This is a genomic window from Anaeromyxobacter oryzae (assembly GCF_023169945.1).
Taxonomy (GTDB): Bacteria; Myxococcota; Myxococcia; order Myxococcales; family Anaeromyxobacteraceae; genus Anaeromyxobacter; species Anaeromyxobacter oryzae.
The window spans coordinates 952,501-1,008,210 of record NZ_AP025591.1 but is presented as its reverse complement, the minus strand read 5'-3'; the positions used below and the strand labels follow the sequence as shown (position 1 = coordinate 1,008,210).

Here is a 55,710-nt window from a genome sequence, read left to right as displayed (position 1 = left end):
AGCTCCTTCACCTCGCGGACGACGGCGTCCGGAGGCCCCGTGAGGACCTCGAGCAGCTCCTCCGGACCGAGCTCGTCCAGCTGCACCGTGACGGGTAGCCGTCCCAGGAACTCGGCGAGCATGCCGTACTCGAGGAGCTCCTTCTGGCGGATCGGGCGCGCCCGCCGGCGCGCGTCGCGCGCGCCGAAGCCGACGCTGCGTCCCTCCGCGCCGTAGGCGTAGACGTCGGAGAACGTGCCGGCGCAGACGAAGAGGATGTCGGTCGTGTCCACCGGGATCGAGTCCTGCCGCGCCCAGTGCTGGGAGAGGCTCAGCGGGACGAGCACCTCGCGGCCCTCGAGCAGCTTCAGGAGCGCCTGCTGGACCCCCTCGCCGCCGATGTCCCGGATGCCGGCGCCGTTCTTCGGGCCGAGGCTCCGGCGGGCGATCTTGTCCACCTCGTCCACGAAGACGATGCCGCGCTGCGCCTCCTCGACCGAGTGGTTCGCCTTCACGAGCAGCTCGGCGATCATCACCTCCACGTCCTTGCCGTAGTAGCCGGCCTCGGTGAACTCGGTGGCGTCCGCCACGTGCAGGGGCACGTCGAGGATCTGGGCGAGGTGGCGGGCGAGGTGGGTCTTGCCGCAGCCCGTCGGACCGATGAGCAGCACGTTCGACTTGCGGACGAGCGGGGCCCCGCTCCGCCGTCCGCGCCGCATCGCGACCCGCTTCAGGTGGTTGTACGCCGCGACCGAGAGCGCGCGCTTCGCGCGCTCCTGCCCGACGACGAACCGCGAGAGCCGGTCGAAGATCTGCCGGGGGGTGAGGACCGGGACGCCTTCCTCGAGCCGCTGCTGGATGCTCTTCACACCCTGAACGGTCATGCCCGCGGGGTGTCCCGGCAACTCAGCGGCTCTTCCGCATCCACCCGATGAGCTTGTAGAGGAGCCGCGCGCCGACGTTGCCGTCCCATTCTCCGCCGTTCGGGTCAGGCGCGACCTCGACGAGGTCGAAGCCGACCAGCCGCCGCCCGCTCCGGACGATGGCGGCGACGAGGTAGGCGGCCTCCTGGAACGAGAGGCCGCCCGGCACCGGCGTGCCGGTGTGGGGGCAGAGGGTCGGGTCGAGCCCGTCGATGTCGAAGGACACGTAGACGTCGCGAGGGAGGGGCTCGACGATCTTCCGGACGCGCGCCGCCCAGCTCTCGCCCTCGAACCGCGCCCGCGCGAGGTCGGCGTCCGCGTGCTGGACGATGCGCCCGCGGGACGCGTCGGCGTACGCGTGCTCGTCCTCGGAGAGGTCCCGGAGCCCGACCTGCACGATCCGGGAGACCTCCGGGAGGCGCTCCGCGACGTTGTACAGGACCGACGCGTGGCTGTACGTGAAGCCCTCGAAGGCGACGCGGAGGTCCGCGTGGGCGTCGACGTGCAGCACGCCGAGGCCGGGCCAGCGCCGGGCGTGGGCCGCGATGGCGCCGAGCGCCGTCGAGTGGTCGCCGCCGACGAGCCCGACCTGCTTGCCGCCCGCGAGCAGCGCCGAGACCTGCTCCTCGACCCACGCGTTCACGCGCTCGCACGCTCGGTCGACGTCGCGCGCCGCCTGCGCGAGCTCGGGCCGGCCCGGGAGGACCCCGCCCGCCTCGATCACCACCGCCGCGGTGGCGCTGGCCTCGCGGTCGAGGAGCGCGATGTCCTCCGGGATCGGCAGCATGTGGATCCCGGCCTCGTACGGGCGCCCGGTCTCCACGTCGAAGAGGTCGATCTGCCGGCTCGCCTCGAGGATCGCCTCCGGCCCGCGTGCGGCGCCGCCCCCGTAGGACGTCGTCGCCTCGAACGGGACCGGGACGAGGACGACCGCCGCCTCGTCGGCGGAGTGGGGCAGCCCGAAGACGCCGGAGCCGGGCTGCGCAGCGGCGGAGGGATCGAAGGCCATGCCTGGAGTATGGCGCTAGCGGCGGGGAAGGGCGCGGCCGGGGCCGACCGTCTTCGCCTTGCCGGACTCCTTCATCTCCGGGAGGGCGTCCGAGCCCGGGTGTCTCTTCATGTGGGCCTTCCGGAGCGCCTCGTACATCTCCGGCAGCCGCTTGAACAGCCGCTTCGGCTTGCGCTTCTTCCGGGTCGAGAGGGCGTACGCGAAGACGAGCGGCGCGGCGATCGTCGTGTCCGAGTAGACGACCACGTGGTTCTTCAGCATCTCCGCCTGGACCTTGCCCCAGCTGATCGCCTCGGAGGGCGTCGCGCCCGAGAGGCCGCCCCACTGCGGCGAGTCCGTGGAGATCTGCAGCACGAACTCGTGGCCGCCGCGGTTCAGGTCGAGGATCTGCCAGAGCGTCGGCTGCGTCTGCAGGTAGAAGTTCTTCGGCGACCCGCCCCCCAGGATGACGACGCCGTTCACGTCGGCGTCGTAGACGATGGCGGTGGACTCGAGCACGTCGAGGTCCGGGTCGATCGTGGTCTGGCCGCCGCGGAGCTTCATCGCGGCGACGTTCATGCCGATCGACGAGTCGCCCGGGGAGGAGGTGAACACGGGGACGTCGTACTTCGCCGCCGTCGCGACCCAGCTCTTCTCGGGGAGCGGCGCGTTCTGGTTCACGAGGTGGCCGAGGTAGTGGTGCAGCCGCGGCGTGGAGATGTGGCCGCGGAGCGCCTCCGGCGCCTTCTCGAGCGCCTCGCGGACGAAGGCGTCCGTGTCGAGGAGCGAGTCCTCGGTGATGAAGATGTCGTAGATGCGCTCGATGCCGGCGCGGTACAGCTCCTTGTCGTCCACGTGGAAATGACCCTGGACGACCGGGAGCTTCAGGGCGAAGTGGAGGTCGTGGTACAGGTTCGCGCCCGTCGAGACGACCAGGTCGACGAAGCCCGCCTCGATCATCGCCTGGATCGCGCCGCCCATGCCTGCGGGCGCCATGGCGCCGGTGACGGTGAGGGCGATCGTGGCGCCGGAGTCGATCATGCGGCCGAAGAGGTCGCAGCCCTCCGCCAGGCGGCCGCCGTTGAACGCGCCGGCGCGGCGGTAGACGTCGACGAGCTCCTCGACGGTCATCCCGGGCCGGAGCCGCATCGGCTCGACGGGCGGGCGGGAGAGGTACTTCTTGCGGAGAACCTTGGGGGACTGGGCCATGGCGGGCGCGGACGTTAGTCGCCGCCGGGCGGACCGTCAAGGCGCGCGCGTGCGAGAGCCCGGGCGCGCGAACGCCGCCCGGAGGCGGCGTCGGGGGCTCCGCGATGCGCGCGGACGAGGGCGCGGGACGCCTAGATGGACGGCGGGCGGGCCGTCGCCTGGAGCTGCAGCTGCACGAGCCCGATCTGGCCGTCGTCGGCCGGCTTGAACGCGAGCTCGGAGAGCTTCGCCTGACGGTACACGTCGAGCATCCGCTCCTGACCCTGCCGCCAGACGGAGACCATGGTGCACGACGTGGAGTGGCCGCAGGCGTCCTCGCCGTCGAGGCACACGTTCAGCGCGACCGGACCCTCCACCGCCTCGATCACGTCGAGGAAGCTGATCTCGACGGGCGTCTTCGCGAGGGCGTAGCCACCGTGAGGGCCGCGGGTGGACTTCACCAGCCCCATGTCCACGAGCGTCTTCAGGATCTTCGCGAGGAAGTCCTCCGGCACGTCCATCTGCCGGGCGATCTCCCGGAAGGGGACCACCGAGTCCTGCGGGATGGAGGCGAGGTAAATCATGGCCCGCAGGCCGTAGTCGATCTTGCGGGAGATCCGGAGTACGTGCTGCATCGAGCCTTCCTCTCGTGCCACAGCCCCTCGAACCGGGCGCGCGACCTTGACGAGTCCACTTATTCTAGCACGTCCGAGGTGAGCATTTCATGGGCATGGCCGTGATGGGACCTGGGCCGATCGACGGGAAAATCGATCTCCACTCGCACAGCAGGGCGTCGGACGGTCAGTATCCCGCCGCCGAGGTCGCCGAGCGGGCGGCCGCGGCCGGCGTGGGCGTGTGGGCATTGTGCGACCACGACACGATCGCGGGCCTCGAGGCCGGCGGGGCGGCGGCGGCGCGCCTCGGCGTGCGGTTCGTGCCGGGGATCGAGCTGTCCGCCTTCCTGGATCGCCGCGAGATCCACCTGCTCGGCCACTTCGTGGACCCGGTTCACGACGCGCTGCGGCGGTTCGAGGACTTCCTCGCGGTGCGGCGCCGTGTCCGGATGCAGCAGATCGTGGAGAAGCTCGCCGGGCTCGGCATCCGGATCGCGCCCGCGGACATCGAGAAGTGGAGCGGCGGCAAGACCATCGGCCGGCCCCACGTCGCGCGCGCCATCGTCGAGACCGGAATCGTCGCGACGGTGAAGGACGCCTTCGACCAGTTCCTGGGGGAGGGGCGTCCCGCGTACGTCCCGCGCTACCGGCTCGAGGCGGAAGACGCAGTGCGCCTCGTCCGTTCGGCGGGGGGCACCGCGACCGTCGCGCACCCGGGCGTCTCGAAGCTGGAGCGGTACGACCTCGAGCGGCTCCGCGCCGCGGGGGTGGACGGCCTCGAGGTCCACCACGCCGACCACAACCCGTCGGTCCGGGAGAAGTACCTCCGGATCGCCGAGGCGCTCGACCTCGTGCCGACGGCGGGCTCCGACTACCACGGCGAGGCGGTCGCGCCGGACCGCCACCTCGGCGACGTGTCGATGGCACACGAGGAGCTGGAACGGCTCGAGCGGCGCAGGCCGTGAGCGGTCGCCGCGGTTGACGGCCCCCTCACCCTGGCCCTCTCCCCCGGTGGGCGAGAGGGGAGGATCTCCAGGGAGGAGCTCCAGCGGAGTGTGGGGAGGAGTTCCCGCGGAGTCTTCGGAGGAGCTCCAGCGGACTCCGCGTCTCCTCGCGGCCGTCGCCGGAAAACACAGCGGCCCGGCCGGAAGGATCCGACCGGGCCGCGAACGTCGGGGACGAGGCGAGTCGCTAGCCGCGGAACAGCTGCAGCGAAGCGGTCGTCCAGTCGATGATCAGCTGCGGCCGGACGCCGAAGAAGAGCACCGCGGCGGCGCACCCGCCGAGGACCACCTGCCAGGACAGCGGCGAGCGGAACGTCTTCGCGTCCGGCGCGTACGGTGCGTCGATGAACATCGCCCGGATCACGCGCACGTAGTAGTAGAGCGAGACCGCGGTGTTCAGGGCGCCGATGAGGAGCAGCCACCCGTACCACACGCCGTCCGGCCCGCTCGTCCGCTCCCAGACCGCGACGAACAGGTACCACTTGCCGATGAAGCCGGCGAACGGCGGGAGCCCCGTGAGCGAGAAGAGGAAGATCGCGAACGTGACCGCCGCGAACGGGTGCCGCTTCGCGAGGCCCTTGTAGTCGAGGATCGACTCGGACCCGGTGCCGTCGGCGACGAGGATCACGACGAGGAACGCGCCGAGGTTCATGACCAGGTAGATGGCCATGTAGATCATCACGCTCTGCGTGCCGCTGTTCGACACCGCCGCGAGGCCCATCAGCGTGTAGCCCGCGTGCGCGATGGACGAGTACGCGAGGAGCCGCTTCAGGTTCGTCTGGACGAGCGCGGTGAGGTTGCCGAGCGTCATCGTGATCGCCGCGACCACGCCGATGACCGCCGGCCACGGGATGTTGCCGATGGGGAGCGCGAGCCCGTTCGCGCCCGCCGGGGTCGAGAACGCGGAGAGGAAGAACCGGAGCGCGAGCGCGAAGCCGGCGGCCTTCGGGCCGACGGACAGGAACGCGGTGAACGGCGTCGGGGCGCCCTCGTACACGTCCGGGCACCACATGTGGAACGGGACCGCGGCGATCTTGTAGCCGAGGCCCGCCGCGACGAACGTCGCGCTCACCACGAGGGCGATCTTGCTCGCCACCACCTCGGCGGTGCCGGAGTAGCTGATGTGCTGGATCTGGGTCGCGATCCTGAAGAGGTTCGTCGTCCCGGTGAGGCCGTACAGGTAGCTCATGCCGAAGAGCATGACGCCCGACGCGACGCCGCCGTAGATGACGTACTTCAGCGAGCCCTCGGCGGCCTTCCGGTCGCCCTTCTTGAACCCGGCGAGGACGTAGCTGACCATCGAGACGAGCTCGATCGACAGGTACATCATCAGCAGGTCGGTGGCGCTCGCCATCATGAACATGCCGAGCACGATGGCGACGAGCAGCGCGTAGAACTCGCCGATGCGCGGGGAGGGGAAGTCCTTCCCCGGCGCGGTGATGATCACGACGAGGGCCGCGGCCCCGAGGAAGAGCCACTTGAAGAAGCTCGCGAACGCGTCGTTCGCGAGCATGCCGTTGAAGAGCGACTGCGCGTCGGGAGGCTGGGCGGCGAGGAACCCGGCCGTCGCGGCGAGCACCGCGAGCGCGCCCACGGTGAGGTACGCCACGCGGCGCGGGTTCTTCCGCCAGAAGAGGTCGATGACGAAGAGGATCATCGCCCCGGCGGTGAGCATCGCCTCCGGGCGGAACCAGGTCGCCGACCAGAGGTTCTGATCGACGAGCGGCTGGAGCTGCTGGACGGTGTTCATCCTGGCCTCTCGACTAGCCCTGGGCGAGCAGCGCCAGGGCGGGCTTGATGAGGTCGTGCAGGGTCCCGTTGATCACGCTGAGGATCGCCTGCGGGTAGAACCCGAGGACGATCGCGATGGCGGCGAGCGGGTACAGCGAGATGCGCTCGCGCCAGTTCAGGTCGGGGTAGCCCTTGTACGCCGGGTTGGCCTTGCCGAGGAACATCCGGTGGATCGCCCACAGGTAGTACGCGGCGGTGATGATGACGCTCGAGGCGGAGATGATCGTGTAGACCGTGAACCGCGGGAACGACCCCGAGAAGACCATGAACTCGGAGACGAAGCCCGCGAGGCCGGGGAGGCCGAGCGAGGCGAAGAACGCGAGGCCCATGATCGCGGTGTACTCGGGGAGCTGGGAGGCGAGGCCGCCGAACTTCTCGATCTCACGGTGGTGGGCGCGGTCGTAGATCACGCCCACGATGAGGAACAGCATCGGGCTGATGATGCCGTGGGTGAAGAGGTTCAGCACCGCGCCGGAGATGCCGGCCGGCGTCATCGCCGCCATGCCGAGCAGCGAGAAGCCCATGTGCGAGACGGAGGAGTACGCGATGAGCTTCTTCAGGTCCTTCTGCGCGAGGCAGACGAACGCGGCGTAGACGATGTTGATGACGCCGAAGATCGCGATGGCGTTCGCGGCCCAGGCGGTCGCGTCCGGGAAGATCCCGAAGTTGAACCGGAGGATGCCGTACGGGCCCATCTTCAGGAGGACGCCGGCCAGGATGACGGAGATCGGCGTGGGCGCCTCGACGTGCGCGTCGGGCAACCAGGTGTGGAACGGGAACATCGGGATCTTGATGGCGAACCCGATGAAGAGGCCCACGAACGCGACCTTCGCGAAGTCGTAGCCGAGGAAGGCGACGTTGTGGAACTGGCCGGCGGCGCCCTGCTTCGCGAGCTCGACGAGGTTGAAGGTGTGGCCGCTCGAGAGCGTGCCGTCGGCGAGGAGCGCCGGCGCGCTGTTGTAGTAGATGCCGATGATCGCGAGGAGCATCAGCACGGAGCCGGCGAGCGTGTAGAGGAAGAACTTGATCGCCGCGTACTCCTTGCGCGGGCCGCCCCAGATGCCGATGAGGAAGTACATCGGCAGGAGCATGACCTCCCAGAACACGTAGAAGAGGAACATGTCGAGGGAGACGAAGGTCCCCATCATGCCGGTCTGCAGCAGGAGCAGCATGACCATGTAGCCGGGGACCATCCGCACCGAGAAGTGCTTCGGGTGGTGCGGGTCGTCGTGCCCGTCGTCGTTCATCCCCGCCATCTCGGCGGACTTCGCGGAGGACCACCACGGCATCGAGGCGATGGTCGCGACGAAGGAGATGAGGCCCGACAGGAGCACCATCGAGATCGACAGGCCGTCGACGCCGACGAAGTACTCGATGTTGAAGGCCTTGATCCACGTGAAGTGCTGGACGAGCTGCACGCCCTTCGTGGTGGGGTCGTACATCCGCCACGCGGCGATGGCGGCCACGAGCGAGAGGCCGCTCGTGAGGAGCGCGATCCAGCGCGCCGCGTCGTCGGTCGTCTTCTTCGACAGGCCCGCGAAGAACTTCACCGCGAGCAGCACGGAGATGGCCGCCGAGCCGATGAGCGGCAGGAAGGTGGCCCAGCTGAGGACGGTGTTGGGGTTGAACATTGCGTCTCTCTCCAGGTGCTACTTGATGAGGAAGTTGAGCAGGACCACGACGAGCGCGCCGCCGAGCGCGCCGTAGAGGTAGGTCTGGATGCGGCCGGTCTGGACCATCCGGATGGACCGGCCGAGGCCCATCGTCGCGTTCGCGACGGCGTTGACCGCGCCGTCCACGAGGTACTTGTCGATGGCGCCGTCGAGGTTGGCGAAGGCCTTCGTGATCGCGCCGGTGAGGAGCACCAGGCGGTCGAGCACCTCGGAGTCGAACCAGGAGCAGAGGCGGGCGAAGGCGACCGAGCCCCGGAGCACGGTGGCCGCGTACAGCTCGTCCACGTAGTACTTGTTGTAGACGACGGTCCACACGCCGTTGAAGCGCTCCTTGAGCGCCGCCGGGACGGTGCTCTTCCCGTCCTTGTAGAGCAGCATCGCGAAGAACCAGCCGACGGTGCCGGCGAGGACGCCGATGCCCTGGAACGCGTACTCCATCCAGTGGTGGGCGGGCGTGGCGAACGCGACCTCGGCGGTGAGGGCGGGCTCGAGCCAGTGCTCGAGGATCGGCGCCTTGCCGGTCCAGGCCATCGGGATGCCGAGGAACAGCGTGGCGAAGGAGCCGAGGGCGAGGAGCGAGAGGACGAGGGTCATCGTCCAGGGCGACTCGTGCGGCGTGCCGCCGTGGTGGCCGCCGTGGCCGCCCGCGTGCGCGTCGTCGTGATCGTCGTGAGCGTGGGCCGCCGCGGCCGCGCCGTGTGCCCCGTGGGCATGGCCGTGGTCGTCATGCCCGTGCGCCGGGGCGTGGACTGCGTGCGCCGCGTGCGGCGAGCCGTGGCCGTGGGTGCCGTGGTCGAGGTGGTCGGCGCCGTCGGAGGCGTGGACCTTCACGGACAGCGAGGACATCGCGGTCGCCGCCGCGGAGTGCGGATCCTCGTTGTGCTCGTCGTGGTGACCCTCGCCGCCGCGGTACTCGCCGGTGAAGGTCATGTAGTAGCTGCGGAACATGTAGAAGCTGGTCCCGGTCGCCGCGATGATGCCGATGACGTAGATGGCGGGGCCGAGCAGCGGCATCGGATGGCCGAAGAGCGCCAGGCCGTGCTGCGTGAACGCCTTCCAGAGGATCTCGTCCTTCGAGTAGAAGCCGTTCGCGATCGGGAAGCCGGCGATGGCGATGCACGCGTAGAGGTACGTCCACCGCGTGATGGGCATGTACTTCTTGAGCCCGCCCATCTTCCGCATGTCCTGCTCGTGGTGGCAGCCGAGGATCACCGAGCCCGACCCGAGGAAGAGGCACGCCTTGAAGAAGGCGTGGGTCAGGAGGTGGTACGCGCCGGCCCAGTAGGTGCCGACGCCGACGCCGATGAACATGAACCCGAGCTGCGAGACGGTCGAGTACGCGAGGACCTTCTTGATGTCGTACTGGAAGAAGCCGATCGTCGCGGCGAAGATCGCGGTCAGCGCACCGATGAGGGCGACCCAGCCCATCGCGCTCGGGTCGAGCGCGAAGAGGAAGTTGAGCCGCGCCACCATGTACACGCCGGCGGTGACCATCGTCGCCGCGTGGATGAGGGCGGAGACCGGTGTCGGGCCCGCCATCGCGTCCGGGAGCCAGACGTAGAGGGGGAGCTGGGCGCTCTTGCCCATCGCGCCGACGAACAGCAGCATCCCGATGATCATCAGCAGCGGGACGCCCCAGATCTTCGAGCCGAGGAGGTGCTCCTCGACGCCGGTGGCCTTGATCGCCACCTGGTCGCGGAGCTCGCGGAAGTTCATCGTCGGGCCGACCTTCACGCCGTCGACCTCGGGCGCGAGCGCCGCCGACTGCTCGGGCGTCGCGGCGCTGCCGGACGCGCCGACGTCGACCACGTGGCCGTGCAGCTCGACGCCCGGCTCGTAGATCGCGTTCGGCGAGGCCTCCTGGCGGCCGTGCCACGCGCCGCCGAGGCCCCAGAACAGGAGGAGGAGGCCGGCGAGGAAGCCGAAGTCGCCGAAGCGGTTCGCCACGAAGGCCTTCATGCCGGCCTTCGCCTTCTCCGGGTCCGTGTACCAGAAGGCGATGAGGAGGTACGAGGCGAGGCCGACGCCCTCCCACCCGAAGAACATCACCGCGAAGTTGTCCCCCATGACGAGGAGCAGCATCGCGAAGACGAACAGGTTCAGGTAGCTGAAGAACCGCCAGTAGCTCGGCTCGTCGGCCATGTAGCCGATGGAGAAGACGTGGATGAGCGAGCCGATGCCGGTGATGACGAGCACCATCATCATCGAGAGCGGATCGAGGGCGAACCCGAGGTCCACCGTGAGCCGCCCGGCCGTGAGGAGGTTCCAGAGCGTGTCCTGGAGGAACCGCTCCTCGCCGGGGAGCTGGAGGAGCTGGAGGAACGCCCGGACCGCCACCGCGAAGGCCGCGAGCATCGCGGTGACCGCGATGCGGTGGACGATCTTCTTGCCGAACAGCTGCTGGAGCTTCCAGCCGACGAGCGCGTTGATGGTCGCGCCGATCAGCGGGAACAGCGGGATGAGCCAGAGATAGCCGACGTGCGTGACGGCGATCCGGCCGAGCTCGTGTGCGGACTCGTGCATCGACTTACTCCCGCATCAGGTCCGCGAAGCGGACGTCGATGGACTTGAAGGTCTGGAAGATGGTGAGGACGATGGCGAGGCCGACCGCCGCCTCCGCCGCCGCCAGGACGATCACGAACAGCGAGAAGACCTGGCCGGACACCGCGTCGAGCGGATGCGTGCCCGCGCTCGCGACGAACCGGTTGAAGGCGACGAAGTTCACGTTGGCGCCGTTCAGGATGAGCTCGACGCCCATCAGGACGCCGACCGCGTTCCGCCGGGTGGCGACGGTGACGAGGCCGAACGTGAAGAGCAGCGCGCCGACGACGAGGAAGTGCGTGAGGGAGATCTGCATGGTGGCTCCTAGGCCTCGTCGGCCTTGATCTCCTTGCGGGCGATGACGATGGCCCCGATCAGCGTCGCGAGGAGGACGAGCGACGCGACCTCGAACGGCAGGAGCCACCGGGTGAGGAACCCGTCGCCGATGAGCTGGGTCGTGGGCGCGAGCGCGGCCGGCGAGACCACCTTCCACGGCGTGATGACCGAGACGGCGAGGAGGACCGGCGCGACCGCCACGAAGAGCAGGAACCCGCCGAACAGGCCGAAGCTCGAGTTCGAGACGTTCACCTCGGTGATCCGGTTCGTCAGCATGACCGCGAACAGGATCAGGACGAGGACGCCGCCGATGTAGACGAGCAGCTGGGTCACCGCCACGAAGTCGGCGGAGAGGAAGACGTACAGGGCGCCGGCGCCGAGGAGCGCCATCAGCAGCCCGATGGCGCTGTAGAGGATGTTGCGCGAGAGCGCGACGCCCGCGGCGCCCACCACCGTGACGCCGGCGAGCACGTAGAAGAGGACGTCGGCCAGGCCGAGCGCACCGGCCGCGGGCGCGGGCGCGTGGCGCGCGGCGGGCCCGATGACCTGCGTCGCCATGTAGACCACGAACGCGACGACCGCGACCGCCGCGAGGGTCCAGGCGAAGAGCTTGCTTCCGGTTGCCTTCATCGTGCGCTCCTCACTTCTGCTCGGAGGTTGGGGTCTTCTCGGCGACGGGCGCCGGGGCCGCGGCGGGGGCGGCGGCGGGCGTCTCGTGGCCGGCGGCGCCGTTCCCGGAGGTCGGCTTGGCGGCCGGAGCGGCGGCGGCAGCAGCGGGCTTCGGGGCCGGGGCCGCCGCCGGAGCGGCGGGAGCTTCGGCCGCGGGAGCGGCGGCGGGCTTCGCGGCGGCGGCCGGCGCGGCCTTCGCGGCGGGCTTCGCCGCGGCCGGCTTCGGCGGCTCGGGCGGGAGGAACTTCGGCCCCTTCGCGTTCCAGGCGTGCTCCTCCATCTTCACGCGGACGAGCGAGCCGAGCGGAGCGCGGGGGTAGTACTCCGCGGTCTTGTCGACCTTGTACACGGGGAAGGGGTTCATCGGGTCCGCCCAGCGGAACACGAGGTTCCGGATGTCCGCCTGGGAGCCCTCGAACTCGCGCGTGTGCTGGATCGAGCCGGTCGGGCAGGGCTCGACGCAGAGGCCGCAGAACATGCACTTGGCCTCGTCGATGTCGAACTGGGCGACCGCGCGCTGCTTCGGGTTCGCGGGGTCCTTCTCGAGCGTGATCTGGATGCAGCCGATCGGGCACGCGCGCTCGCAGGCCTGGCACCCGGTGCAGATCGAGGTGTCCACCTCGAGGAAGCCCCGGTAGCGCGGCGGGAGCATGTCCCGCATCGGCATCGGCAGCCGGTCCGGATACTGGACGGTGGTCGGCCGGCGGAGCAGGTGCGAGAGGGTGATCGACATGCCGTGCCAGAAGGACTTGACCGTGTCCTTGATGGCGCCGGTGTACTCGCTGACGGACTGGGCCATGTTGTTGTCCTGTCCCGGTTACCAGTTGGAGAGGTCGACGCGATCGCCGCCGGTCGCGACGTTCTGCCTCGTGAGGCGGATCATCTGGACGATGGCGAGGAGCGCGAGGACGCTCATGGCCACGCCGCTCGCGGTGGCGGCGGCCGGCACGCTGGTGACGAGGATCTGCCAGAGGAGCGTCGCGACGAGCGTCACGAAGGCGCCGGGGACGAGGTACTTCCAGCAGAGGCTCATCATCTGGTCGATGCGGATGCGCGGGAAGGTCCACCGGATCCAGATGACCACGTTCATCATGACGAGCGTCTTCACGACGAACACCGCCATCGAGGCGACCTGCAGCCCCCACCACCCGGCCGCGGGCAGCACGCCCGCGCCGCGCGCGGCGGCGTAGGCGTCGAGGCTCACGCCCGGCACCTGCCAGCCGCCGAAGAAGAGCGTCACGGCGACGGCGCTCATGATCCAGACGTTGCCGAACTCGACCAGGAAGTAGATCGCGTAGCGGAACGCCGAGTACTCGGCGAGGTAGCCGGCCACGAGCTCGGACTCGGCCTCCGGGAGGTCGAACGGCGGGCGGTTCGACTCCGCGAGCTGGGAGATGAAGAAGATGAGGAAGGCGACGAACGCGGCGGGGTTCGTGAACACGAACCACTGCCACGGCCAGGCGCCCTGCGCCCGGATGATCCCCTGCATGGAGAGCGTGCCGGCCATGAGGATGGGCACCATCACCGCGATGCCCGCCGGGATCTCGTACGAGATCACCTGGGCGGCGGAGCGCATGCCGCCGAAGAGCGCCCACTTGGAGTTCGAGGACCAGCCGGCGAGGAGGATGCCGACCACGATGAGCGCGGTCACCGCCGTGATGTAGAAGATCCCGACGTTGAGGTCGCTCGCGATGACGCTCTCGCCGAAGGGCAGGGCGACGAAGATGAGCGCGAACCCGGTGAAGACGAAGTAGGGCGCGGCGCGGAAGAGGAGCCCGTCCGCCTCGGCGGGGATGAGGTCCTCCTTGAGGAGGAGCTTCACCGCGTCCGCGAGCCACTGCAGCATGCCGCCGGCGCCGACGCGGTTGTAGCCGACGCGGCTCTGCATGCGGGAGCTGACCCGCATCTCCCACCAGATCGTGAGCGACGCGATGATCGCGCCGAAGTTCAGGATCATGAAGGCGAGGATCGCGGCGCCCACGCCGTAGACCACCCCGGTGTACGGCCAGGTCGCCGGATCGTGACCGAGCACGTTCCGGACGAAGGCCTGCACGGGCTCGGGCTTCGTGATCACCGTGAGCACGAGCAGGGCGGCGAACAGCACCACGGGCAGCGAGAGCATCACCCCGAGGGTGATCAGGAGCTTGGCCCGGGGGTTTCCCTTCGGGAGAGTGACGGTGGCCATTAGCGATCGATCTCCGGAGCGACGACGTCCAGCGACGAGATGAGCGCGACGAGATCGGCGACCATCAGGCCGCCTGAGATGTCCTCGATGATGGACATCGCGGTGAACGAGCCGGTGCGGGCGCGGATGCGGTACGCCTTGTTCGTCCCGTCCGACACGACGTAGTAGGCCATCTCGCCGCGGGCGGACTCGACGCGGGAGAGCACCTCGCCCGCCTCGGGCTTCATGATGCGCGGGACCTTCGGCGCCACGTAGTCGCCCTCGGGGAGGGTCTCGAGCGCCTGGCGGACGATCTTCGAGGACTCCGCCATCTCGAGGCACCGCACGTAGTACCGGTCGAAGCAGTCGCCCACCGTCCCGGCCCAGCCCTTGCCGACCGGCACGTCGAACTGGAAGTGCGGATACGCCCCGTACGGCATGTCGCGGCGGACGTCCCACTTCACGCCGGAGCCGCGGAGGTTCGGACCCGAGAGGCCGTAGTTGATCGCCTGCTCGCGGGTGATGACGGCGACGTTCGCGAGGCGCCGCTTGTAGATCTCGTTGAACGAGATCAGGCGGTCGAACTCGGGGAGGAACCGGTCGAACCCGTCGAGGAACCGGAGGGCCTTGTCGCGCCACCCCTCGGGCAGGTCGAACGCGACGCCGCCGACGCGGTGATAGTTGTAGGTGAGGCGCGCGCCGCAGAGCGCCTCGATGAGGTCGTTGATCTCCTCGCGCTCGCGGAGGCCGTGCATCATCGGCGTGAAGGCGCCGATGTCCATCGTCATCGTGCCGACGCCGACGAGGTGGCTCGCGATGCGCACGAGCTCGCAGCTGATGGCGCGGAGCCACTGCGCGCGGGGCGGCACCTCGATCTTGAGGAGCTTCTCGAGCGCGATCGCGTAGCCCTCGTTCGCGAACATCGCGGCGACGTAGTCGATCCGGTCGGTGTAGGGCATGAAGCCCGGATAGCCGACGATCTCGCCGATCTTCTCGATGGAGCGGTGCAGGTACCCGACGTCCGGGATCGCCTTCTTCATCACCTCGCCGTCGGTCTCGACGATGAAGTTGATGACGCCGTGGGTCGAGGGGTGCTGCGGCCCGAAGTTGAGGACCATCTCCTCGTTCTGGCGATCGACGCGGCGGAGGATGAGCTTTTCCATGTCGTCGTTTCCCCTCAGGCCTTCGCGGAAGCCTCGGGCTCCGCCGGCGGCGCCGCCTTGGCGGCGACCTCCGCCTTCTTCGCGTCGTCGAGCCGCTTCAGCTCGACGAGCGGGTTCTCGCGCATGTTCGAGATGCCGTGGTAGCCGCCCGCCTCCTGGTAGTCCTTGCGGAGCGGGTGGCCGGTCCAGTCGTCCGGCAGCATGATCCGGCGGAGGTCCGGGTGGCCGGGGAAGTCGACGCCGAAGAGGTCGTAGACCTCGCGCTCGAACCAGTTCGCCCCCTTCCATACGGACGAGACCGTGCGCACCGTCGGGGCGGCGCGGTCCGTCTCGACCTTCATCGTGAAGGTGTGGCGGTGGGTGATCGAGACCAGGTGGTAGACGATCTCGATGAGGTTCTTCTTGGGCCAGTCGACGGCGGTGAGGTCCTCGAGGAAGTCGAGCTCGAGCCCGGGCTCCGCCTGGAGGAAGCGGCAGACGTCGACGATGCGCTCGGCCTTCACGACGCAGAAGGGATCGACCTTCGGCTCCGAGAGGGGACCGACGTCCTCTCCGAAGCGCGCCTTCAGCCGCTCATGGATCTCATTGGTCGTCATTCGTTCCTCAGACGTTGCACGAGGCGGGCGGGAGCCCCTGTAGAGCGACCCCGGCCCGCCCCGTCCCAGAACACCTGCGGTGAAGCGTTCCGTTCCTTGCGCTGCTTAAGCGACGCCCTTCGCCTCCGGCGGACGGCGCCTCTGGGCCAGGTACGGCTCGTTCCGCACGAGCTCCTGGAGACGGATGATCCCTTCCGTCAGCGCCTCCGGCCGCGGCGGGCAGCCGGGGATGTACACGTCGACCGGGACCATCTTGTCGACGCCCTTGCACACGGAGTAACCGAGCTGGAAGAGGCCGCCGCAGTTCGAGCAGGAGCCCATCGACACCACGTACTTCGGCTCGGGCATCTGGTCGTAGAGCAGCTTCGCGCGCTCTGCCATCTTGTACGTGAGCGTTCCCGCCACGATCATGAAGTCGGCCTGGCGCGGGGAGGCGCGGGGGATCGCGCCGAAGCGCATCACGTCGGCGCGCACGCCGCCGGTCTGCATGAGCTCGATCCCGCAGCAGGCGAGGCCGAACAGCAGGTACCAGAGGGAGTTCTCGCGAGCCATGTTGATGAGCTTGTCGAGCTGGCTCGTGTGGAAGAGGGTGACGTCCCCTCCGATCCCCTGGTCCATCTTGGCTGCGGACATCGCGCTCTGACCTCCTGGTTGCTGCTCGTTTGTTCGAACCCGAACCGTCGTCCGTCGATGGTCTACGCCGCGCGCCGGGGCGCCGGCTCCTCGCGCCGCTCGCCGGCGTTCTCGCCCGTCAGCTCCTTCACCCACTCGAGGTCGCCGTGCGCCCAGGCCCACGCGAGGCCGACGACCAGGATGGCGGTGAAGAGGAGGAGCTCGAGGAACGCCACCCACGCCAGGCGGGGCGACGCCTCCACCCAGCGCCGGTACACGGCGACCACCGGGAAGGTGAGGGCGATGTCGACCTCGAAGATCACGAAGACGAGGGCGACCAGGTAGAAGCGGGGATTGAAGTTGAACCAGGCGACTCCGATGGGCCGCTCGCCGCACTCGTAGATCGACGCCTTCTCGGGATTGGGTGCCCGGGGACCCAGCACTCGAGAGAGCGTGACTCCACCGAAAGCGAACCCCACCGCGACGAGGACGAAGACGAGGACGAGACCGAAATCGAAGCCCATGTCGAAGGACCCTTAAGTGGACCTATCTTGTCGGCAAAACTGGGGAAACAGGCGCGCGCAGTCTACAGAAGGGAGTCGTGGTGTCAAGGGGTGGAAACCCGTTGACAAACCCTGATTGGGCAGGCACTTAAGGGCCTCCACCCGACCCTCCCCCACCTTATGACACCCCTGCAGATCTACTTACCCATCGGTGTAGTGCTGCTCGTGGCAGTCGGCCTGGCGATGCTGATGCTGGGCCTCTCGAACGTGCTCGGCCCCCGGCGTCCGAGCCTCGTGAAGCAGACCCCGTTCGAGTGTGGTTCCGAGCCGGTCGGGTCTGCGCACGAGCGGTTCGGCGTGAAGTTCTACGTCGTCGCGCTGCTCTTCATCGTCTTCGATATCGAAGCCATCTTCCTGTACCCGTGGGCGGTGCTGCTTCTTCCCGACGAGAAGACCGGCTACGCCGGCCTCGGCTGGCCGGGCTTCCTGTCGATGGGGATCTTCGTCTTCACCCTCGTCGCGGGGCTCGTCTACGTGTGGAAGAAGGGCGTGCTCGACTGGCAGGACTAGAGAGGAGCGACCGCGAGAATGTCTTCCGAGATCGACGTCGTCCCAGCGATCACCACGCGCCGTGAAGACGCGGAGACCGGCCTGCGGAGCCTCATCTCCAAGGGCCTCGGCTGGGCGCGCAAGTACTCGCTGTTCCAGTATCCGTTCGTCACCGCCTGCTGCGGCATGGAGTACATGACCGTCGCGAGCGCGCGGTACGACCTGGATCGCTTCGGCGCGGCGCTCCCCCGCTTCTCTCCCCGGCAGGCCGACCTGCTGATGGTCGTGGGGACGGTCAACTGCAAGCAGGCGCCGATCCTCCGGCGCATCTACGAGCAGATGGCGGATCCGAAGTGGGTGATCGCGTTCGGCGTCTGCGCGAGCTCCGGCGGCTTCTACGACAACTACGCGACGGTGCAGGGCATCGACCGCATCGTGCCGGTGGACGTGTACATCCCCGGCTGCCCGCCGCGCCCGGAGCAGGTGCTCGACGGGATCATCCTGCTGCAGAAGAAGATCCAGGATCAGTCGCACAAGCTCATCGACCGCAAGCCCCTGCCCACGTTCGGGCCCGAGTACGGCGGCGAGCGGTAGAGAGGCACTCAATGTCCAAGGCCGTCATCGACGCGCTCGTCGAGCGCTTCCCCGACGCCGTGACCGACGCCTACGAGGGCGTCGGTGGCGACGATTGCGCCTTCGTCAAGAAGGACCGGATCGTCGACGTCTGCCGGGCGCTCAAGGAAGATCCGCGCTTCGGCTTCAACATGGCGCCGTACATCACCGCGGTGGACTACCTCGGCGAGGAGCCGCGCTTCGAGGTCGTCTACAACCTGCTCTCCACCTCGACGAACAGCCGCGTCCGGCTTCGCGTGCGGGTGCCGGAGAACGACTGCGTGGTGCCGTCGGTCATGTCCGTCTGGCGCGGCGCCGACTGGTTCGAGCGGTACTGCTTCGACATGTACGGGATCCGGTTCACCGGCCATCCCGACCTGCGGCGGCTGTTCATGTACGACGAGTTCGTCGGGCACCCGCTGCGCAAGGACTACCCGCTCCGCGGCCGCCAGCCGCTCGTGCCGGAGCGCGAGGTGAAGGACATCTACCGCGGGCCGGGGCCCGCGACGCGCGACTAGCGCGGCCGAACTCGTTCGAAGACGAGGTCCCATGTCGACCGAAGCGAAGGGAGTGGGAGGCATCGATCCGCTGGCGACGCCGGGCAGCGCCGGCGCGGGCCAGCCGCCGCCGCAGCTCGGCGGCGCGACGCTCGCCGGCCCGCTCGAGAACGAGCTGGACGCGCCGCTTCCCAGGAAGCGGATGACGCTCAACATGGGCCCCTCTCACCCGGCCACGCACGGCGTGACCCGGCTCGTCGTCGATCTGAACGGCGAGAACATCGAGGGGATGAAGATCGACATCGGTTACCTGCACCGCGGCTTCGAGAAGAGCTGCGAGAACGTGACCTGGACGCAGGTGTTCCCGTACACGGACCGCCTGAACTACGTCTCGTCGATCATGAACAACGTGGGCTTCGCCCTCGGCGTCGAGAAGCTCTGCAGGCTCGACATCCCCGAGCGCGCGAAGTACCTCCGCGTCCTCTCGAGCGAGGTCCACCGCATCTGCGATCACCTCACCCTCGTCGGCGCCATGGGGATGGAGCTCGGCGCGATGACGGTGTTCCTCTACGCCGTCGAGGCGCGAGACCTCATCTACGACCGGCTCGCGGAGCTGTGCGGCGCGCGGCTCACCTCGAACTACGCCCGCATCGGCGGCGTCGCGCGCGACCTGCCCGAGGGCTGGGTCGAGAAGATGACGCAGTCGCTCGATCGCACGATGACGCTCGTCGACGAGATCGACGCGCTCCTCGCGCGGAACCGGATCTTCATCGACCGCACCCGGAACACCGGCAAGATCTCCCGCGAGCTCGCCTGCGAGCTCGGCTTCACGGGCCCGTGCCTCCGCGCCTGCGGCGAGCCGTACGACATCCGGAAGGCGGCGCCCTACCTCGTCTACGACCGGATGGAGTTCGACATCCCGGTCGGCTCGAACGGCGACAACTTCGATCGCTACCTGATGCGCATCGAGGAGATGCGCCAGTCCAACAAGATCATCCGCCAGTGCTTCGAGCAGATGGAGCCGGGCGAGATCATCGTCCCGGACTTCCGGTACGCGCTGCCGCCGAAGCCGCTCGTGTACGGGACCATCGAGGGCGTGATGGCCCACTTCAAGCTCATCATGGAGGGGATCAAGGTCCCCGCCGGCGAGGTGTACTCGTACACCGAGGCGGCCAACGGCGAGCTCGGGTTCTACATCGTGTCCGACGGCGGCGGCCGGCCCTACAAGCTCGGCCTCCGCGCGCCGGGCTGGCCCATGGTCGCGGCGCTCCCGTACATGATGAAGGGCGCGCTGCTCTCCGACCTCATCCCGACCTACGACTCCATCAACATGATCGGCGGCGAGGTCGAGCAGTAGCCTCGCCCGGAACTCGCGAGAACGGAGCCTTTCCGATGGCCGACGAGAAGAAGCCCGAAGCCCCCGCCGCCGCGGCGCCGAAGCCGCCGCCCGGGCCGCCCGCGCCGCCGCCGCCCAAGAACCCCGGGTTCGTGACGGCGACGATCGACGGCCGCGAGGTCGTGGTGAAGCCCGGCACGACCGTCATCGAGGCGGCGAAGTCCGTCGGGGTCGAGATCCCCTACTACTGCTACCACAAGCGGCTCTCCATCGCGGCCAACTGCCGGATGTGCCTCGTGGAGATGTCGAACGCGCCCATGGGCAAGCTGATGCCCGGGTGCCAGATGCCGGTGGCCGAGGGCATCACCGTCAAGACCGACACGCCGCGCGTGAAGGACCAGCAGCGCGCGACGCTCGAGTTCCTGCTCCTGAACCACCCGGTCGACTGCTCCATCTGCGATCAGGCCGGCGAGTGCAAGCTGCAGGACTACTACATGAAGTACGACCGGCAGCCGTCGCGGCTGGACGTGCCGAAGGTCACGAAGGGGAAGCGCGTCCAGCTCGGCCCCACGGTGACGCTCGACCAGGAGCGCTGCATCCTCTGCACGCGCTGCGTCCGGTTCATGCGCGAGGTCGCGAAGGCGCCCCAGCTCGGCGTCGCCCAGCGCGGCAACGAGAGCTTCATCACGACGTTCCCGGGCCAGCCGCTCGACTCGAAGTACGCGGGCAACGTCGTCGACATCTGCCCGGTCGGCGCGCTCACCTCGACCGACTTCCGCTTCCGCGGCCGCGTCTGGTTCATGTCGTCGGCGCGGTCCGTCTGCACCGGCTGCGCGCGCGGGTGCAACACCTTCCTCGACTACCTGAACGACACGACCTACCGCTACCGTCCGCGGGAGAACGACGCCGTCAACCAGGAGTGGATGTGTGACGACGGGCGGACGAGCTACAAGTACCTGAACAACGACCGCGTGCGCGTCCCGCGCGCCGGGCGTGGCGCCCAGGCGGAGGTGCTCGCGCGCCCCGTCGCGGCGCAGCGCGCGGCGGCGGAGCTCTCCGCGCACGCGCAGGCGAAGACGCTCGGCGTGCTCCTCTCGCCGGTCGCGTCCCTCGAGGATCTCCTCGTCGCGTGCCAGGTCGCGAAGGAGGGGCTCGGCCTCTCCGTCGCGTACGTCGGCGGCCGCCCCGACGGGTGGCAGGACGACTTCCTGAAGCGCGCCGACCAGAACCCGAACCGCAAGGGGCTCGAGCTCGCTGCGCAGGCGTACGGCCTCACGCTGAAGCCGTTCGCGGAGCTCCTCGCCGCGGTCCAGGCCGGCACCGTGAAGGGCCTCTGGGCGGTCGGGACCGAGCTGCCGGACGCCACGGCTGCGGCGAAGCTCGAGCGGCTCGAGGTGCTCGTCGCGCAGTCGTACAACGACGTCGGCCTCGCGAAGGCCGCCACGGTCCTGCTGCCGGCGTCGCCGCACTCGGAGACCGACGGCACGTTCGTGAACTTCGAGGGCCGGGCGCAGCGGTTCGAGATGGCGTACTACCCGCGCGGGGAGTCGCGGCCGCACTGGGCGCTCGCCGCCGAGCTCGGCGCCGCGCTGAAGCTCGAGATCGCGTTCGCGAACGCGCGCGAGGTCTTCCAGAAGCTCGGGCCGAAGGTCGCCGGCGCGCTCGGCGACTTCCAGTGGGACTCGATGCACTCCATCGGCAAGCGGTTCGGGCTGATCCCGCTCGCCGCAGGCACCGTCGACGGCCGCCTCGCGGGCAATCGCGACCGCGTCCCGTCCGAGACCAGCGAGGACTACCGCCGCGCGCTCGCGCGGAGCCGGTAGGAGGAGGCGCCTTGAATCGCTTCGTCGGAATGCTCCTGGTGTTCGCCGCGGTGATCGCGGTGATCGTCTTCGCCTGCGCCGGCTTCTACCTGGCCGCCGGCTGGCTGGGCGTCGGCTTCAACGCGATCTCGAACGCGATCTTCGGGACGACGGGCTGGTCCCGCGCCGCCGTCTACTTCGGCGCGTCGGTCGCGAACATCCTGACGCTGCTCCTCGTCGTCATGATGATCTCCGGGTCGCTGCTCACCGTCGCCGAGCGGAAGTGGTCGGCGATGATCCAGAACCGGATCGGCGCGAACCGGATCAAGGTGTTCGGCTCGCCGCTCGGCGGCATCCCGTTCCTCGCCGCCGACGCCCTCAAGATGCTGACCAAGGAGCGCGTCGAGCCCCGCGGTCGCAACCAGTTCCTCTACTTCCTCGCGCCGGCGCTCGCCTTCGCCCCGGTGTTCGCGCTGTTCGCCGTGATCCCGGTCGGGATGGGCATCAGCCTCTCCGAGATCACCGGCCAGCCCGCGAGCGCCGCGCTCGACCCGATCTCGCTCCAGGCCGCGCACCCCGACGTCGGCCTCCTCTACGTCTTCGCCTTCGCGTCGCTGCAGGTCTATGGCACGGCGCTCGCGGGCTGGGCGTCGAACAACAAGCTCGCGCTCCTCGGCGGCGTCCGCGCCTCCTCGCAGATGATCTCGTACGAGGTGTCGCTCGGCCTCTCGCTGGTCGGCTGCATGATCGCCTACCGGACCCTCCGGCTCGACGACATGGTCGTCGCGCAGGGGCAGGCGGTCCTCGGGCCCATCCCGGCGGTCGGTATCCTCATCCAGCCCATCGGCTTCCTCGTCTTCTTCGCGAGCGCGTTCGCCGAGACGAAGCGCGCGCCGTTCGACCTGCCCGAGGGCGAGAGCGAGATCGTCGGCTACTTCGTCGAGTACTCGGGCATGAAGTTCGGCCTCATGTTCCTCGCCGAGTTCATCGAGATCGTCGTGCTGTCCGGCATCGTCACGGCGGTGTTCCTCGGCGGCTGGCACCCGTACCTCTTCGAGGGCTGGCTCCAGTCGAACCTCTCGCAGTTCTGGTTCGCGTCCGTCGGGGCCGCCGCCTTCATCGTGAAGATGGTCTTGATGATGTGGCTGCAGATCACGATTCGCTGGCTGCTCCCGCGGTTCCGCTTCGACCAGATCCAGAAGCTCTGCTGGAAGATCCTGCTGCCGGCCGCGCTCGCGAACGTCTTCGTGGCCGGCGCCGCGCTCCTCATCGACCCGAGCATGCAGCTCCTCGCGGCCATCGGGATCGTCACCCTCGTCATCGTCGCCGTCATCACCGCCGCGGTCGGCCGCGCTCCTGCCCCCGAGGCAGGGCACGCCGCCGCGCACGCCGCCGCGGGGCACTGACCACCATGCCTTACCCGCTCCAGAACCGACCGGCCGATCTGCGCGAGTCGATGTACTTCCCGGAGATCCTCCGGGGCATCGGCACGGTCACGAAGCACTTCCTGAAGAACCTGTTCTTCTCGCGCGACGCGAACCCGGACATCCTCGCGCGCAAGCGCGGCGGGTTCGGGTACTCGGACAACGTCACGCTGCAGTACCCGGAGGAGCGGGCGCCGTACCCGCCCGGCTACCGCGGCCTGCACCGGCTCGTGCCGCGCGAGGACGGCCGCGCGCGCTGCGTCGCCTGCTACATGTGCGCGACGGCGTGCCCGGCCCAGTGCATCTACATCGAGGCGGGCGAGTACGCGGACGATCCGGTCGAGAAGTACCCGGTCAAGTTCGTGATCGACGAGCTGCGCTGCATCGTGTGCGGCTTCTGCGTCGAGGCCTGCCCGAAGGACGCGATCCGGATGGACTCGGGCGAGCACACGCCGCCGTCCTACGAGCGCGCGGCGCAGGTCTGGGACGAGAAGCGGCTCCTCCGCGGCCCGCCGGTCTCGTACCAGTACGATCCGTGGCTCCGCCGCGGCTCGCCCTCGATCGCGCCCGAGAAGCTCGAGGAGATGCGGGCGTGCGCCAAGCCGTTCCCGTCGGTGGCCACCGACGAGGCGAGCCAGACGCCGGGGTTCTCGGTCCGGGCCCTCGCGCAGGAGGCGAAGGAGCGCGGGGAGCTGGCGAAGCGCTAGCGTCCCGCCACCGTCTTGGACCGCGCGCGCCGCCCCCTCCGGGCGGCGCGCCGCGTTTTCGGGGAGCACCGCGTGCGCTCGAGGCTCGCCGGGGCGAGGGCCGGATCCCTCGCGACCTTCGCGGCGCTCGCGGCGGCCGCCGTGCTCCTCGATCTCGGCCGGCTCCACGCCCTCGAGCACGGCGACTCCATCGTCCCGGTGCTCGTCTCGCTGCAGCGCTGGACCCCGTTCTACTGGGACCAGGAGCGGTACGGCATGCTCGTGCCGCTCGTGGCCCTGCCGGTGCGGGATCCGCTCTGGAACCTGCTCCTGCAGCGCCTGCTCCTCGTGCTCGCCGGGCTCGCCGCGGTCGTCCTCCTCGCGCGCCACGTGCTCGCCGGGCGGGAGTGGCGGGTCGCGGGGGCGCTCGCGACGGTGCTGGTGCTCCTCTCGTGGCCGGCGCCCTGGCTGTTCGAGTACCTCGGCGACCAGCCCTACGGCCTCGGGCTCGCGCTGGCGCTCGCAGGGCTCGCCGTGGCGGAGCCCGGGCCCGGAGGGCGCCGCGGACCGGCGCGGCTCGGCGCCGGCCTCGCCCTCGTCCTCCTCGCGCACTGGGTGAACGCGGCGACGGGGCTCCTGCTGGTCCCGCTGGCGGTCGCACGGGCGGGGGTCGACCTCGCCGACGGCGAGCCGCGGCGCGCGGCCCTGGACCGGCTCGTCGTCGACGGCGCGCTCCTCGTCGCCGGCCTCGCCGCCGGGCAGGTCCTGCTGCGCCTCTACCCGGTCTTCTCCGGGCAACCGCTGCGGCTCGCGACCGGGGCGCTCCCCGTGGCCGAGTGGCCGCGCGCATGGGCCGCGTACCTCGGTCGCGCGGCGCGCGAGGCGGGCGCGATCGCCGCGGCCACCGGGGCGGTGGCCGCCGCCGGCGCCGCCGCGCTGCTCCTCCCCGCGGTGCGCCCGCACGCGCGCGCCGTGCTCCTGCGGGCGGGCGCGCTCGTCGCGGGCGCCGCGGTGTACGCGCTGCTCACGGGCACGTTCGCCTGGGTCCGCGACAACGCGTGGCACTGGCGGTACCTCGCGCCTGCGGTGCTCCTCGTGCAGCTCGCCGCGGTCGCGCCGCTCGCGGAGGCGCTCGCCGCCGCCGGCCGCCTCGCCCGGGCGGCCCTGCCGGGCGCGGTGGCGCTCGTGCCGCTCGCGGCGCTCGCCGCGGCCGGCCCGCCGTCGCTCGCGCGCGTCCGCGCGGATCTGGATCGGGTGGCGGGGCGCTGGACGGAGGACGTCCTCGCTGCACGCTGCGATCTCGTGACCGGCGACTACTGGTCGGTCTGGCCAGCGGTCTGGCACGTCGCCTGGTCGGGGCGCGCCCGCGGCACGCCGGTGCGCGTGTACGGCCTCGCGCACCGCGCGAACCCGACGGTCCCCGCGTGGCGCGATCGCCCGAGCTCGACGCTGCGCGTCTGCCGCGTGCGCGGCGCCGAGGGGGCGGCGGACCGGGCCCTGCGGGACTACGGCCTCTGGCCGGCGCGCGTGGTCGAGCGGCGCGCCACCGTCGACGTGCTCGTGCCGGCGCCGGGGCGTGCGCCCGGTGCGGCCCCGGCCCCCGGAGGCGGCGCGGCTACCGGGTCCGGGTCCGGAACATGACGCCGACCATCGCGGTGAACGACGTGTCGTCGTAGTTGCCCGTGTGCGGGTGGAAGGCGATCTCGGCGTCGATCCGGACCTGGTCGCTCGCCCAGACGTAGCCGCCTCCGCCGATGCGTGCGGCGAGCCCGACGTCGCTGTCGTCCGAGTGGAGCCCGCGCGCGAAGTCGGTCGTGTGGACTCCGACCCAGTACAGGCCGAGCCCGAGGTCGCCGTAGAAGCCGGCCTGCCGGTTGATCGCGAGGAGGAAGCGGGCGGCCGGGACGATCTCGAACAGGTCGAGGCTCTGCGAGAAGTCGGGTTGATCCACCGACAGGTGCGAGTAGGCCAGCGATCCGACCCCGGCGAACATGACCGCCGGGGAGAGCCGCTGCAGGTCCAGCTCCGCGTCGAGGCGGAGCCCGATGCCGTCCCAGTCCCCGCGGTCGATGCCGAGGAGCGCGCCGAGCCGGAGGCCGGGCTGGTCGGCGCCGCTGCGGGACTGCGCCCTCGCGGCGGCGGGCGCCAGCGCGGCGAGCGCGGCGGCGAGGGCGAGGGTGGCGAGCGGTCGCGAGCTGGTCATGGGGCTCTCCTCGGATGATGGACCGCGGCATCCTAGCCTCGCCGCCAACCCCGCGCGAGTGTCGCAGGGCGATCCGCGTCAGGCAGGTCCAGCCCCCGGCTCCGCCTCGGCGGTGAGCACCTCGCGCTGGGAGACCGGGGCGATGCGGTGGAGGAAGAAGAAGCCGGGGAGCGCGGCGATCGTCGCGCAGCCGACGAAGAACACCGGATACCCGAGCCGCTCCACGAGGAAGCCGCTGGGGAGCCCTGCCGCCCACCGGCCCAGCCCGAACAGCGACGAGAGCAGGGCGAACTGGGTCGCGCTGTAGCGCTTGTCGCACACGCGCAGCAGCAGCGCGCCCTGCGCCGCCGCGGCCATGCCCTGCGCGCCGTACTCGGTGGCGATGGCGGCGTACGTCCAGCCGCGGGTGACGGCGGAGAGGGCGGGCAGCGTCGCGCACTGCGCGACGTCGAGCGGCACGGCGCGGGAGAGCGCCGCGGCCGAGTAGACGACGTTCGCGCCCGCCTGGAAGACGCCGAAGATCCACAGCGCGCGGCCGAGGCCCATCCGCGTCATCAGCGCGGCCCCGATCGCGGAGCCGGAGATGGTGGCGATCGTCCCGATCACCTTCACCGCGCCGCCGGCCTCCGCGTTCGTGAAGCAGAGGTCCTTCAGGAACGGGTTCACCATCGTCCCGCCCATGTTGTCCCCGAACTTGTAGAAGATCAGGAACAGCGCGATGGGGATGGCGTCCGAGCGGCGGAAGTAGGTCCGGAACGGCTCGACGACGGCGCTGCCGAGGGACCGCGGGGGCGGCGCGGGCACGTCCGGCTCGGGCGCCGCGAGCGTGATCGCCACGAACGCGACGAAGGCGCCGGCGAGCACGAGGAACACGATCGGCCACGGCAGCCACTCCGAAGCGCTGACCGCGAACGCGCCCGCGAGCAGCATGCCGATCCGGTAGTACATGATCCGGAGGCCGGAGACCGGGCCGTGCTCCTCCTTGTGCAACGCCTCGACCGCGTACGCGTCGATGGCGATGTCCTGGGTCGCGGAGAGGAACGCGATCCCGAGGGCGAGGAGCCCGATGACGAGCGGGGCCGACGCGAGCGGCGTCCCGGCGCCCTTCGCCGCGAGCGCGCGCCAGGCGAACGCCGCGAACGCGCCGAACGCGCCGGCGAGCGCGAGCTGGGCGATGATCACCCAGCTCCGCCGCCGTCCCGGCCACGGCAGGGCGTACCGGTCCACGAGCGGCGCCCAGAGGAACTTGAGCGTCCAGGGGAGCGACACGCCGGACAGCAGGCCGATCGTCGACTTCTTGAGGCCGAGATCGACGAGGAAGTACTGCAGCGTGTTGAACACCCACCCGAGCGGCATGCCCGAGGAGACCTGGAGCAGCGCGAGGAGCTGGATGCGCTTCGACCGGAGGAGGATCTTCTTCTTCGGGGCGGTCGCGGCGGCGGGGGCGGTCGACAAGGCGGATGAGAGCCTAGACGCGGGGCGTCGCCGTCACAAGCCACTTCGGGACGCCCGCACGGCCGCGATCCGTTCAGGCGACCGGGCGCACGGCGCGCGCGAAGGCGTCCGCGGGCAGCGTGTTCAGCACGTCGCCCCGGCGCACCCAGCCGCGCCGCGCGGTGAGGACCGCGTACCGCAGGTACCGGAGCGCGCCGGTGGAGTGCGCGTCGACCGAGAGCACCACGGGGATGCCGCGGTCCCGCGCCGCGCGGACATGGCGGGGCTCGAGGTCGAGCCGCTGAGGATCCCCGTTCACCTCCACTGCGCCGCGCGACCGCGCGAGCGCGTCGAGCACCTCCTCGACGCGGACGGCGTACGGCGGCCGCTCGTTCAGGAGCCGGCCGGTGCCGTGGCCCCAGATCTTGAACACCGGCCAGGACATGGCGCGGACGAGCCGGGCGGTCATCTGCGCCTCGTCCATCTTCATCCGGGAGTGGATGCTCGCGACGACGACCTCGAGCTGCTCCAGGATCGCGTCGGGCCAGTCGAGCGCGCCGTCGTCGAGGATGTCCGCCTCGGTGCCGCGGAGGAGCCGGATCCCCACCTGCTCCTGCACCCGTGCGATCTCGTCCCACTGCCGGCGCAGCCGGTCGGGATCCAGGCCGCCCGCGTAGTGCGCCGTCCCGGAGTGATCGGTCACGGTCAGGTACTCCACGCCGAGCGCCTCCGCGGCGCGCGCCATGTCGAGCAGCGTCGCCTTCCCGTCGGACCAGGTCGTGTGGCAGTGGACCAGCCCGCGGACGTCCTCGAGCGTCACGAGGTCCTCCGGCACCCGCCCCGCCCGCGCCGCCTCGAGCTCGCCCGTGTCCTCGCGCAGCTCCGGCGGGATGTACGCGAGGCCGAGGGCGCGGTACAGCTCGGCCTCGGAGCCGACGGACACCTTCGCGGACGGATCCGGCGGCGCCTCCTCGGCCGCGAGCGGCACTTCGGCCACGGCGGAGGCGCCCGGGTCTCCGTCCGCGCGCGCCCCGCCGCGTGCAGGCCGCGGGGGGAGCCGGTAGAGGCCCCACTCGCTGAGCGTGAGCCCCTGGTCGCGCGCGATCCCGCGCAGCTTCACGTGGTGCGCCTTCGAGCCGGTGAAGTGGTGGAGCAGCGTCGCGAAGTCCTCGGGCGGCACGATCCGGAGGTCGACCTGCAGCCCCGACGCGAGCCGCACGCTCGTCTTCGTGTCGCCACGAGCGATGACGTCCTTCACGAGGGGGAAGGCGAGGAAGTGCGCGGAGAGCTCGGCCGGCGCGCGCGACGCCGCGACCACGTCGAGGTCGCCGACGGTCTCGCGGCCGCGCCGTGCCGACCCGGCGAGCTGCACGTCGAGCGCCGCCGGCGAGCGGCGGAGGAACGCGACGATCGCGTCGGCCGCCTCGAGCGCGCCGGCGAGGAGGACGCGCACCTCGGCCGGGCGGGCGCGCAGGCGGCGGATGCCCTCGAGGATCTTCGCCTCGGTCTTCTCCCCGAATCCCTTCACGCCGCGGACGCGGCCGGCGAGGCAGGCCGCCTCGAGCTCGTCGACCGACCCGACCCCCAGCGCCCCGTGGAGGGCGGCGATCTTCTTCGGCCCGAGGTCCGGCACGCGGAGCAGGTCGAGGACGCCGGGCGGGTGCTTCGCGCGGAGCCGGTCGAGCACGTCGGTCGACCCGCGCGCGAGGATGTCCGCGATCTTCTTCGCGAGCGCCTCGCCGATCCCCGGGACGTCGGTGAGGCGGCCCTCCGCGGCGAGGGCGGCGACGTCCTCCGCCACCGCCTCGACGGCGCGCGCGCCGTTCTCGTACGCGCGGATCTTGAACGGGTTCTCGCCCTCGAGCTCGAGCAGGGCCCCGATCTCGCGCAGCAGGCGCGCGACCTCGAACTTGTCGGCCATCGGGCGCTTATATACCGTCCGGACGCCCATGCAGCCCGCCCGGCCTCTCTTCGGGTCCGTTCACGCCTGGTCCCTGCGTCCGCGCGCGTCGCGGACTCCGGGCCCGTGCGCGCGCGGCGTCCGCGCCGCGGCGGTGGCGCTCGCGATCGCGGCGGCGGCCTGCGCCTCCGGCTCGCGCTTCGAGCGCACACGCCCGCGCGAGGTCCTCGTGGAGGTCCTGCCGCGCAGCGCCGAGGTGCTGCTCGACGGGAAGCCGGTCGGGCGCGGGCCCGGCACCTTCCCGGCAGCGTCGCGCGACCTCGGCGGGCACACGGTCGCGTTCCGGGCGCCCGGGTTCGTCCCCGAGGAGCTCGTGCTCCCCGCCGGCGACGTCGCGGGCGCGCGGCTCGGGGCCGCGCTCCGGCCAGAGGGGTTCCCGGGGCCGCCGCTCGACCTCGAGGACGCGCCCGGCCTCGCCGCCGCCGCGGAGTTCCTCGGCGACCAGGGCGACGCCGCGGACGCGCGCGACTACGCGGAGCGGGCGGCGATGGTGGACCCGCGCCTCGCCGAGGCGCACCGCGCCCTCGGCGACGCGCGCGCGCGCCTCGGGGACGGCGCCGGTGCCGCCGAGAGCTGGGGCGAGTACCTCCGGCTCGCGCCGGCGGCGGAGGACGCCGCCGCGGTGGAGGCGCGGATCGAGCAGGCGCGGAGCGGCGGGGGCGACCCGGCCGCGCGGTGAGTCACGAACCGGCGCCGCGCGCCTCCGGCATGGAGGCGTCGACCGCGCCCGGAGGAGCGATGGGACACGTCGAGCACAGGCACGAGGCACCCCGGTCGGCGCGAATCTTCGTCGTCACCGCGTCCGACACGCGGGGGGAGGCGGAGGACGAGAGCGGGGCGTTCCTGCGCCGCGCCGCGGAGGCGGCGGGCCACGTCGTGGCCGGGTACCGGATCGTGAAGGACGAGCCGGCCGAGCTCCGCGCGGCGCTCGACGACGCCGCCGCGGCCGGCGTCGACGCGGTCGTCGTGAACGGCGGGACGGGGATCGCGGGGAGGGACCGGACCTACGAGGCCGTCGCGGGCCTGCTGGAGAAGCGGATCGACGGGTTCGGGGAGCTCTTCCGGATGCTGTCGTACGCGGAGATCGGGAGCGCCGCGATGCTGTCGCGGGCCGTCGCCGGGGTGTGGGGCGGCCGGGCGGTGTTCTCGGTCCCCGGCTCCCTCGCCGCGGTCCGGCTCGCCTGGGAGAAGCTCATCGGGCCCGAGCTCGGCCACGTCCTCCGCGAGCTGCGGAAGGACGCGAGGCGGTAGGGCGGGATGGAGGCGCCGGCGGCCGCCTCGCGCAGGGTGCCGGTCCTCGGCCGCGTCGCCGACGTGCGCGAGGGCGAGGCCGCCGCCGTCCTCTGGGCGTTCGCCTACTTCTTCTTCCTCCTCGCCGGCTATTACCTGCTCCGGCCCATCCGCGAGGAGATGGGGATCCGGGGCGGCGTCGAGAAGCTGCACTGGGTGTTCAGCGCGACGTTCGTCGTGATGCTGGCGGCCGTCCCGATCTACTCGGCCGTCGTCGCCCGCGTCCCGCGCGCCCGCGCCATCCCGTGGGTGTACCGGTTCTTCCTCTTGAACCTGGTCGCCTTCTTCCTGCTCGTCCGCGCGGGCGTCGCGCCGGCCTGGGTGGCGCGCGTCTTCTTCGTGTGGGTGAGCGTCTACAACCTCTTCGTCACGTCCGCCTTCTGGAGCCTCATGGCGGACGTGTTCTCGAGCGGGGAGGGGAAGCGGCTCTTCGGGTTCGTCGCGGCGGGCGGCAGCGCCGGCGCGCTCGCGGGATCGGCCGCGGTCGCCTGGCTCGCCGCGCACGTCGGCATCGCGAACCTGCTCCTGCTCTCGGCCGCGACGCTGGAGGTGGCGGTCCGGTGCGTCGGGCGACTCGTCGCGTGGGGTGCGGAGCGCGGACCGGCGGCCGCCGCCGGCCTGGGTCGCGCGCCGCGCCCGGACGCGGGCACGGGCGGCTCGGCGCTCGCGGGGATCACCGCGATCTTCCGCTCGCCCTACCTGCTCGGCGTCGCCGTCCAGATGCTCCTGTTCGCGATCGGCTCGACGTTCCTCTACTTCCAGCAGGCGCGGATCGTCGCGCACGCGATCCCCGACTCGGCCGACCGTGCGCGCCTCTTCGCGGCGGTGGACCTCGGGGTGAACGTCGCCGCGCTCGCGACGCAGGCCCTCGCGACCGGCCGCATCGTCGGCGCGCTCGGCGTCGGCCCAGCGCTCGCGCTCGTCCCGGCGCTCTCCATCCCGGGGTTCGCCGCGCTCGCGCTCCTCCCGACCGTCTGGACGCTCGGCGTGCTCCAGGCCGTTCGGCGGGCGGCCCACTTCGCGCTCGAGCGTCCGACGCGCGAGGTCCTCTTCACGGTCGTCTCGCGCGAGGACAAGTACAAGGCGAAGAGCTTCATCGACACGTTCGTCTACCGCGGGGGCGACGTCGTGTCCGGGTGGCTCCACGCGGGGCTGGCGGGGCTCGGGTTCTCGCTCGCGGCGCTGTCGCTGTCGGCGATCCCGTTCACCGCCGCGTCCGTGGGCGTCGCCCTGTGGCTCGGGCGCCGGCAGCGCCGGCTCGAGGAGGCCGCGCGATGAGCAGGATGGGACGGCGGACGTTCCTGGGGCTCGGCGCGGCCGGCCTCGCGGCGGTCGCCGCGCGGGCGTCCGGGGCGGGCGCTCGGGATCGGGGAGGGGAGGCGATGAACACGCGGAAGGTTCCACGAACCGGCGAGGCGATCCCGGTGATCGGTCTCGGCACCTGGGCGACGTTCGACGTCGGGCCGGACGAGGCGGAGCGGGCGCCGCGGCGCGAGGTGCTCCGGGCGTTCCTCGCCGCCGGCGGCCGCGTGATCGACTCGTCCCCGAGTACGGCCGCTCGGAGGAGGTGACGGGGGACCTCCTCGCCGACCTCCGCGGCGCGCCGCGCGCGTTCCTCGCGACCAAGATCTGGACGCGCGGCCGGGCGGAGGGGGAGGCGCAGGCGCGGGAGTCGATGCGGCGGATGCGGACCGACCGGCTCGACCTCCTCCAGATCCACAACCTGCTCGACTGGCAGGTGCACCTCCCGACGCTGCGGGCGATGAAGGCGGCGGGCACGATCCGCTACCTGGGGATCACCCACTACGCCCCCTCGAGCTTCGACGAGATGGAGCGGATCCTCCGGCGCGAGGGCGTCGACTTCGTCCAGCTCCCGTACTCCGCCGCGACGCGGGAGGCGGAGGCGCGCCTCCTCCCGGCGGCCGCCGAGACCGGGACGGCCGTCCTGGTGATGCGTCCCTTCGAGGAGGGAGCGCTCTTCCGGGCGGTGGAGGGCAAGCCGTTGCCGCCCTGGGCGACGGAGCTCGCCTGCACCTCGTGGAGCCAGGTCTTCCTCAAGTTCATCCTCGCCCAGCCGGCGGTCACCGCCGTGCTGCCGGCGACCGCGAACCCCCGGCACCTCGCCGACAACGTGGGCGCCGGGACCGGGCCGATGCCGGACGCCGCGCTCCGGAAGCGGATGGCAACCGAGCTGCGGTTCTGAGCCTCGCCCGAGGAGGAGCGCATGCCGTCGACCCGCCGTGAATTCGTCCGTTCCGCGCTGTCCGCCGTGGCGGTCGCCGCGGCGCCGGGGCACGGCGGTGCCGCGCCGGGGCCCGCGCGGAGGATGAAGCTCCTCGTCCTCGGCGGGACCGGGTTCCTCGGCCCAGCGGTCGTCGAGGTCGCGCGGGCGCGCGGCCACGTCCTCACGCTCTTCAATCGGGGGAAGACGAACCCGCAGCTCTTCCCCGACGTCGAGAAGCTCCGCGGCGACCGCGACGGCCAGCTCGACGCGCTGAAGGGCCGGCGCTGGGACGCGGTGATCGACGACTCCGGCTACGTGCCGCGGATCGTGTCCATGAGCGCGAGGCTCCTCGCCCCGAGCGTCCGCCGCTACCTGTTCGTCTCCTCCGTGTCCGTGTACCGGGACGACATCCCGCGCGCCTCCGACGAGACCGCGCCGCTCCAGACGATGGCGGACGAGACGAGCGAGGACGTCCGGGCGAGCTACGGCGCGCTCAAGGTGCTCTCCGAGCGGGCGGCGGAGACCGCGCTCCCGGGCCGGACGATCGTCGTCCGTCCGACGCTCATCGTCGGCCCCGGCGACCCCACCGACCGGTTCACGTACTGGCCGGCGCGCGTCGACCGCGGCGGCGAGGTGCTCGCGCCGGGCGACGGAGAGGACCCGGTCCAGATCGTGGACGTTCGCGACCTCGCCGCGTTCATGATCGGCCTCGTCGAGGCGGACGAGACGGGGACGTACAACGTCGCGGGACCGGAGCGGACGCTCGAGATGCGGGAGGTCCTCGCCGCGTGCGAGGCGGCCGCGCCGGGCAAGGCGAGGCTCACCTGGGTCCCGTGGCCGTTCCTCGAGAAGGCGGAGGTCCAGCCCTGGGTGGAGCTGCCGGCCTGGATCCCGCGCCAGCTCCCGGACAGCGCGATGGCGACGGTCTCGAACGCGCGCGCCGTGGCGAAGGGGCTCCGCTTCCGTCCGGTTGCGGCGACGGTGAAGGACACGCTCGCCTGGTGGCGCGCGCTGCCCGGCGAGCGGCGCGCGAAGCCGAGGGCGGGGCTCGCGCCGGAGAAGGAACGCACCGTGCTGGAGCGGTGGAGGGGGGAGGCGAAGAGCGGCACGGGCGCGGCGCCGGGTGCGGCGACGGCGAAGTAGCGGCCGGTCGCCTCGAACCCGAACCCGAGGGCCGTGCCCGCGGCCCTCTCCCGGCCCGAGGCCCGTCACCCGTGAGACGAGGCCCGGCGCCCGTGAGACGTGGCCCGCACGCATGAGACGAGGCCCGTCACCCGGCGCGTCCCCCACCTCGGGTCACGTTGGCATTCGCTTTCCCGTCAGCGATCTCGGTCCCATTCACTTTCGCGTCCGCCCGGCGAGGGGTGCTGGGCGCTCCGGGGTACGGCGCCGCGCCGGCGTGGAGGCCCCCTCGTCCGTGCTCGCCGCGGACTCGCGACCGGGCGCCGTAGGTCGATCGGGCGCCGAAGCGCGCGGGGCCGCGGCACGCCCGGACGCGCCACGCTCGCGCCCGGGCGTGGCGTGCGTCGGGCGAGGCGAACGGTTCCGTGGGGCGCTCGCGTGTCACGTCGCGTGCACCGCGGCTGAAGTACTGTCGATCGGGTCCGTACGCAGCGACGCGGCTGCGCGCGGGCGAGGGGGCCTCCCCGACTGTATGGCGCGGCGCCTGTTGGTGTTCGCGATCCCGGCCTCGCTTTCGCCGCTCGCCCTCGCCCCTCGCCGCTCGCCGCTCGCCGCTCGCCGCTCGCCGCTCGCCCTCGCCCTCGCCCTCGCCCTCGCCCGAGCCCGAGCCCGAGCCCGAGCCCGAGCCCGAGCCCGAGCCCGAGCCCGACCTCCCCGACTCCGACCTCGGCACACCAGATCCCTCCCTCTCCCCCCGCGCAGCGCAGCGGAGCGGGGGGAGAGGGCCGGGGTGAGGGGGGCCGCTCGGGTCCATGGCGGCCAGGGCCCGGGGGCCAAGGGACAGGGATGACGGGCACGGAGAGACTCGGGCACGTCAACGGCCACGGCAACGGCCACGAATCGCAGTCGCCTTGCGCACTCGACCCCGATCGGCCAAGAACCCCCCGTGGCCCGCCCGCGCTCACGCCCGCTCCCCGCCGATCGCGCCGCGCGGCTGCGCCCGCTCCTCGACGCGCTCGACGCCGCGCTCGACCGCGCCGCGCGCATCGCCGCGGATCCCGTGGAGTTCCCGCGTTCGTACCCCGCTCCGGAGGACGCCGAGGTGGCGGGGCTCGTCGCGGTGAGCCTCGCGTACGGTCGCGCGGACGTCTTCAAGCCGGTGGTGGCGCGCGTCCTCGCGACGATGGGCCCCTCGCCGGCGCGCTTCGCCGAGACGTTCGCGCGGGCGCCGGACGCCTCCGCGTTCGACGGCGTGGTGTACCGCTTCAACCGGCCGCCCGACCTCGCCGCGCTCGCCGCCGGCATCGGCGCGATGCGGCTGCGGCACGGCGGCCTCGGCGTCCGGTTCGCGGCGCTGTTCGAGGGCGCGGGGGGCGGGCCGGGCGCGCTCCGTCCGGCGCTCGCGGCGTTCGCGGCGGAGCTGCGCGACGCGCCGGAGGGCCGCGCGCTGCTCGGCCCCCGCGGCCCCCGCGGCCTCCGGCATCTCCTCCCCGATCCCGCCGGTCCCGGCGCCTCGAAGCGCTGGAACCTGTACCTCCGCTGGATGGTCCGCGGCCCCGATGCGGTGGATCTCGGGCTCTGGCGCGGCGTGTCGCCGTCGGCGCTCGTGGTGCCGCTCGACACCCACGTGCACCGCGTGGCCCGAGCGCTCGGGCTCACCGCGCGGCGCGACGCGAGCTGGCGCACCGCGGAGGAGATCACCGCCTCGCTGCGCCGGCTCGATCCGGACGATCCGGTCCGCTACGACTTCGCGCTGTGCCACCTCGGGATGAGCGGCGCGTGCCCCGCGCGGCGCGACCGGGCGCGCTGCGCGGCCTGCCGCCTCGCCGACGCGTGCCTCGGCGGCCGCCTCGCCGCGCGACCGGCGACGAGGGCGAGCGCGCGGCGCGCTCTCAGGGCCGCGCCGGGCCCGCGGCCCGCGGCTGCTCCGCGGGCAGGCCGCACCGCCAGAAGCTGAAGGTCGTCACGCGCTTGCTGCCCTTCGTCACCGTGAGCGGCTCGAGCGGCTCGAGCGGGCGGCAGAGCTCCTCGCGCCGCGCGCAGGCGCCGTCGCGGGCGTCGAGCACGACGAGCGCGGTCCGGCCCCCGAGCCGCGTCCAGTCGAGCCACTCGTCGTACTGGAGCCCCGGCTCGCCGAGCGCGCCGACGCCACTCGTCTCGGGGCGGCCCGGCAGGTAGAAGGCGAGCTCGCTCGCGACCTTGTAGTTGCAGCCGATGACGGGGGCGCCGGCGGGGAGCCGGGCCCGCTCCGCCTCGACCCGGGCGGCGAGCTCGCGCCATCCCGCGGAGGTCTCGTCCTTCGCGGGCAGCGGCAGCCACGTCACGACCGGCCAGAGGTGCAGGAGGACGCTCATCGCGAGCGCGAGGGCTCCGCCGCCGGCGACGAGCCACCACCGCGGGCCGCGCCGCTCCGGGACGAGCGCGGCCGCCCCGGCGAGCGCCGTCGGCCACACCGGCGCGAGCCAGTTCATCTTCACCCAGTGGACGGGCGAGACGACGGTCGCGAGGACGAGGAGCGGCGCGGAGAAGATCAGGACGACGCGCCACGCCGGCGCTGCCCGGCGGCGCCACGCCGCGATCACCGCGTCGACGCAGAGCAGGAGGACGACGGGCGACATCGCGAGCACCTGCAGCCCGACGTACCGGCCGAAGAGGACCGGTCGGAAGCGCGAGGTCTCGGCGCGGCCGGTCGTCTGGAAGGCGAAGCTCTCGAGGTGCCGGGCGGCGTTCCACACGACGACCGGAGAGAAGAGCGCGGCGGCGAGGACGACGCCGAGCCAGGGCCAGGGCGTCCGGAGCAGACGCCGGCCGCGGGGGTCCCAGAGCAGGAGGACCAGGATCTGGGGGAGGAGCAGGAACCCCGTGTACTTGCCGAGCATCGCCCAGCCGGTCGCGGCGCCGGCCGCGAGGAGCCACTCCGGCCGCTCGTCGTCGAGGGCGCGCACGGTGCAGTAGAGCGCCATGGCCCAGCCGGAGAGGAGCGGCCCGTCCGGCGTGACGATCACCTGGCCGATGGAGAAGAGCGGCACGACCGCGCCGCCGGCGATGGCGAGGAGCGCGGCGCGGCTCCCGAAGAGCCGCCTCGTGGTCAGCCACAGGAAGGCGGAGAAGAGCGTCGAGTGGAACGCCGCCGCGAGCCGGATGGCTCGCTCGGAGTCGCCGAACGCCGTCGTGAACAGCCGGATCGTCCACGCCGCGAGCGGCGGGTGGTCGAAGTACGAGAGGTCGAGCCGCCGGCTCCACTCCCAGTAATAGGCCTCCTGCGGCGACAGCGCGAGCCAGCCCGCGTACGCGACGTGGAACAGCGTCACCGCCGCGAACAGGAGGAGCGCGCGCCGGTCGAGCCGCGGATCGCGGGACGGAGACGGCGCGGGCGAGGGTGCGGGCGGCTGGACGGGCAGGGCGGCGCTGGGCACGGCGGCGGAGCCTACCGCGAAGCCCGTCCGGCCGCGACCCTGCCTCGCCCGCCTACACGCGGCGCAGCTTCTGGCGCAGCTCGAGGGCGATCTCGCCCTCTTTGAAGACGCGGACGGTGCCGGTGGTCTGCGAGACGGTGATCGCCACCGCCTTCGACTCCGCGGAGATGGACGCCGCCGCGCTGTGACGCGCGCCGAGGCCCATCGGCAGCTTCACGTCCCGGGACATGGTGAGGAGGTAGCGCCCGGCGGCGAGCACGACCCCGTCCTCCCGGATGATGAACGCGCCGTCGAGCGCGGAGAACGTCTTCACCGCCTCGCGGATCGGCGGGTCGAGCGCGTTTCGCTCCGCCTCGCTGATCCCCTGGAACGGGTTCAGGATGAGCTGCCGGCTCTTCTCCATGACCGCCGTCGAGTCGCCGATGACGATGATCGTGCCGACGGGGCGTCCCTCGTAGCCCTCCGCCCCGATCTCCATCGCGGTGTGGATGAGCGACTCGACGACCTGGGACGAGAACTCGGGCGGGAGCCCCAGCGTGTCGACGCGGATCTTCTCCTCGGGATCCTCCGAGCCGATGGTCACCTTCACGAGCGTGTCCATCACCTTGTCGTTCCCGGGGCCGGCGAGCGCGAGGACCGTGTCCCCGTCCTTGAGGAGGCCGGCGGACTGCGCCGCGACGACCGCGACCTTGATCTTCTCGATGCGCGTGTAGTCGTACGGCGGGATCATCACCGTCGTGTACTTCTTCGCCTTGAGCTGGTTCACGAGGCCATCGCTCGTGACGGCGTAGACCAGCTTGCGCTTGACGGGACGGCCGCGCAGCTCCGCCGTCGAGAGCGGGTGGTCGGAGACGTACAGGAGGCGGTCGACCTCGGACCGCGACATCAGCACGAGCGCGCCGCGCAGGAACTCGCGGTCGAACTTCCCTTCGGGCATGGAGCGAGGATCCGCCGCCCGGCCGCCCGAGTAAAGCTTTGGGATTGCACCCTTGGGACCTCCGGCCGCGCTCCGGCGGCGCACGCCGGGGGCCGACCCCGGGGGCGCCGGTGGGACGGCCGGTCGCCTTGACACGGCCACCCCCGACGTTTAGGTTCACGGCCTTCTTTTTTAGGGACCCCCGGGGGTAATCGCTTGAACAAGAAGGACCTCAAGAAGTTCAAGACGATGCTGGAGGAGTCCAAGCGCCAGCTCCTCGTCCAGGCCAAGAAGACTCTGACGGAGGAGTCGTCCTTCGACACGGACGACCTGCCGGACGAGATCGACCTGGCCTCGAGCGAGTACACGCAGTCGATGATCTTCCGCCTGCGCGACCGCGAGAAGTTCCTCCTCGCGAAGATCGACAAGGCCCTCGCCCGGATCGAGAACGGCACGTTCGGGATCTGCGAGAAGTGCGAGGAGGAGATCTCCGCGAAGCGCCTCGAGGCCCGCCCGGTCACGACGCTCTGCATCCGCTGCAAGGAGGAGCAGGAGCAGAAGGAGAAGTCGTTCGGGTAGCTCCCCGTCTCGCGGCGCGGAGCTCCGGCGGCCGGGCCCTCGCGGGTCCGGCCGCGCCCGTCTCGGGGCGCCGGTCCTCTACGCGTCGACCCGGAGCACCTGGCCGCCCACCAGGAGCTGATCGCCCGGCGCGAGGGCCGTCTCGCCGGAGAGCGACGCGAAGGTCCCGTTCGAGCTGCCGACGTCCACCACCGTCACCGACTCGCCCCGGACCTCGAGGAGGGCGTGACGCGCCGAGACGTAGCGGTCCGCGGGGAACACGACGTCGCCCGCCTCGCGCCCGATCGCGTTCTCGCCCTCGTGGAGCGGGAACGCGTCGCCGTCGCCGCCGCCCTCGAGGAGCTGCGCCAGGCGGAGCCGCGTGCCCGGGCCGGGGGTCCCCCACGCGCGGACGCCGCTCGCGTCCGCGGCGGCCGGGGGAGGGAGCAGCTCGAGCCGCAGCACCTGCCGGCCGACGCGCAGCGTGTCGCCGGGCGCGAGCCGGTGCGGGCCGCGGATGCGGAGGAACGTGCCGTTGACGGTGCCGAGGTCCTCGACCGTCAGCGCTCCGCCGCGCACCGTGAACCGCGCGTGGCGCGGCGACACCGTGGGATCCTCGGCGAGGCGGATCGAACCCGTCGTCCTCCCGCAGAGGGTCTCCTCGCCGGAGAGGTCGAACGCCGGCGCGGGCAGCAAATCGCCGCGCACGATCGTGAGGCGGGGGCAGCCGGCGCGGGCCGGGACGGTCGCGGCGCCGGGCGCGGCGGTCGGGCCGGGGATGTGCTGGGGCGTGGGCGGCGGCGGCGCGCCCGCCGGAGCGCCGCAGTGACCGCAGAACCGGAACCCGGGGTGGAGCTGGGTCCCGCAGGCGGCGCAGGTCGGCGGGGCGGTGGTCATGCGGACGCGATTGTACAGGAGCCCTACCGGAGCTTCTCCTCGACCGACCGCATCTTCCCGGCGATCGAGTGATCCGGCTTGTCCCGCCGGTCGTCGATCTTGATGAACGTCGAGACGCGGACCGCGCCCTGCGTGAACGGGTGCTCGTGCATCTTCCGGATGACGGCCAGGATCTCGTCGAGGTCGCCCTCGATGATCGTGCCCATCGCGGTGAGCTGGCTCGTGAGCTGGGTGCCGCGGAGGATCTTCTCCACGCCCGCGACGTACGTCGAGACGCTCGGCGTTCCGGTGCCGAGCGGCGTGATCGAGAGGAAGACGACGGCCATGGGCAGGGCCTCCGGTCAGGGGTCGACGACGACGCGCAGCACCTGGCGGCCGAGCCGCACGGCGTCGCCGTCGCGCAGCTCGCGCTCGCCTCGCGGGGGGAGCCTCACGAACGTCCCGCTCGACGAGCCCAGATCGCGCAGCCGCGCGCCTCCGGCGGCGTCGAGCACGATCTCCGCGTGCGCCTGCGAGAGCAGCGGGTCGGCGCCGAGGTTCACCGCGCACCCCGCGCGGCCGATGGTGACGGAAGGCCCGCCCCGCACGAAGACGCGCCCGGTCCCGCCGCCCTCGAGGCGCTCCTCGAGCACGACCGCGGCGCCGCGCGGGCGCGGTGCGCCGAGGCGGTGCGTGCCGTCGGGCGCCGGCGCCTGCGGCGGCGGGAGCGGGCCGACGAACCGGAGGAGCCGCTCGCCGAACGCGAGGTGATCGCCCGGCCGGAGCGACACGGAGAGCCCGCGGAGCCGGAGGAACGTGCCGCCCGGCGCGCCCTCGTCGCGCACGTGCAGCGCACCATCGCGGTAGAGGAAGGTCGCGTGGTGCGGGGCGAGGCAGGGGTCGTCGGGGAAGACGACGGACCCGCTCGTGCGGCCGGTCTCGACGCGCTCCGCGTCGAGGGCGAACGTCGCGCCCTCGCGGCCGCCGCCGCGCTCGACGACGAGGCGTGCGCGGCCGGGCGAGAGGACCGCGACCGTCGGCGCCGCGGCTGGCTCCGCGCGCGCGCTCGCCATCACCTGCGTGCCGTGCGGCGCCAGCGCCTGCCCGCAGTGCGCGCAGAACGCGCCGGCCCGGGCCTCGGTCCCGCAGCGGGGGCAGCGCGCGCCGAGCGGCAGCGGTGTGAGGGCGGGCGCGTCGGGACCGGTGGGCCGGAGGGCGGCGGCGGGCACGAGGCGAGTCGCGGCCGGAGCGCCCCTCGGGAACGAGCGAACGACCGGCGTGCCGGGGACGGGCGGTGGCGGCGGCGAGGGCCGGGCGGGGCCTGCGAGCGCGGGTGCGGTCGGGGCGGGCGTGGCGGTCGGGGTCGCGATGGGGGGCGGGCGCGTGGAGGGCGATATCGCGGACGACGCGGCGTCGACGGCCACGCCGAGCGGCTTCCCGCACCCGACGCACGTGCTCGCGCCCGGCTCGTTGTAGGCGTCGCAGCCGCGGCACACGATCCCGAGGATCCCGGTGAGCCGTCCGAGCTCCGCCTCGACGCCACACGCCGGGCAGCGCGCCATCGTCAGATCGAGACCCGCGCCGCACGTCCTGCACTTCACCAGACCCTCCGATCGTGTCGCCGGCGACGTTACCCCGCGGTCTGCTCGGCGCTCAACTTCCGGGTGCCGTCCGGCACGCTGGCGGGACGCGCACCGCGCGGGCCGGCCCGGCCCTGATCGTGGTGTCCGTCCGGCCGCCGCGAGCGGGCCCCTCGCGCGCGACCCACCCGAACGCTCCGTCCGTCTCGCACCGGGAGAGGCGCTGCCCGCTCGCCCCCGAGGCGCGCGCTGGCACGCACTTGCGCGTTGCGTTAGGGATCAAGGGTGGGTCCGGTCGCGCGATGGGCGCGCTTGCCGGCCCCGGACACGACCCGTTACGCTACGCGATCAGCCTTGCTCAGGCTCAACGACATCCTCGACCGGGTGACCACCTATCACCCGAACCCCGACCTCGACGTCATCAAGAAGGCGTACGTCTACAGCGCCAAGGTTCACCAGGGGCAGATCCGCAAGTCGGGAGAGCCGTACCTCGTCCACCCGCTCGAGGTCGCCGGCATCCTGGCGGAGCTGAAGCTCGACGAGTCGTCGGTCGTCACCGGGCTCCTCCACGACACCATCGAGGACACGCTCGCCACGAAGGACGAGATCGGCGAGCTGTTCGGCGTCGAGATCGCCGAGCTCGTGGACGGCGTGACGAAGCTCTCGCAGTTCAGCGCCGCGAACACGCAGGAGGAGAAGCAGGCCGAGAACTTCCGGAAGATGGTCGTCGCGATGGCGAAGGACATCCGCGTCCTGCTCGTCAAGCTCGCGGACCGCACGCACAACATGCGGACGCTCGACGCGATGAAGCCGGAGTCGCAGGAGCGCATCGCCCGGGAGACGCTCGACATCTACGCGCCCCTGGCGAACCGCCTCGGCATCCAGTGGATCAAGACCGAGCTGGAGGAGCTGTCGTTCAAGTACCTGAAGCCGACGGAGTTCGGCGAGCTCACGGCGAAGGTCGCGAACACGGCGAAGGAGAGGGAGAGGTTCGTCGCCGACGTCGTGGAGATCATCCGCAAGAAGCTCACGGAGGCGGGGCTCGAGGCGGACGTCTCCGGCCGCGTGAAGCACACCTACTCCATCTGGCGGAAGATGCAGCAGCTCGACGTCGAGTTCGAGCAGATCCAGGACGTCATCGGGTTCCGCGTGATCGTGGACAGCGTCGCCCAGTGCTACGAGTCCCTCGGCCTCATCCACGCGCTGTGGAAGCCGGTCCCCGGCCGCTTCAAGGACTACATCGCGATCCCGAAGCCCAACCTGTACCAGTCCCTCCACACCACCGTGGTGGGGCCGGCGGGCGACCGGATCGAGGTCCAGATCCGCACGAAGGAGATGCACAAGATCGCCGAGGAGGGCGTCGCCGCCCACTGGGCGTACAAGGAGCGCGGCCGGGACGGCAAGGTGCAGGAGATGTCGAAGAAGGACGCCGAGTCCTTCGGCTGGCTCCGGCAGCTCGTCGAGTGGCAGCGCGAGCTCGTCGATCCGCGCGAGTTCCTCGAGACGGTGAAGGTCGACCTCTTCTCCGACGAGGTCTTCGTGTTCACGCCGAAGGGCGCGGTGAAGAGCCTGCCCCGCGGGGCGACCCCGGTCGACTTCGCCTACACGATCCACTCCGAGATCGGCGAGCACTGCGTCGGCGCGAAGGTGAACGGGAAGCTCGTCCCGCTCCGCTACACGCTCAAGAACGGCGACACGGTCGAGATCCTCACGAGCCCGCACTCGCACCCGTCGAAGGACTGGCTCACCTTCGTGAAGACGAGCCGGGCGCAGGCGCGCATCCGGCAGTTCCTGCGCGCGACCGAGCACCGCCGCTCCATCGAGATCGGCCGCGAGGTCGCCGAGCGCGAGCTGCGCCGCTTCGGCCTCACGCTGAACAAGCTCGTGAAGGGCGGCGAGCTCGAGAAGGTCGCGCAGGGGCTCGGGTACCGCGTCGTCGAGGACCTCCTCGCGGCGGTCGGCTACGGCAAGATCGCGCCCGCGCAGATCCTCCAGCAGCTCCTCCCCGCCGAGAGGCTCGCCGAGGCGCCGCCGACGGAGCCCGCCCAGCCGCCGAGCCGGATCGCCGAGCTCTTCCGCAAGATGGCGCGGCGCCCCACGGAGGGCGTGCGGATCAACGGCATCGACGACGTGCTCGTCCGGTTCGGCAAGTGCTGCAACCCGGTGCCGGGCGACGGGATCGTCGGGTTCATCACCCGCGGACGCGGCGTCACGGTGCACACCGCCGGCTGCGACAAGATCCTCGGTATCGATCCCGAGCGGCGCGTCGACGTCGCCTGGGACGTGCGCGGCGACTTCAAGCGGAACGTCTCGCTCCGCGTGATCACCACGGATCGGCCCGGGATCCTCGCGAAGATCTCCCAGACGTTCAGCGAGGCCGGGGTGAACATCTCGCAGGCGAGCTGCCGGACGACGCCCGGCGAGCGCGCCGTGAACGAGTTCGAGGTCACCGTCGGCGACCTGAAGCAGCTCAATTCCGTCATCCGCTCCATCGAGCGGATCGATGGCGTCCAGTCGGTCCAGCGCGTCTAGCCTGCCGCCCGCCTCCCCGCCGGGCGCGTTGAAGGGCCGGGGCCGGGCCGGTAAGGTCCGTCCTCATGAAGACCCCCATCTCGACCCCGGACGCGCCGAAGGCGATCGGTCCCTACAGCCAGGCCGTCGAGGCGCGCGGCGCGCGGACGCTGTACCTCTCCGGCCAGATCCCGCTCGACCCGGCCACGGGCGAGCTCGTGAAGGGCACGATCGAGCAGGAGACCCAGCGCGTCATGGACAACCTGCGCGCGGTGCTCGCCCGCGCGGGCGCCGGGTTCGAGCACGTCGTGAAGACGACGATCTGGCTGACCGATCTCGGCGACTTCGCGAAGGTGAACGAGGTGTACGGCCGCTGCTTCACGGCCGCCCCGCCCGCGCGCGCGACGGTGCAGGTCGCGGGGTTGCCGCGCGGCGCGCGGGTGGAGATCGAGGCCGTCGCGGTCCTCGACTAGGTCCGCGTCGCGGACGCGAGCGGCGGCGCCGCGGACGCGCCTCGTCGCTCCGCCGCCCCGAATCCGCGGGGTTCGGCGCGGCACGGCGCTCGCTCCTGGGGACGTCCAGCGACGTTCTCCAGGAGGCCGCATGCCCGTCCGTGTCGAAGGTTCCCCGTCCGCCGTTCCCACGTTCTCCGTCGGCCCGCACCCGCCGCCGCCCATCGGCGAGCGGCCGATGTTCGAGTTCCGGCCGGAGCCGAGGTCGCGCTCCGAGACCCACCGGATCAACCTCGCGAATCGGCGCCTCGATCTCGCCGACTACGAGAGGTACCTGGACCGGTGGGCCGCCGGGCTGAAGGGGTGCCGGACGCCGGAGGAGGTGGCGGAGTACGGCGAGCCCGCGCCTCCGCCGTCGTCGATGCCGGCGGGGTGGACGGCGCGCGAGGGCGAGGACTTCGAGGCGCTCCACCAGCGCGGGCTCGGCCTCCTCGAGCGCACGATGCGGGAGAAGGGCGAGGTCGAGCTCCGCCTGGCCGGCATGCCGGTCCCGCTCTCCGTCGAGCTGAGCGCGAGCGCGCAGGTGAGCGTCGCCGCCGGAGACCGGCAGCTCGCGGCGGGTGCGTCGATCGGCCGGGGCGGCGTCACGGCCGACGCGGTCTTCGGATCGAGGAACCAGCGCATCACGGCGTCCGTCGGACCGAGCACGCCGCTCACCGCCGCCCGCCAGGTCGGGCTCCCCGGCGCGACGGTCACGACGAGCGGCGGCGAGCGGCTCGATCGGCTCGAGCTCGAGGCGTTCCCGGGCGCGCCGGTCTCGCCGTTCGTCGCGTCGGACGGGCGGAGCGTGGAGCTCGGCGTTCGCGCCGGGCGTCGCCTGAAGGAGGGTCCGGTCGAGGTCGCCGTCGAGGGCCGCGCGAGCGCGAGGTGGAACCTGCTGTCGACCGAGACCGTTCGCTGGGCGCTGTCGAGCCGGCCCCGCGTCACCGTCCGGCCGTGAGACCCGACCACCCGAGGAGGAGCATCATGAGCGTGAAGACGTGGATCACGAGGCGGAGCAAGTTCATCTGGGCCGTGGCGGGTTCGATCGTGATCTCGATGGCTGCGGCTCTCGCCTACGCCGCAGGCGTCGGCGGTGGGACCGAGCTCGCGGGTCTCGAGATCGTTCCGGCGGATGCCGGTCACGTCCGGCTTCGGCTGTACGGCGTCGGGGTCGGATCGACGCGAGAGGAGGTCGACGCCTCGCCGCTCGCGTCGTCCACCTACTACGGAGTGACGGACGGGAGGCTCTCGAAGCTGCCCGGGGAGTCGGGGACCACGCTGAACGTCCTGCCGGAGTACGACGACGACGGCAGGGTTCTCCGGCTCAGTGCCCACTACGACGGCAACGGAAACTGGCTCGCGGCCCGCCGCGTGCTCAGCCGGCTTCGAGCGATGGTGCGGCGCAACGGTGGGACGTGCGACTGGGAAGGGTGCCGTCTCCCCGCCGGTGGCGAGTACGACGGGCTCGTCGCGACGATCTCGTCCCCGGACCTCACGATCGCCGCGCTCGCGATCCTCCGCTGACCGGCGCTACGGCTCGAAGTACTCGAACGTCTTCCCGGCGTAGTTCCGGAGCACCCACTTCTTGCCCTCGTGCGAGACGACGTAATCCGGGTTCACCGGGATCTTGCCGCCGCCGTTCGGCGCGTCGACGACGAAGTGCGGGACCGCGAGGCCGGAGGTGTGACCGCGGAGGGCCTCGATGATGCGGATGCCGGTCTCGACCGGAGTGCGGAAGTGGCTGATACCCTTCGAGAGATCGCACTGGTAGATGTAGTAGGGCCGGATCCGCATGAGCAGGAGCCTGTGGTTCAGCTCCTTCACGATCGCGGGATCGTCGTTCACGCCCTTCAGCAGCACCATCTGGTTGCCGATGACGCAGCCCGCGTCCGCGAGGCGGCGGGCTGCGTCGAAGGCCTCCGTGGTGCACTCCTTCGGATGGTTGAAGTGCGTGTTGACGTACACCGGGTGGTGCCGCCGGAGCATGTAGACGAAGTCGTCGGTCACGCGCTGCGGGAGCGTGACGAGGTTCCGCGTCCCGAGCCGGAAGATCTCGATGTGCGGGATCGCCCGGAGCCGCCCGAGGATGTAATCGAGCCTCTCGTCGGAGAGCGACAGCGGATCGCCGCCCGAGATCACGACGTCGCGGATCTCGGCGTGCCGCTCGATGTACGCGAGCGACTCCTCGATCTGCCGCTTCGCCGCGGCGCTCGTGGGGTCCGACACCTTCCGCTTTCGCGTGCAGTGGCGGCAGTACACCGGGCAGTTGTGCGTCGTGTAGAAGAGGACGCGATCCGGGTAGCGGTGCGTGATGCCGGGCACCGGCATGTCCCGCTCCTCCGCGAGCGGGTCCTCGAGGTCCGAGGAGAGGATGTTCAGCTCGCCCATCGTCGGGACGGACTGGAGCCGGATCGGGCAGGTCGGATCCTCGGGGTCCATCAGCGCCGCGTAGTACGGCGTGATGCCCATGTGGAACTCGGCGTCCGTCTCGACGGCGGCTCTCCGCTCCTCCGGGGTGACGCGGATGACCCGCTCGAGCTGCTGGAGCCGGGTGATCCGCTCGCGCTGCTGCCAGTGCCAGTCGTTCCAGAGCGCGTCCGGCGTACCCTTCCAGATCGAGCGCGGCCCGGGCTGGAACCTCGACCGGACCACCGGGACGGGCGCGGGGTCGCGCGGCTCGAGCGGGACGACGGGGGCCGTCGCGGAGCCGATCCCGCCGCTCGCGCGGGCCTCGCCGGCTGCCCGCTTCTCGGTCGCTCCGTCGATCTCGCCCATCACCGGAAGATGTGCCATGTCGAGTCGCTCCGCCCCATGCCCGCATGCGGGCATGGGACCGGGCAATTCATTAACACTGCGCCCCGCCTCTGACACGCCCGAGAGGCCTTCGGCGGGGCGGACCGGCCGGGGGGCGCTCGTCTGCTGGTGCGCAGGCGCGCACCGGGCGCGCCGCGACGACGAGCGCTCCCGTCCCGAATTGACACCGGCGATCCCGACCGTTAGCTTCCGCGCCCTCGACCGGCCCCGCCGGCGCCCGCGACCGTTCCCGGCGCGCGCCCGCGACCGTTCCTGACGACGATGATCCCGAAGGCGACGTTCCCGCACGCGACCGACGCGGAATGGCGCGACTGGCGCTGGCAGCAGCGCCACGCGCTCACCTCCGCGGAGGCGCTCGGGCGCGTGGTCCCGCTCACGGACGCCGAGCGCCGCGGCCTCGCGCTCGCGGAGGGCCGCTCGCGGATCGCCGTCACCCCTTACTACGCGTCGCTCATGGATCCGGACCATCCGTCCTGCCCGGTCCGGATGCAGGTGATCCCCGCCCCCGGGGAGGCGACGCTCGCGTTCGGCGATCTGGAGGATCCGATCGGCGAGGAGCCGCACCGGCCCGCGCGCGCCATCGTGCACAAGTACCGCGATCGCGCCCTCTTCCTCGCCGTGGATCGCTGCGCGGTGTACTGCCGGCACTGCACCCGCCGCCGGATCACGTTCGGCGAGGACGGCGCGTTCGACCGCGCCGCGGTGGACGAGGGCATCGCGTACGTCCGCGCCCACCCCGAGGTCCGCGACGTGATCGTGTCCGGGGGCGATCCGCTCGTCCTCTCCGACGACCGGCTCGAGGCGATCCTCGCGGGGCTGCGAGCGATCCCGCACGTGCAGGTGCTCCGCGTCGCGACCCGCGCCCCGGTGACCTGCCCGATGCGGATCACCGACGACCTCGCGGCGATGCTCCGGCGGTTCGCGCCGCTGTTCCTGGTGACGCACTTCAACCATCCGAAGGAGTGCACGCCGGAGGCGCGGGAGGCGTGCGAGCGGCTCGTCGACCACGGCGTGCCCGTCGAGAACCAGACCGTGCTGCTGCGCGGCGTGAACTCCTCGGCGCGCATCCTCGGCGATCTCTTCGAGCGGCTGCTCACGTTCCGGGTGCGCCCCTACTACCTGCACCAGGGCGATCTCGCGGCCGGGACGTCGCACCTCAGGACGCCGCTCGAGGCCGGCGTCGAGATCCTCGAGCGGCTCCGCGGTCGCACGAGCGGGCTGGCGATCCCCCACCTCGCGGTCGATCTCCCGGGCGGTGGCGGCAAGGTGACGCTCCAGCCGACGTACCTCCTCGGGGAAGGCGAGCAGGGCGGACGGGGACACTGGCTCCGCAACCACCGCGGCGAGCGCTACTTCTATCCGGAGCCGCCCGGGCGGGATTGCACCTGCCCGTACGAGGAGGTCTACTACGGCGGCGCGGACGGGGCGCTGGACGGCGCGCGAGCGGACGGGCGCGCGGCGCCGGAAGGGGAGACATGATCTCGCGGATCGTCGAGGCGCTGCTCGGGTTCACCACCGCCGTGATCGGTGGGATGGGCTACGGCGGCGTCGTGCTGCTCATGGCGATCGAGAGCGCCTGCATCCCGCTGCCGTCCGAGATCATCATGCCGCTCGCCGGGTACCTCGTGTACCAGGGCCACTTCACGCTCCACGGCGCCGCGCTCGCGGGCGCGGTCGGCTGCGTCGTGGGCTCGATCCCCGCCTACTACCTCGGGCTGTACGGCGGGCGCCCGCTCATCGAGAGGTACGGTCGGTACGTCCTCATCTCGCACCGCGATCTCGACCTCGCCGACCGGCTCTTCCAGCGCTGGGGCCAGTGGGTGGTCTTCGCGGGGCGGCTCCTGCCGGTGATCCGCACGTTCATCGCCTTCCCGGCCGGCGTGTCGCGCATGCCGATGGGCAAGTTCGTCGTCTACACGTTCGTCGGCTCGTACCCGTGGTGCCTGCTGCTCGCGTGGGTCGGCGCGAAGCTCGGCGACGCGTGGCACACCGACCCGCGCTTCAAGGCGCTGTACCACCGCTTCGAGCTCGTCATCGTCGTCGTGGGCGTGCTCGCCGTCGCGTGGTTCGTCTGGCACAAGCTGAAGGAGGCGCGGCGCGCGCCCGGCGCCCCGGCGGCGGCGACCGACGCCGAAGAGGCGTGATCCGCGTCCGCGTGCCCCTGCGCTCCGCCGTCGCGCTGTTGCTCGTCCTCGCCTCGGCGCCGGCCGCCGCCGAGGAGCTGATCCGCGTCCTCGTCAAGGCGGACCCCGAGACCATCGAGGAGCTGCGCCTCGAGGACTACGTCGCGGGCGTCGTCGCGGGCGAGATGCCCGGCTCCTTCCCGGCGGAGGCGCTCAAGGCGCAGGCGGTCGCGGCGCGGAGCTACGCGCTCACGCGCAAGCTCGAGGCGCAGGCCGCGAACCGGCGCTGGGACATCGCGACCGGCGTGCTCGCCCAGGTCTTCGCCGCGGGGCAGGGGAACGCCGCGGCGCGGGCCGCGACGGCCGCGACGGCGGGCGAGGTCCTCGTCCTCGGGATGGAGCCGGTGGAGGCCTACTTCCACGCCGTGTGCGGCGGGCGGACCGAGGGCGGGCTGGCCGCGCTCGGCCGCGACCTGCCGTACCTCGCGCCGGTCACGTGCGGCCGCTGCGACGGCGCGCCCCGCGCGCGCTGGAACGTGAGCGTCCCCGCGGCGGAGCTCGGCAAGCTCGCCGGCCTCGGTGGCGCCGCGACCGGCGCGCGGGTGATCGCCCGCACCGCCACCGGCCGCGCCGACCGCGTCGAGCTGGCCCGCGGCGCGGCGAAGGTCGCGCTCGCCGCGAGCGACCTCCGGCAGCGGCTCGGGTTCGCGCGCCTGCCGTCCCTCGCGTTCGACGTCCGGCTCGCAGGCGGCGCCTTCGTGTTCGAGGGAAGAGGCCTCGGCCACGGCGCCGGCCTGTGCCAGTGGGGCGCGGCGGGGTTCGCGCGCGAGGGGCGGACCTACCGCGAGATCCTGCTGCACTACTACCCGGGGACCGAAGTCGTCCGCATGTACTGACGGCGCCCCGCGACGCGCACGACGTGAAGCTCTCCGACTTCGACTTCCCGCTCCCCGAGGAGCTGATCGCGCAGGCGCCGGTCACGCCGCGGGACGCGTCGCGCCTCCTCGTCGTCCCGCCCGACGCGCCGCCGCGCCACGCCGCATTCGCCGACCTCCCGGACCTGCTCGAGCCCGGCGACCTGCTCGTGTTCAACGACACGAAGGTCATCCCGGCGCGCCTCGTCGGGCGGAAGCCCACCGGCGGCAAGGTCGAGCTCCTCCTCTGCGAGCCGCTCGAGGGCGGCCTCGGGCGGCGCTGGCGCGCGATGGGGCAGGCCTCGAAGCCGATCCGCGCCGGCGCGGCCCTCGAGTTCGACGGGCTCGCCGCCCGCGTCGACGCCGTGGAAGGGGAGGGGTTCTACGCCGTCACCCTCGACCGCGAGGGCGCCGAGCTCGAGGCGGCGCTCGCCCGCGCCGGCCGGATCCCCCTCCCGCCGTACGTCCACCGCGATCCGTCCGCCGAGGACGCGGTCCGCTACCAGACGGTGTTCGCGCGGGCGCCGGGCAGCGCCGCCGCGCCGACGGCCGGCCTGCACTTCACGGAGCCGCTCCTCGCGCGGATCGCCGCGCGCGGCGTCGCGCGCACGGCGGTCACGCTGCACGTCGGGCCCGGCACGTTCCTCCCGGTTCGCGGCGACTCGGTGGAAGGCCATCGCATGCACGGCGAGCGGTACGTCGTCGCCGCCGAGGCGGCGGCGCAGATCGCGGCGGCCCGGGCCCGCGGCGGGCGGGTCGTGGCGGTCGGGACGACGTCCGTCCGGACGCTCGAGAGCGCCTGGCGCGACGGCGCGGTCGCGGCGGGGGAGGGGCGCACGGAGCTGTTCATCCGCCCCGGTCATACCTTCCGGGTCGTCGATTCCCTGGTCACGAACTTCCACCTGCCGAGGTCTACCCTCCTGATGCTCGTCAGCGCGTTCGGGGGGACCGACCGGGTGCTCGGGGCGTACCGCGAGGCGGTCGCGGCCCGGTACCGGTTCTTCAGCTACGGGGATGCCATGTTCCTGCCCCGCCGTGCACCATGAGTGCGGGGTCCACGATGCCGGTGCGGGTGTGCTATACGGTGTACGCTCTTGAAGGGAAAGGAGCGGGGGGTGTGCACAGCGTCTCGGTGAACCTCGAGGCGGCCCAGTACCTCGCGGGCTGGCGGCCGGAAGCCGGCAGCCTGTTCCTCCCGGCGCTCTCCGAGTCGCGGGTCGGCGATCCCGTCGCCGTCCGCGTCGGCATCTACGGCCAGACGATCCGCGCCACGCTCTTCGGGAAGGTCGCCCTCGTCCGCCGCATCGGCCGGCCCGCGCTGCCGCCCGGCGTGGAGCTGAACCTCGACCGCGGGAGCGTCGCCGCCGCCGGCTTCCTCGCGATGGCTGCGCGCGGCGAGCCCGTCAGCTTCCGGGAGCGTGCGCCTCGGTACGCAGCCGAGCGCCGCCTCGTCGTGGAGCACGCGGGGACGTCGTTCGAGTCCGCGACGCTGAACGTGTCCGAGGGCGGTTGCTCCCTGCGCTGGGCGGGGCAGCTCCCGCTCGTCGGCGACCTGCTCGGCCTGAAGCTCGGCACGGGGATCTTCGCGCCGGTCGCCCGGGCGGTGGTCTGCTGGAACCAGCCCGGCGGCGCGGTCGAGCGGAGCGCCGGCGTCCGCATCATCTCCGACGGCCGCGCCGGGCGCGCGTGGCGGTCGCTCGTCGCCGACGTCGCGCGATCGGGGGCGCGGGCGGCCTGACGTCCGCGCCGGCACGAAAGGGGCCGCCGCGCACGGCGCGCCCCGCTTGACACCCGCCCGCGCGCGGGTGACACCCGGCCCGTGATGCGCTTCACGCTCCTCGCCGAGGACGGCGCCGCGCGCCGCGGCCGCCTCGAGACCGCGCACGGCACCATCGAGACGCCGGTCTTCATGCCGGTGGGCACCGCCGCGACGGTCAAGACGCTCGAGCCCCGGGACCTCGAGGCGCTCGGCGCGCGCATCATCCTCGCGAACACGTACCACCTGTACCTGCGGCCCGGGCACGAGCGGGTAGAGCGGCTCGGGCGCCTGCACCGGTTCATGTCCTGGGGCGGCGCGGTCCTCACCGACTCGGGCGGCTTCCAGGTCTTCAGCCTCGGCGAGAAGGGCGCCGGGCGCGACAAGGGCGGACCGGGGCTCGTGACGATCGCCGAGGAGGGCGTCACGTTCCGGAGCCACCTCGACGGCTCGCGCCACTTCCTCTCGCCCGAGAAGGCGATCCTCGTCCAGGAGGCCCTCGGCGCGGACGTCATCATGGCGTTCGACGAGTGCCCGCCCTCGCTCGCAGACCGCGCCTACCACGAGCTTTCGCTCGCGCGGACGCAGCGCTGGCTCGTGCGGTGCCGGCAGGCGTGGCGGGAGCTCGAGGACCGACGCGCGGCCGACGGCGCGGCGGAGCAGTACGCCTGCAACCTCTTCGGCATCGCGCAGGGCGGCCTCTTCGGCGACCTCCGCGCGCGCGCCATCGAGGAGGCGGCGGCGCTCGATCTCCCCGGCTACGCGCTGGGGGGCTACGCCGTGGGCGAGGAGCCGGTGCAGATGTGGGAGGGGGTCGCGCGCGACGCGCCCCGGCTCCCGCGGGAGAAGCCGCGCTATCTCATGGGCGTGGGGACGCCCGAGGACCTGCTCGCAGGGATCGCGGCGGGCGTGGACATGTTCGACTGCGTCCTCCCCACCCGGACCGCCCGGAACGGCCTCCTCTTCACGAGCCGCGGGAAGCTCGTCATCCGGAACGCGCGCCACGCCGACGACACCCGGCCGGCGGACCCGGCCTGCGGCTGCCACACGTGCCGGACGTTCACCCGCGCCTACCTCCGTCACCTCTTCAAGGCCGGCGAGATCCTGGCCCTCCGCGCGAACACCCTCCACAACCTGCACTTCTACCTGACGCTCATGCAGGCGGCCCGGGAGGCGATCGCCGCCGGCCGGTTCGAGGCCTTCCGGCGCGAGCGGCTCGCCGCCTGGCGGGAGGGCGAGGAGCCGTAGCAGCGGTCTCCCACGTCCGTGGAGCGGGGGTGCGACGGGGCGCCCCGCCCGGAACAAAGGGGTTGTGTTCCCTGCCGAAATCACGCTAGAACACAGCGCTTTTCGGTCAAACCCCGGCTCGATCTCCGGAGCATCCAAGAATGCACCCCGTCCTCCACGCCTTCCTCTCGCAGACCGGCGAAGCCGCGCCGAGCGGGGGGAGCCCGCTGAACGGCATCGTCCTCTTCGCCGGCATGATCGCGATCTTCTACTTCGTCCTCTGGCGGCCGCAGGCCAAGGAGCGGAAGAAGACGCAGGAGTTCATCACCGCCCTCAAGAAGGGCGACGAGGTCATCACGCAGGGCGGCATCGTCGGGACGGTCACGCTCGTCGACGACCGCACGGTGATGATCGACGTGGGTGGCGGGACGAAGATGCGGGTCCTCAAGAGTTACGTTGCGGGGCCCTGGAAACAGGTGGAGCCCCAGCAGCCGGCCAAGGCGGAGGCGAAGAAGTAGATGGAACGCTCCTGGTACTGGCGCGTCGCGCTCATCGGCGCGGTCGCGCTCCTTTCGATCTACCAGCTCGTCCCGAGCTGGTTCTACTTCCGGCTCCCGCCGGACCAGCGCGCCACCGAGACGTACGACACCTCGGTGCCGAAGTGGGCGCCGGACGCGAAGCACCACCTCAACCTGGGCCTCGACCTCCAGGGCGGCATCCACCTCGCGCTCGGCGTCGACGTCGACCGCGCGGTGCAGGCGAAGATCGCCCGCCGCGCGGACGAGATCGCGGACTACCTGAAGACGAAGAGTGTCCCGTTCTCGTCGAGCGCCCCGGCCGCGAACGGCACGGTCGTCGAGGTCAAGACCGACAAGCCGCAGGACGTCCGTGACGCGGTCCTCGACTCGTCGCGCGGCTACCGCGAGGAGATGTACGCCTCGAACACGGCCGACGGCGCCGTCGACTTCGCGTTCAAGGACGCGGTCCTGACGGAGTTCCGCAAGAAGGCGGTCGAGCAGGCGGAGAAGGTCATCCGCAACCGCGTCGACAAGTGGGGCGTCACCGAGCCCGACATCAAGCGGAAGGCCAACAACCAGATCCAGATCCAGCTCCCGGGCTTCAAGGATCCCGAGAAGGCGAAGGAGCTGCTCGGCCGCACCGCCCAGCTCGAGTTCAAGATCGCCGACGACGAGAACCCGGTCCTCGATCAGGTCCAGTCGAAGCTGCCGCAGTGCCCCGCGACGCGGGCGGGCCTGAGCCTGCCGCTGCCCGAGGGCGGCTGCTGGACCGCCGAGCCGGTCGAGCTGCCCACCGGCGGCAGCCGCGTCACGACCGTGGTCGCTTCGAACACCCGGCCCGAGCTCGAGAAGGTCATCGAGCAGAAGCTGAATCCGCTCCTCGACCCGCAGAAGAACGTCATCGGGATCGGCGAGGGCCAGCTCGGCCAGGGCCCGGTGAAGTCGACCTACTACAAGACGTACCTGCTCCGCGCGAAGACCGAGCTGACCGGCGACTACATCGCCGACGCGTCGGTCCAGGTGGACAACTCCGACTCGCTCCAGCGGAACCGGCCCGTCGTGGCGTTCAAGATGTCCCCGGACGGCGCGCGGCTCATGGACAAGCTCACGAGCGAGAACATGCGCCGCCGCATGGCGACCGTGCTCGACGACAAGGTCGAGACCGCGCCGTACATCCAGGGCCGCATCTCCTCGAACGGGCAGATCACGCTCGGCTCCGGCCGGAACCAGGCCGACCAGTTCGAGGAGGCGAACCAGATCGCGCTCGTGCTCAAGGCCGGCGCGCTCCCGGCGCCCGTCACCATCTCCGAGGAGCGCCAGGTCGGCGCGACGCTCGGGCCCGAGCTCGTCCGCAAGGGCACCACCGCCGCGCTCATCGGGCTCGCGCTGGTGCTGCTCTTCATGGTCGTCTACTACCGCGCGTCCGGCTTCATCGCGGACATCGCCCTCGTCCTGAACGGTCTCCTCGTCCTCGCGATCATGTCGATGATCGGGTCGACGCTCACGCTGCCGGGCATCGCCGGCTTCGTCCTGACGCTCGGCATGGCGGTCGACGCGAACGTCCTCATCAACGAGCGCATCCGCGAGGAGCTGCGCGGCGGGCGCACCGTGAAGCAGGCCGTGCAGCAGGGCTACGACAAGGTGTTCTGGACGATCGTCGACTCGCACGTCACGACCCTCGTCGCCGCTGTCGTGCTCATGGAGTACGGCTCCGGTCCGGTCCGCGGCTTCGCGGTCACCCTCATCATCGGCCTCGTCGCCTCGATGTTCACGTCCATCGTGGTGACCCGCGCGATGATGGAGTACTTCACCCGCCACGACACGGCGAGGCTGAGCGTCTGATGCAATTCAAGAGCTTCGACATCGTCCCCCACGGCACGAAGTTCGACTTCGTGGGGAAGCGCCACATCGCGGTGGTGCTGTCCCTCGTCGTGAACCTCGCGGTCATCATCTGGTGCCTGCCGTTCGTCCACGGCCTGAACTTCGGCGTGGACTTCGCCGGCGGCACCGAGATGGAGGTGAAGTTCACGGGGAAGGTCGACCCCGGCCAGCTCCGGAACGCCGTCGAGGACCTGGGCCTCAAGGACGCGTCGGTCCAGACGTACGGCCCCGAGTCCGACAACG

General features: G+C 71.8%; 54 protein-coding genes (2 of these 54 cut by a window edge). 30 read left to right on the top strand and 24 right to left on the bottom strand.

Annotated features, from left to right (window positions below; translation table 11 throughout):
* From clpX to AMOR_RS04325, 4 genes are all read right to left on the bottom strand, one after another.
* Positions 1-863, bottom strand: the 5' portion of a protein-coding gene (clpX, locus tag AMOR_RS04340; protein WP_248358788.1) for an ATP-dependent Clp protease ATP-binding subunit ClpX. The gene continues 232 nt to the left of window position 1, outside the view; the window shows 863 of its 1,095 coding nt (coding positions 1-863); it begins with the start codon at positions 861-863; the stop codon falls past the left edge of the window.
* A 22-nt stretch (positions 864-885) separates the two neighbouring features.
* A complete protein-coding gene (locus AMOR_RS04335) occupies positions 886-1,911 on the bottom strand; it encodes an agmatinase family protein (protein WP_248358785.1) in 1,026 nt (341 codons plus the stop codon).
* Between the two features lie 15 nt (positions 1,912-1,926).
* On the bottom strand, positions 1,927-3,099 hold the full coding sequence (locus AMOR_RS04330; RefSeq protein WP_248358782.1) for a homospermidine biosynthesis protein: 1,173 nt from the start codon (positions 3,097-3,099) through the stop codon (positions 1,927-1,929).
* Between the two features lie 131 nt (positions 3,100-3,230).
* The gene (locus AMOR_RS04325; RefSeq protein WP_248358778.1) at positions 3,231-3,713 is read right to left on the bottom strand and encodes an RrF2 family transcriptional regulator; all 483 of its coding nucleotides are present in this window, start codon (positions 3,711-3,713) and stop codon (positions 3,231-3,233) included.
* A gap of 95 nt (positions 3,714-3,808) precedes the next feature.
* On the opposite strand from AMOR_RS04325, the gene AMOR_RS04320 reads away from it, so the two are divergent.
* The gene (locus AMOR_RS04320; RefSeq protein ID WP_248362463.1) at positions 3,809-4,657 is read left to right on the top strand and encodes a PHP domain-containing protein; all 849 of its coding nucleotides are present in this window, start codon (positions 3,809-3,811) and stop codon (positions 4,655-4,657) included.
* 226 nt (positions 4,658-4,883) lie between these two features.
* On the opposite strand, the gene AMOR_RS04315 is transcribed toward AMOR_RS04320, so the two are convergent.
* The 11 genes from AMOR_RS04315 to AMOR_RS04265 form a co-directional block, all read right to left on the bottom strand.
* Complete coding sequence (locus tag AMOR_RS04315; RefSeq protein ID WP_248358775.1) at positions 4,884-6,446, bottom strand: NADH-quinone oxidoreductase subunit N; 1,563 nt, start codon at positions 6,444-6,446, stop codon at positions 4,884-4,886.
* A gap of 13 nt (positions 6,447-6,459) precedes the next feature.
* Positions 6,460-8,118 carry a complex I subunit 4 family protein gene (locus AMOR_RS04310; RefSeq protein WP_248358773.1) on the bottom strand — a complete coding sequence of 553 codons (1,659 nt, stop codon included), beginning with the start codon at positions 8,116-8,118 and terminating at the stop codon, positions 6,460-6,462.
* Between the two features lie 18 nt (positions 8,119-8,136).
* Positions 8,137-10,683 (bottom strand): proton-conducting transporter transmembrane domain-containing protein, encoded by a 2,547-nt coding sequence (locus tag AMOR_RS04305; protein WP_248358771.1) that lies wholly within the window; start codon positions 10,681-10,683, stop codon positions 8,137-8,139.
* A 4-nt stretch (positions 10,684-10,687) separates the two neighbouring features.
* Positions 10,688-11,017: an NADH-quinone oxidoreductase subunit NuoK gene (gene nuoK / locus AMOR_RS04300; RefSeq protein WP_248358769.1), complete on the bottom strand. Its 330-nt coding sequence runs from the start codon at positions 11,015-11,017 to the stop codon at positions 10,688-10,690.
* 8 nt (positions 11,018-11,025) lie between these two features.
* Positions 11,026-11,667, bottom strand: a complete 642-nt coding sequence (locus tag AMOR_RS04295; RefSeq protein WP_248358767.1) for an NADH-quinone oxidoreductase subunit J family protein — start codon at positions 11,665-11,667, stop codon at positions 11,026-11,028.
* Between the two features lie 10 nt (positions 11,668-11,677).
* Positions 11,678-12,505 (bottom strand): NuoI/complex I 23 kDa subunit family protein, encoded by an 828-nt coding sequence (locus tag AMOR_RS04290; RefSeq protein ID WP_248358765.1) that lies wholly within the window; start codon positions 12,503-12,505, stop codon positions 11,678-11,680.
* An 18-nt stretch (positions 12,506-12,523) separates the two neighbouring features.
* Positions 12,524-13,891: a complex I subunit 1/NuoH family protein gene (locus AMOR_RS04285; protein ID WP_248358763.1), complete on the bottom strand. Its 1,368-nt coding sequence runs from the start codon at positions 13,889-13,891 to the stop codon at positions 12,524-12,526.
* Positions 13,891-15,033 (bottom strand): NADH-quinone oxidoreductase subunit D, encoded by a 1,143-nt coding sequence (locus AMOR_RS04280; protein WP_248358761.1) that lies wholly within the window; start codon positions 15,031-15,033, stop codon positions 13,891-13,893. Before AMOR_RS04280 ends, AMOR_RS04285 begins: the two co-directional genes overlap by 1 nt.
* A gap of 14 nt (positions 15,034-15,047) precedes the next feature.
* Positions 15,048-15,629 carry an NADH-quinone oxidoreductase subunit C gene (locus tag AMOR_RS04275; protein ID WP_248358759.1) on the bottom strand — a complete coding sequence of 194 codons (582 nt, stop codon included), beginning with the start codon at positions 15,627-15,629 and terminating at the stop codon, positions 15,048-15,050.
* Between the two features lie 105 nt (positions 15,630-15,734).
* A complete protein-coding gene (nuoB, locus tag AMOR_RS04270; RefSeq protein WP_248358756.1) occupies positions 15,735-16,262 on the bottom strand; it encodes an NADH-quinone oxidoreductase subunit NuoB in 528 nt (175 codons plus the stop codon).
* A gap of 62 nt (positions 16,263-16,324) precedes the next feature.
* Positions 16,325-16,765 carry an NADH-quinone oxidoreductase subunit A gene (locus tag AMOR_RS04265; protein WP_248358753.1) on the bottom strand — a complete coding sequence of 147 codons (441 nt, stop codon included), beginning with the start codon at positions 16,763-16,765 and terminating at the stop codon, positions 16,325-16,327.
* A 159-nt stretch (positions 16,766-16,924) separates the two neighbouring features.
* Here AMOR_RS04265 and AMOR_RS04260 point away from each other — a divergent pair, with 159 nt between their 5' ends.
* The 8 genes from AMOR_RS04260 to AMOR_RS04225 all read left to right on the top strand — a co-directional run bounded on the left by AMOR_RS04260 (position 16,925) and on the right by AMOR_RS04225 (position 25,291).
* Positions 16,925-17,314: an NADH-quinone oxidoreductase subunit A gene (locus AMOR_RS04260; protein WP_248358750.1), complete on the top strand. Its 390-nt coding sequence runs from the start codon at positions 16,925-16,927 to the stop codon at positions 17,312-17,314.
* Positions 17,315-17,332: 18 nt separating this feature from the next.
* The gene (locus AMOR_RS04255; RefSeq protein WP_248358745.1) at positions 17,333-17,887 is read left to right on the top strand and encodes an NADH-quinone oxidoreductase subunit B; all 555 of its coding nucleotides are present in this window, start codon (positions 17,333-17,335) and stop codon (positions 17,885-17,887) included.
* Positions 17,888-17,898: 11 nt separating this feature from the next.
* Positions 17,899-18,423: an NADH-quinone oxidoreductase subunit C gene (locus AMOR_RS04250; RefSeq protein ID WP_248358742.1), complete on the top strand. Its 525-nt coding sequence runs from the start codon at positions 17,899-17,901 to the stop codon at positions 18,421-18,423.
* Positions 18,424-18,454: 31 nt separating this feature from the next.
* Positions 18,455-19,759, top strand: a complete 1,305-nt coding sequence (gene nuoD / locus AMOR_RS04245; protein WP_248358739.1) for an NADH dehydrogenase (quinone) subunit D — start codon at positions 18,455-18,457, stop codon at positions 19,757-19,759.
* Between the two features lie 35 nt (positions 19,760-19,794).
* Complete coding sequence (locus AMOR_RS04240; protein ID WP_248358736.1) at positions 19,795-21,561, top strand: 2Fe-2S iron-sulfur cluster-binding protein; 1,767 nt, start codon at positions 19,795-19,797, stop codon at positions 21,559-21,561.
* Positions 21,562-21,572: 11 nt separating this feature from the next.
* Positions 21,573-22,946, top strand: coding sequence for a complex I subunit 1/NuoH family protein (locus AMOR_RS04235; protein WP_248358733.1), 1,374 nt, complete (start codon positions 21,573-21,575; stop codon positions 22,944-22,946).
* Between the two features lie 5 nt (positions 22,947-22,951).
* Complete coding sequence (locus AMOR_RS04230; protein WP_248358731.1) at positions 22,952-23,671, top strand: NuoI/complex I 23 kDa subunit family protein; 720 nt, start codon at positions 22,952-22,954, stop codon at positions 23,669-23,671.
* 72 nt (positions 23,672-23,743) lie between these two features.
* A complete protein-coding gene (locus AMOR_RS04225; RefSeq protein WP_248358730.1) occupies positions 23,744-25,291 on the top strand; it encodes a hypothetical protein in 1,548 nt (515 codons plus the stop codon).
* Here the strand turns inward: AMOR_RS04225 and AMOR_RS04220 are convergent.
* The 3 genes from AMOR_RS04220 to AMOR_RS04210 all read right to left on the bottom strand — a co-directional run bounded on the left by AMOR_RS04220 (position 25,266) and on the right by AMOR_RS04210 (position 29,208).
* Positions 25,266-25,853 carry an outer membrane beta-barrel protein gene (locus AMOR_RS04220; protein WP_248358729.1) on the bottom strand — a complete coding sequence of 196 codons (588 nt, stop codon included), beginning with the start codon at positions 25,851-25,853 and terminating at the stop codon, positions 25,266-25,268. The two genes, AMOR_RS04225 and AMOR_RS04220, sit on opposite strands and share 26 nt — an antisense overlap.
* A gap of 78 nt (positions 25,854-25,931) precedes the next feature.
* On the bottom strand, positions 25,932-27,308 hold the full coding sequence (locus AMOR_RS04215) for an MFS transporter (protein WP_248358728.1): 1,377 nt from the start codon (positions 27,306-27,308) through the stop codon (positions 25,932-25,934).
* A 73-nt stretch (positions 27,309-27,381) separates the two neighbouring features.
* A complete protein-coding gene (locus AMOR_RS04210; protein WP_248358727.1) occupies positions 27,382-29,208 on the bottom strand; it encodes a helix-hairpin-helix domain-containing protein in 1,827 nt (608 codons plus the stop codon).
* 28 nt (positions 29,209-29,236) lie between these two features.
* Here AMOR_RS04210 and AMOR_RS04205 point away from each other — a divergent pair, with 28 nt between their 5' ends.
* The 7 genes from AMOR_RS04205 to AMOR_RS04175 all read left to right on the top strand — a co-directional run bounded on the left by AMOR_RS04205 (position 29,237) and on the right by AMOR_RS04175 (position 35,840).
* Positions 29,237-29,926: a tetratricopeptide repeat protein gene (locus AMOR_RS04205; protein WP_248358726.1), complete on the top strand. Its 690-nt coding sequence runs from the start codon at positions 29,237-29,239 to the stop codon at positions 29,924-29,926.
* Positions 29,927-29,985: 59 nt separating this feature from the next.
* A complete protein-coding gene (locus tag AMOR_RS04200; RefSeq protein WP_248358724.1) occupies positions 29,986-30,498 on the top strand; it encodes a MogA/MoaB family molybdenum cofactor biosynthesis protein in 513 nt (170 codons plus the stop codon).
* A 6-nt stretch (positions 30,499-30,504) separates the two neighbouring features.
* The gene (locus AMOR_RS04195) at positions 30,505-31,815 is read left to right on the top strand and encodes an NTP/NDP exchange transporter (RefSeq protein ID WP_248358722.1); all 1,311 of its coding nucleotides are present in this window, start codon (positions 30,505-30,507) and stop codon (positions 31,813-31,815) included.
* Positions 31,812-32,108, top strand: coding sequence for a hypothetical protein (locus AMOR_RS04190; protein ID WP_248358720.1), 297 nt, complete (start codon positions 31,812-31,814; stop codon positions 32,106-32,108). Before AMOR_RS04195 ends, AMOR_RS04190 begins: the two co-directional genes overlap by 4 nt.
* Entirely contained in the window at positions 32,105-32,740 is a 636-nt protein-coding gene (locus AMOR_RS04185) for an aldo/keto reductase (RefSeq protein WP_248358718.1), read from the top strand. Before AMOR_RS04190 ends, AMOR_RS04185 begins: the two co-directional genes overlap by 4 nt.
* Positions 32,741-32,761: 21 nt before the next feature.
* Positions 32,762-33,904, top strand: a complete 1,143-nt coding sequence (locus AMOR_RS04180) for an NAD-dependent epimerase/dehydratase family protein (protein ID WP_248358716.1) — start codon at positions 32,762-32,764, stop codon at positions 33,902-33,904.
* A gap of 925 nt (positions 33,905-34,829) precedes the next feature.
* On the top strand, positions 34,830-35,840 hold the full coding sequence (locus AMOR_RS04175; RefSeq protein WP_248358714.1) for a TIGR02757 family protein: 1,011 nt from the start codon (positions 34,830-34,832) through the stop codon (positions 35,838-35,840).
* Here AMOR_RS04175 and AMOR_RS04170 read toward each other — a convergent pair.
* Positions 35,776-37,299 (bottom strand): glycosyltransferase family 39 protein, encoded by a 1,524-nt coding sequence (locus AMOR_RS04170; RefSeq protein WP_248358712.1) that lies wholly within the window; start codon positions 37,297-37,299, stop codon positions 35,776-35,778. The genes AMOR_RS04175 and AMOR_RS04170 overlap by 65 nt on opposite strands.
* A gap of 52 nt (positions 37,300-37,351) precedes the next feature.
* Complete coding sequence (locus AMOR_RS04165) at positions 37,352-38,236, bottom strand: DNA integrity scanning protein DisA nucleotide-binding domain protein (RefSeq protein ID WP_248358710.1); 885 nt, start codon at positions 38,234-38,236, stop codon at positions 37,352-37,354.
* A gap of 195 nt (positions 38,237-38,431) precedes the next feature.
* Between AMOR_RS04165 and AMOR_RS04160 the strand changes: the two genes are divergently transcribed.
* The gene (locus tag AMOR_RS04160; protein ID WP_248358709.1) at positions 38,432-38,794 is read left to right on the top strand and encodes a TraR/DksA family transcriptional regulator; all 363 of its coding nucleotides are present in this window, start codon (positions 38,432-38,434) and stop codon (positions 38,792-38,794) included.
* A gap of 78 nt (positions 38,795-38,872) precedes the next feature.
* On the opposite strand, the gene AMOR_RS04155 is transcribed toward AMOR_RS04160, so the two are convergent.
* From AMOR_RS04155 to AMOR_RS04145, 3 genes are read right to left on the bottom strand one after another with little or no spacing between them, the layout of a single operon-like run.
* Positions 38,873-39,670, bottom strand: coding sequence for an FHA domain-containing protein (locus tag AMOR_RS04155; protein WP_248358707.1), 798 nt, complete (start codon positions 39,668-39,670; stop codon positions 38,873-38,875).
* A 23-nt stretch (positions 39,671-39,693) separates the two neighbouring features.
* Entirely contained in the window at positions 39,694-39,996 is a 303-nt protein-coding gene (locus AMOR_RS04150; protein WP_248358705.1) for an MTH1187 family thiamine-binding protein, read from the bottom strand.
* Positions 39,997-40,011: 15 nt separating this feature from the next.
* Positions 40,012-41,250 carry an FHA domain-containing protein gene (locus tag AMOR_RS04145; RefSeq protein ID WP_248358702.1) on the bottom strand — a complete coding sequence of 413 codons (1,239 nt, stop codon included), beginning with the start codon at positions 41,248-41,250 and terminating at the stop codon, positions 40,012-40,014.
* Positions 41,251-41,583: 333 nt separating this feature from the next.
* Between AMOR_RS04145 and AMOR_RS04140 the strand changes: the two genes are divergently transcribed.
* The 4 genes from AMOR_RS04140 (at position 41,584) to AMOR_RS04125 (ending at position 45,758) form a co-directional block, all read left to right on the top strand.
* Entirely contained in the window at positions 41,584-43,761 is a 2,178-nt protein-coding gene (locus tag AMOR_RS04140; protein ID WP_248358699.1) for a RelA/SpoT family protein, read from the top strand.
* A 65-nt stretch (positions 43,762-43,826) separates the two neighbouring features.
* Positions 43,827-44,213, top strand: a complete 387-nt coding sequence (locus tag AMOR_RS04135) for a RidA family protein (protein ID WP_248358696.1) — start codon at positions 43,827-43,829, stop codon at positions 44,211-44,213.
* A gap of 130 nt (positions 44,214-44,343) precedes the next feature.
* Positions 44,344-45,192, top strand: coding sequence for a hypothetical protein (locus tag AMOR_RS04130; protein ID WP_248358693.1), 849 nt, complete (start codon positions 44,344-44,346; stop codon positions 45,190-45,192).
* A 26-nt stretch (positions 45,193-45,218) separates the two neighbouring features.
* Complete coding sequence (locus tag AMOR_RS04125; protein WP_248358690.1) at positions 45,219-45,758, top strand: hypothetical protein; 540 nt, start codon at positions 45,219-45,221, stop codon at positions 45,756-45,758.
* Between the two features lie 6 nt (positions 45,759-45,764).
* On the opposite strand, the gene AMOR_RS04120 is transcribed toward AMOR_RS04125, so the two are convergent.
* Positions 45,765-47,027: a KamA family radical SAM protein gene (locus tag AMOR_RS04120; RefSeq protein ID WP_248358687.1), complete on the bottom strand. Its 1,263-nt coding sequence runs from the start codon at positions 47,025-47,027 to the stop codon at positions 45,765-45,767.
* Positions 47,028-47,309: 282 nt separating this feature from the next.
* Here AMOR_RS04120 and AMOR_RS04115 point away from each other — a divergent pair, with 282 nt between their 5' ends.
* From AMOR_RS04115 to secF, 9 genes are all read left to right on the top strand, one after another.
* The gene (locus AMOR_RS04115) at positions 47,310-48,527 is read left to right on the top strand and encodes a KamA family radical SAM protein (protein ID WP_248358685.1); all 1,218 of its coding nucleotides are present in this window, start codon (positions 47,310-47,312) and stop codon (positions 48,525-48,527) included.
* Positions 48,524-49,192 carry a DedA family protein gene (locus AMOR_RS04110; protein ID WP_248358684.1) on the top strand — a complete coding sequence of 223 codons (669 nt, stop codon included), beginning with the start codon at positions 48,524-48,526 and terminating at the stop codon, positions 49,190-49,192. Before AMOR_RS04115 ends, AMOR_RS04110 begins: the two co-directional genes overlap by 4 nt.
* On the top strand, positions 49,189-50,067 hold the full coding sequence (locus tag AMOR_RS04105) for a SpoIID/LytB domain-containing protein (RefSeq protein WP_248358682.1): 879 nt from the start codon (positions 49,189-49,191) through the stop codon (positions 50,065-50,067). Before AMOR_RS04110 ends, AMOR_RS04105 begins: the two co-directional genes overlap by 4 nt.
* Positions 50,068-50,090: 23 nt before the next feature.
* Positions 50,091-51,131, top strand: coding sequence for a tRNA preQ1(34) S-adenosylmethionine ribosyltransferase-isomerase QueA (queA, locus tag AMOR_RS04100; RefSeq protein ID WP_248358680.1), 1,041 nt, complete (start codon positions 50,091-50,093; stop codon positions 51,129-51,131).
* A 71-nt stretch (positions 51,132-51,202) separates the two neighbouring features.
* Positions 51,203-51,823, top strand: coding sequence for a PilZ domain-containing protein (locus AMOR_RS04095; RefSeq protein WP_248358678.1), 621 nt, complete (start codon positions 51,203-51,205; stop codon positions 51,821-51,823).
* Positions 51,824-51,904: 81 nt separating this feature from the next.
* Complete coding sequence (gene tgt / locus AMOR_RS04090) at positions 51,905-53,089, top strand: tRNA guanosine(34) transglycosylase Tgt (protein ID WP_248358676.1); 1,185 nt, start codon at positions 51,905-51,907, stop codon at positions 53,087-53,089.
* Positions 53,090-53,229: 140 nt separating this feature from the next.
* Positions 53,230-53,586 (top strand): preprotein translocase subunit YajC, encoded by a 357-nt coding sequence (gene yajC, locus AMOR_RS04085; protein ID WP_248358674.1) that lies wholly within the window; start codon positions 53,230-53,232, stop codon positions 53,584-53,586.
* Positions 53,587-55,428 (top strand): protein translocase subunit SecD, encoded by a 1,842-nt coding sequence (secD, locus tag AMOR_RS04080; protein ID WP_248358671.1) that lies wholly within the window; start codon positions 53,587-53,589, stop codon positions 55,426-55,428. It abuts the gene before it with no gap.
* Positions 55,428-55,710, top strand: the start of a protein-coding gene (gene secF, locus AMOR_RS04075) for a protein translocase subunit SecF (RefSeq protein ID WP_248358668.1). The gene runs 953 nt beyond the window's last position; only the first 283 of its 1,236 coding nucleotides appear in the window; it begins with the start codon at positions 55,428-55,430; its stop codon lies beyond the right edge, outside the window. Before secD ends, secF begins: the two co-directional genes overlap by 1 nt.

Excerpts from the sequence above, each read along its gene's own strand:
- AMOR_RS04335 (WP_248358785.1), bottom strand. The coding sequence starts at position 1,911 with ATGGCCTTCGATCCCTCCGCCGCTGCGCAGCCCGGCTCCGGCGTCTTC.
- AMOR_RS04330 (WP_248358782.1), bottom strand. The coding sequence starts at position 3,099 with ATGGCCCAGTCCCCCAAGGTTCTCCGCAAGAAGTACCTCTCCCGCCCG.
- AMOR_RS04325 (WP_248358778.1), bottom strand. The coding sequence starts at position 3,713 with ATGCAGCACGTACTCCGGATCTCCCGCAAGATCGACTACGGCCTGCGG.
- AMOR_RS04320 (WP_248362463.1), top strand. The coding sequence starts at position 3,809 with ATGGCCGTGATGGGACCTGGGCCGATCGACGGGAAAATCGATCTCCAC.
- AMOR_RS04315 (WP_248358775.1), bottom strand. The coding sequence starts at position 6,446 with ATGAACACCGTCCAGCAGCTCCAGCCGCTCGTCGATCAGAACCTCTGG.
- AMOR_RS04310 (WP_248358773.1), bottom strand. The coding sequence starts at position 8,118 with ATGTTCAACCCCAACACCGTCCTCAGCTGGGCCACCTTCCTGCCGCTC.
- AMOR_RS04305 (WP_248358771.1), bottom strand. The coding sequence starts at position 10,683 with ATGCACGAGTCCGCACACGAGCTCGGCCGGATCGCCGTCACGCACGTC.
- nuoK (WP_248358769.1), bottom strand. The coding sequence starts at position 11,017 with ATGCAGATCTCCCTCACGCACTTCCTCGTCGTCGGCGCGCTGCTCTTC.
- AMOR_RS04295 (WP_248358767.1), bottom strand. The coding sequence starts at position 11,667 with ATGAAGGCAACCGGAAGCAAGCTCTTCGCCTGGACCCTCGCGGCGGTC.
- AMOR_RS04290 (WP_248358765.1), bottom strand. The coding sequence starts at position 12,505 with ATGGCCCAGTCCGTCAGCGAGTACACCGGCGCCATCAAGGACACGGTC.
- AMOR_RS04285 (WP_248358763.1), bottom strand. The coding sequence starts at position 13,891 with ATGGCCACCGTCACTCTCCCGAAGGGAAACCCCCGGGCCAAGCTCCTG.
- AMOR_RS04280 (WP_248358761.1), bottom strand. The coding sequence starts at position 15,033 with ATGGAAAAGCTCATCCTCCGCCGCGTCGATCGCCAGAACGAGGAGATG.
- AMOR_RS04275 (WP_248358759.1), bottom strand. The coding sequence starts at position 15,629 with ATGACGACCAATGAGATCCATGAGCGGCTGAAGGCGCGCTTCGGAGAG.
- nuoB (WP_248358756.1), bottom strand. The coding sequence starts at position 16,262 with ATGTCCGCAGCCAAGATGGACCAGGGGATCGGAGGGGACGTCACCCTC.
- AMOR_RS04265 (WP_248358753.1), bottom strand. The coding sequence starts at position 16,765 with ATGGGCTTCGATTTCGGTCTCGTCCTCGTCTTCGTCCTCGTCGCGGTG.
- AMOR_RS04260 (WP_248358750.1), top strand. The coding sequence starts at position 16,925 with ATGACACCCCTGCAGATCTACTTACCCATCGGTGTAGTGCTGCTCGTG.
- AMOR_RS04255 (WP_248358745.1), top strand. The coding sequence starts at position 17,333 with ATGTCTTCCGAGATCGACGTCGTCCCAGCGATCACCACGCGCCGTGAA.
- AMOR_RS04250 (WP_248358742.1), top strand. The coding sequence starts at position 17,899 with ATGTCCAAGGCCGTCATCGACGCGCTCGTCGAGCGCTTCCCCGACGCC.
- nuoD (WP_248358739.1), top strand. The coding sequence starts at position 18,455 with ATGTCGACCGAAGCGAAGGGAGTGGGAGGCATCGATCCGCTGGCGACG.
- AMOR_RS04240 (WP_248358736.1), top strand. The coding sequence starts at position 19,795 with ATGGCCGACGAGAAGAAGCCCGAAGCCCCCGCCGCCGCGGCGCCGAAG.
- AMOR_RS04230 (WP_248358731.1), top strand. The coding sequence starts at position 22,952 with ATGCCTTACCCGCTCCAGAACCGACCGGCCGATCTGCGCGAGTCGATG.
- AMOR_RS04220 (WP_248358729.1), bottom strand. The coding sequence starts at position 25,853 with ATGACCAGCTCGCGACCGCTCGCCACCCTCGCCCTCGCCGCCGCGCTC.
- AMOR_RS04210 (WP_248358727.1), bottom strand. The coding sequence starts at position 29,208 with ATGGCCGACAAGTTCGAGGTCGCGCGCCTGCTGCGCGAGATCGGGGCC.
- AMOR_RS04205 (WP_248358726.1), top strand. The coding sequence starts at position 29,237 with ATGCAGCCCGCCCGGCCTCTCTTCGGGTCCGTTCACGCCTGGTCCCTG.
- AMOR_RS04200 (WP_248358724.1), top strand. The coding sequence starts at position 29,986 with ATGGGACACGTCGAGCACAGGCACGAGGCACCCCGGTCGGCGCGAATC.
- AMOR_RS04195 (WP_248358722.1), top strand. The coding sequence starts at position 30,505 with ATGGAGGCGCCGGCGGCCGCCTCGCGCAGGGTGCCGGTCCTCGGCCGC.
- AMOR_RS04190 (WP_248358720.1), top strand. The coding sequence starts at position 31,812 with ATGAGCAGGATGGGACGGCGGACGTTCCTGGGGCTCGGCGCGGCCGGC.
- AMOR_RS04180 (WP_248358716.1), top strand. The coding sequence starts at position 32,762 with ATGCCGTCGACCCGCCGTGAATTCGTCCGTTCCGCGCTGTCCGCCGTG.
- AMOR_RS04165 (WP_248358710.1), bottom strand. The coding sequence starts at position 38,236 with ATGCCCGAAGGGAAGTTCGACCGCGAGTTCCTGCGCGGCGCGCTCGTG.
- AMOR_RS04155 (WP_248358707.1), bottom strand. The coding sequence starts at position 39,670 with ATGACCACCGCCCCGCCGACCTGCGCCGCCTGCGGGACCCAGCTCCAC.
- AMOR_RS04150 (WP_248358705.1), bottom strand. The coding sequence starts at position 39,996 with ATGGCCGTCGTCTTCCTCTCGATCACGCCGCTCGGCACCGGAACGCCG.
- AMOR_RS04135 (WP_248358696.1), top strand. The coding sequence starts at position 43,827 with ATGAAGACCCCCATCTCGACCCCGGACGCGCCGAAGGCGATCGGTCCC.
- AMOR_RS04130 (WP_248358693.1), top strand. The coding sequence starts at position 44,344 with ATGCCCGTCCGTGTCGAAGGTTCCCCGTCCGCCGTTCCCACGTTCTCC.
- AMOR_RS04125 (WP_248358690.1), top strand. The coding sequence starts at position 45,219 with ATGAGCGTGAAGACGTGGATCACGAGGCGGAGCAAGTTCATCTGGGCC.
- AMOR_RS04120 (WP_248358687.1), bottom strand. The coding sequence starts at position 47,027 with ATGGCACATCTTCCGGTGATGGGCGAGATCGACGGAGCGACCGAGAAG.
- AMOR_RS04115 (WP_248358685.1), top strand. The coding sequence starts at position 47,310 with ATGATCCCGAAGGCGACGTTCCCGCACGCGACCGACGCGGAATGGCGC.
- AMOR_RS04110 (WP_248358684.1), top strand. The coding sequence starts at position 48,524 with ATGATCTCGCGGATCGTCGAGGCGCTGCTCGGGTTCACCACCGCCGTG.
- yajC (WP_248358674.1), top strand. The coding sequence starts at position 53,230 with ATGCACCCCGTCCTCCACGCCTTCCTCTCGCAGACCGGCGAAGCCGCG.
- secD (WP_248358671.1), top strand. The coding sequence starts at position 53,587 with ATGGAACGCTCCTGGTACTGGCGCGTCGCGCTCATCGGCGCGGTCGCG.